Source organism: Lacisediminihabitans profunda (assembly GCF_008040105.1).
In the GTDB taxonomy this organism is placed as follows: Bacteria; Actinomycetota; Actinomycetes; order Actinomycetales; family Microbacteriaceae; genus Lacisediminihabitans; species Lacisediminihabitans profunda.
In genome coordinates, this window is record NZ_VRMG01000005.1 from 227,899 (window position 1) to 285,206 (window position 57,308).

Below are 57,308 nucleotides of genomic sequence, written 5' to 3' on the forward strand. Positions count from 1 at the left end.
TCGCGAACGGACTGAAGACGGCCGCCATCCTGGCGAACGGTTCAGTCGTGGACCAGAAGGCGACGACGAAGGTTGGCGCCACGCTCAACCTCGCCGCGCCGGCGAACACCCCGGCCGGTGCGTACAGCGCGACCCTCACGTTGACGCTCGTCTAACACCCGGTAACTGAACGAAGGGACGGGACCGGATGCCTTCCAGGCATCCGGTCTCGCACCTGCGTGACCACCATTCGACCCAGACCACCGAATCACAAAGGCAATCATGTTCGTGTCCCGCGTCTCCCTCGCCATCGTGCTCGCCATGGGCCTCGCCCTCGCGCCCCTGGCGTCCGCCTTCGCCTCCGCGACCACGGTGGGTTCGGTCGCCGCCGATCCGAACCCGGCGCGATGGAGCGTGCAGGCCGCGAACTCCTCCGGACCGGACGGCCGCGAGTCTTTCGCCTACGCCGTCAACCCCGGAACCCAGATCAACGACTACGTCGCCGTGTCCAATCAGGGCACGACGGCACAGACCTTCACGCTGTATGGCACCGATGCCGTCAACGAATACGCCACCGGCGCGTTCAGCCTCCTTCCGTCGTCCACTCCGCCGAAGGACTCCGGCTCGTGGGTGAAGTTGTCCCAGCCGACGGTGACGCTGCAGCCGGGCATCCAGGCCCGCATCCCGTTCACCATGCTCGTGCCGTCCGACGCCACCCCCGGCGACCACACCGCCGGAATCGTCGCGTCCGTGACGCAGAAGAGCACGGACAAGAAGGGAAAGACCATCGTGTTGGAGGAGCGGGTCGGTGCGCGGATCTACCTCGACGTGTCCGGTGCGCTCACCCCGCGGGTGGCGGCGGTCGGTGTCGTCTCCGGCTTCACCTCGCCGTGGAATCCCTTTGGCGGCGGCAGTTCCGGTGTCGACTACGCAGTGACGAACGTCGGCAACTCGCGGGTGGACGTCACGCAGACCGTCTCCATTCGCGGACTCTTCGGAATCCCTCTCGCGACCTTCGACGCCGGCCGTCTCCGGAACGTGCTGCCCGGACAGTCCGTGCACACGAAGCTCGACCGGTCGGGCATTGCCCCGCTGTTTCTGCTCTGGTCCACGGTGACTCTCAAGCCCATCGCTCCCACCGACCGGGTCGCTCAGTCGTCGCTGAGAAAGGCCGACGGCTCCCCGGCCACACCGCGCGGTCCGGCAACGTACAAGACGGTCTCGAGCGAGACACTCACGGGCGCGATCCCGTGGACTTTGCTCGTGCTCGTGCTCGTGCTGGTCGGAGCGGTGTATCTGCTTGCAAGGTATGTCGCACACACGCGCGAACGTCTCTACGAGGCGATCGACGCGGCCTCCGCAGACGCTCGAGAGAAGGCTCTTGGCGAAGCGCGCGCACCACAGCTCACGAAGGCGGGAGCAGACCAGTGAGGACCGCCTTCGCGGCCTGGATCGTGGTCGCTGCGATCGGGCTCACTCTCTTCGGTGGTCTGGGGGCCGCCTTCGCCGATCCGGCTCCCGGTCCGAGCGACCAGCCCAATCTCACCGTGCGTATCCCCGGGAAGGGCGGCCACGATGGCGGCGAAACGACCCCGACCACGAGCCCTACGCCGTCCACCGGCGGTGCGCCAGCCGTGGCGCAGAACCCGACCCCGAACGCCGCGCACCTTTCCCTGGATCGGCGACGAGTGCACGTCGGGGACCAGATGACGGCCACCGGCCACACGTTCACCCCGGGCGAGAAAGTCCAATTCGTGGTCTACCCGGAGCGGGTCGTTCTTGGCGGCTTCAGCACCGATTCGGAAGGCACCGTCGTCGCGACGATTTCAGTGCCAACGAGACTGGCACCAGGCGAGCACACGATCGAGGCTGCCGGCTGGGTATCTCATCGGGTGGCCAACGCTCAGTTCACCATCGAAGCCGGCGGGGGAGAGTCATCGAATTCTCCGACCTGGATAGCCTGGGCCATCGGGGCAGGCGGTCTGGCGTGCGGACTCGCCGCGTTCCTCGTCGCCGCCTCGAACGGCTGGTTGCCCTTCCTGCTGAGCACGAGGACGGTCGCGTGAGCCTCGCAACTGAGGAGCGAACCGCGGCGACCGAAGCTGAGCCGTCTAAGTCGCGCGCGAAAGCCCGAATCTTGCCCGTGTGGCTGCGGAGACGACCGGCCGCCAAGTCCCATCGAGTGCGAGCGACGCCGCGCGAGGTGCGCTGGTGGGTTGGCGTGGTTTGGCTCGCACTCTCGGCCCTGCTTCTCGGATTTGTGGGTCACGTAACCCTGTTCGGGGCGCTCCAGCATTCGCGCAGCCAGGCCATCGGTTACTCGCAATTGCGGTCCACACTCGCCGAGGCGACGACACCTCTCGGACAACTCGACCTCAATAAGGAGCTTGTGGCGGCGGGCACGCCCGTTGCCCTGCTTCAGATCCCCGCACTCGGGCTCACCGAGGTGGTGAGGGAGGGCACGACGTCGACGCAGACCCGCCAGGGTGTGGGCCACCGGCGTGACACCGTCATGCCGGGGCAGGCTGGGGCGAGCGTGCTCTACGGCCGTCAGGCCACCTTTGGCGGACCGTTCGGAGGCCTCGCGAAGCTCGTGCCTGGCGACAGCATCACGGTGACCACGGGGCAGGGCAAGCAGTCCTTCATCGTCTTCGGACTGCGCCGCCCAGGCGACAGGCTGCCGGCGGCCCTCGCTGAGGGTAAAGGCCGGCTCACGCTCGTCACGGCGGACGGCGTCGCGCTCGCCCCCTCGAGCCTGCTCTACGTCGACGCGGCGCTCAAAGGGACTGCACAAGAGACTCCGGCGCCGGTGTTCCTCACGAAGGCGATCGGTCCATCCGAAGACGTCATGCAGCCGGACTCGACCGGCGCCCTGCCGTTGCTGTTCGCCGTGCAATGGCTGCTCATTGCCGCGATCCTCTCCCGCTGGCTCACCAGGGCCTGGGGGCGCTGGCAGGCCTGGATCGTCTCGATTCCCGTCCTGCTCGTCGTGGGGGCGTCCGCCGCGGATGCCGCCGCCGCCCTTCTCCCCAACCTCGTTTAACCCGATCTACCCGACAGCAAGGACCACCCATGACGGAAACGAAGCTCCTCCCCACCTCGTCGGCCTTCGTCGAGACGTCGAAGACCCGCCACAGTGAGGTCTTCCACGCTTATCGACACTCGGAGGCAACGACGGCAGTTCCCTCGGGCCTCGCCACCCTCGACGCCCGCGCAATCTCGGCCTGGTTCGGCGACCACAAGGTGCTCGACCGTGTGTCGCTCACGATGGAGGCCGGAAAGATCACCGCCCTCATCGGGCCGTCGGGCTGCGGCAAGTCCACGTTCCTCCGCATCCTCAACCGCATGCACGAAATGATCCCGTCCGCCTCGCTCGCGGGGGAGGTGCTGCTCGACGGACACGACATCTACGACCAGGGCCGCCGAATCACCGACGCGCGGCGAGACGTTGGGATGGTCTTCCAAAAGCCGAACCCCTTCCCGGCGATGTCGATCTACGACAACGTGGTCGCAGGACTCAAGCTGAGCGGCCAGCGCGCCAGCAAAGGGGACAGGGATGTCATCGTCGAAACCTCGCTGACCAAGGCCGGCCTGTGGAAAGAGGTGCGGGACCGGTTGCGCCAGCCGGGTGGAGGGCTCTCCGGTGGCCAGCAGCAGCGGCTGTGCATTGCCCGGTCGATCGCGATCCGCCCGCGGGTGCTGCTCATGGACGAGCCGTGCTCCGCGCTCGACCCGACCTCGACCCGCGTTATCGAGGAGACGATGCTCGAGCTCGCTCACGAGGTCACGATCGTGATCGTCACCCACAACATGCAGCAGGCCCAGCGCGTCTCGGAGAACTGCGCATTCTTCCTCGCCGCGCAGGGCCAGCCCGGCGGCATCGTCGAACATGGCAAAACCGAAGCGATGTTCGGCAATCCCGTCGACTCGCGCACCGCCGACTACGTGCACGGCCGTTTCGGATAGACCGGTGAGCCACGAGACCGGCGCCCGCCTCGGCCTGGAGTGGATCAGCATCGCTGCGCTTCTCGGGCTGGCGGTGTGGGGCGTTTCGGCGTGGGTAGGCTTGGCGACCGCGAACCACCGCCACGGGCATTCAGCGGCCGTGATCTCCGCGGCTGAGGTCGTGCCCGCCCCGGCGCCAGCCGACCCCGCGGCACCCGCTGAGCCGACGGCACCGGCAGTACTCGCTGTCTCCATCGCCTCCCGAGTCGACTCGGCGTGGCTCGACCGCGTCTCCTCCGGCACCGGCATCCCGCGGCGCGCCCTCGCGGCCTACGCCGGCGCATCCCTCGCCCTGGCCACCGAGAGACCGGGCTGCCATCTCGGCTGGAGCACCCTCGCGGCGATCGGCCACGTCGAGTCCGACGACGGGCGGCACGGCGGGGGCGTGGTGAGTGACACCGGGTATCCGAGCCTGCCGATCGTCGGCCCGGCGCTCGACGGCGGCGCCTTCGCCGGCATCCACGATTCCGACGGGGGAGAGTGGGACGGCGACCGGGCCTGGGACCACGCTGTCGGGCCGTTCCAGTTCATCCCGCAGACCTGGCGGGCGTGGGGCGCCGACGGCAATGGCGACGGCCTGGCCGATCCGAACCAGTTCGACGATGCGGCGCTCACCGCCGCACGCTACCTGTGCCACGCGGGCGACCTCTCGAGCGTGGATGGCTGGCGACGGGCGGTGCGCTCGTACAACCACTCGGACAGCTATGTGGACGAGATCGCGCGGGTGGCCAACTCGTACCGCTCCTAGTCGAAGTCCAGGCTCAGCTTGCGCAGCAGGCCGGCCAGGCGCTCCTGGTCGGCGGGGGAGAGCGCGTCGAGCAGCTCGCCCTCCGATTCGAGCAGGCGACTGATGGCTGCGTCCACCCGTGTGCGACCCTGGGGCGTCATGGTCACGAGGATGCCGCGGCCGTCGTTCGGGTCGGTGCGGCGCTCGACGAGCGTGCGCTCCACGAGCCGGTCGATGCGGTTGGTCATGGTGCCGCTCGAGACCAGCGTCTGCTGCAGGAGGGCCTTGGGGCTCAACTCGTACGGCTTGCCCGCGCGGCGAAGCGCCGAGAGCACGTCGAATTCCCACGACTCGAGGTCCGAGGCGGTGAACGCCGCCCGCCGGGCCCGGTCGAGGTGTTTCGCGAGCCGGCCGACGCGCGAGAGCACCTGCAGCGGCGCAAAGTCCAGGTCGGGACGTTCGCGCACCCAGGCGTCCACAATGCGGTCGACTTCGTCGTGTGCGGGCATCCGTCCATTATCGCGGTCGGTTCCCGCTCCGCGGCCTCACGAGCCGTTGCGCGGGCTGCCCTGACCCGCGTTTCTCCGGAGCTTTGGCGTTGCGGTGGCGGCTGGGCGGCGTGTCGGGGCGAATTTCGGATGTCGCGGCCGAAACCTCCGGAGAAACGCGCGACGGCGGGCGACAGGTTCCGGGCAATTGCGCCCGGGCCCTCCGCGAGCAGTGTGGCCCGTGCCGGCCCGCTACCCGCGTTTCTCCGGAGCTTTGGCGTTGTGGTGCCGGCTGGGCGGCGTGTCGGGGCGAATTTCGGATGCCGCGGCCGGAACCTCCGGAGAAACGCGCAACGGCGGGGGCAAGACGGGGGTCCCGCATCCGCTCCGTCACATCGTCGCTTCCGGAAACGCAGGAGATTCGCTCCGAAACGCCGTCAATCGGCCCGAAACCGCGCCGCGGGTGGCGTATCTCCTGCATTTTCGGTAGGAGGGATGACGGAGCACGGATGTGGGCGACGGCTGCGGGGAGCATCTGGCAGAATTGTCGCGGTCGACCGTTTCCTGGTTCGGCCGGAATTCCGCCTTAGTGTAACGGCAGCACGACAGCCTTTGGAGCTGTTCGGTCCAGGTTCGAATCCTGGAGGCGGAGCTGTGCGCAGCACGGCCGGCCGACGATGCAACAAAGCCGCGCAAAAGACCCGTGCAACAAAGCCGCGCAAAAGACCCGCGCAATAAACCCCGCGCAACAAACGCCGTGCAACAACCCACGTCCAAACCCGCGCACACCGGCACCCGCTCCCGCATACGGGAGAATGCCTCTATGACCAATCCAGATCTCGCCGTCATCATCCTCGCGGCCGGGCAGGGCACGCGCATGAAGTCGTCGCGTCCGAAGATCCTGCACCAGCTCGCCGGCATCCCCCTCGTCTCGCACGTGCTCGCCACGGCCGACGCGCTCTCCGCGAGCCACATCGTGGCTGTCGTTCGGCACGAGCGCGACGCGGTCGCCGAGGTGATCGTGGAGCAGCTGCCCGAGGCGATCATCGTGGACCAGGATGAGGCTCCGGGCACCGGCCGCGCCGTCGAGCTGGGCCTCGCCGCCCTTCCCAGCGAGTTCGCCGGCCACGTGGTCGTGCTCAGCGCCGACGTTCCGCTGCTCGATGCGGCGACCATCCGCGGACTCGTCTCGAGCCACGAGCTCGGGGGCAACAAGCTCACCCTGCTGAGCGCCCACTTCGCCGACCCGACCGGCGCTGGTCGAATCCTGCGCTCATCCGATGGCGCATTCGAGGCGATCGTGGAGCAGAAGGACGCCACCGCCGACCAGCTTCTCATCACCGAGATCAACTCGGGCGTCTACGTGTTCGACGCCACCGCCCTGCGCGACGCGCTCTCGGCGATCGGCACCGACAACGCGCAGAACGAGAAGTATCTCACGGATGCCGCGGCCGGCATCCGTGCGTCCGGCGGCCGCATCGAGGCGGTCTCCGTCTCCGATCCGTGGCTCGTCGCCGGCATCAACGACCGCGCCCAGCTGAGCGCGGCCGGGGTGGAACTCAACTCGCGGATCGTGCGCGGCTGGCAGCTCGCCGGCGTGACCGTGCACGATCCGGCAACGACCTGGATCGACCTCGCCGTGACGCTCGCCGAAGACGTGGAGATCCTGCCCGGCACCCAGCTCAAGGGGGCGACGGTCGTCGACCGCGGCGCGATCGTCGGCCCGGACAGCACGCTCACCGACTGCGAGGTGGGCGAGAATGCGGTGGTCAAGCGCACGGACGCGACCCTCGCGGTGATCGGCGCGAACGCGACCGTCGGCCCGTTCGCCTACCTCCGGGCGGGCACCTACCTCGGTGAGGGCGGCAAGATCGGCACCTTCGTGGAGACGAAGAACGCCAGGATCGGCCGCGGAAGCAAGGTTCCCCACCTCAGCTACATCGGCGACACCACAATCGGCGAACACACCAATCTCGGCGCCGGGGCGATCACGGCCAACTACGACGACATCACCAAGCACCACACCGAGATCGGTTCGCACGTGCACTCCGGGTCTCACAACGTGTTCGTCGCGCCGGTTAGGATTGGGGACGGAGCCAAGACGGGAGCGGGAACGGTGGTCCGCAAGGACGTGCCGGCCGGCGCACTCGCCATCAGCGTGGCTCCGCAGCGGAACATTGTGGGTTGGGTCGAGGAGAAGCGCGCGGGCACGGCGTCGGCGAAAGCCGCCGCGGCGGCCGAAAAGCCCGACGCCGAGTAGCCTTTCGGCGGCCATCCCACAGTGCTGTGCAGCGCCGAAGATGGACAGTGCGTCGGGTGACCGGCAGAGAGCAGGGCACGTGGCCGAGATCACCGCTACCGGACAAAAGCGACTCGTTATCGTGACGGGTCGGGCCCACCCTCAGCTGGCGATCGATGTGGCCTCCGAGCTCGGCGCGGACCTCGTGCACACCGACGCGCGCACCTTCGCGAACGGCGAGATCTACGCGCGCTACGACGAGAGCGTTCGGGGCTGCGACGCCTTCGTCATCCAGTCGCACACCTATCCGATCAATGAGTGGCTCATGGAGCAGCTGATCATGGTGGACGCGCTCAAGCGCGCCTCCGCCAAGCGGATCACCGTGGTGGCGCCGTTCTATCCGTACGCTCGCCAGGACAAGAAGGGCCGTGGTCGCGAGCCGATCTCGGCGCGCCTCGTGGCCGACCTGTTCAAGGCGGCCGGCGCGGACCGCATCATGAGCGTCGACCTGCACGCCGCCCAGATCCAGGGCTTCTTCGACGGCCCGGTCGACCATCTCTTCGCGATGCCGGTGCTGCTCAAGTACTTCAAGGAACGCCTCGACCCGGCCACCCTCACCGTCGTCTCGCCCGACATGGGCCGGGTGCGGGTCGCCGACATCTGGAGCGACAAGCTCGGGGCTCCGCTCGCGATCATCCACAAGCGGCGCGACCCGAGGGTGCACAACCAGGTCTCGGTGCATGAGATCGTGGGCGAGGTGCGCGGTCGCACCTGCCTCATCGTCGACGACATGATCGACACGGGCCGCACCATCGTGAAGGCCGCAGAGGCGCTCAAGGAGGCCGGAGCGACGAACGTGGTCGTGGCGGCGACGCACGCCGTCTTCTCCGAGCCGGCATCCACGATCCTGCAGAGCGAGTTCATCGACTCGGTCGTGGTGACCGACACCCTGCCGATCTCGGCGGACAAGCGGTTCCCCACCCTCACGGTGCTGCCGATCGCCCCGCTGCTGGCCAGCGCCATTCACGAGGTGTTCAGCGACGGTTCCGTGACGTCGATGTTCGACGGCGCGGCCTGACCCCGCCCGACCCTCACGATTCGACCCTTGCCAGCGGGGTCCGATCGCGCTAACGTACAACCAAATGGTTGTAGAAAGCGCGCTCCTGAGCGACAAACACATCGATCGCCTCTTCCACGCCCTGGCGGATGCGACGAGGCGTGACATCGTGGCGCGACTGCTCGAGCGTGAGCAGTCCGTCTCGACGCTCGCCGCGCACTACTCGATGAGTTTCGCGGCGGTGCAGAAGCACGTCGCGGTGCTCGAGAAGGCATCGCTCGTGGGCAAGGTGAAACGGGGACGGGAGCAGATCGTGCACGCGGATCCCGCCACCCTGCGCCGGGCGACCCGGCTGCTCACCGCGTGGGAAGGTGTCTGGGCGGAGCGTGTCGCCCGCATGGACGAGATCCTCGCCGAGCCGCCGACCGATCACTAACGAATCACCCCTGAAGAAAGGTCACGAACAATGCCGGTCATCAGCAGCGAGAAGAATCCCGAACAGCTCTCCCTCACCCTCGTCGCGGAGTTCCCGGTGGAGGTCGGCCGGGTGTGGCGCCTGTGGTCGGATCCGCGCCAGCTCGAGCGCTGGTGGGGACCGCCGACCTGGCCGGCCAGCTTCGAGCGCCACGACTTCGTCGTCGGAGGCGCCGCGAGCTACCGGATGACCGGCCCCGACGGCGACACCGCCCCCGGCTGGTGGCGATTCACCGCGATCGACGAGCCCAGCAGCCTGGAGTTCGAGAACGGCTTCGCCGACCAGTCCGGCGAGCCGGACCCCACCATGCCGATCACCAGGATGGTCGTGACGATCGAGGCCGTGGACGGCGGCACCCGCATGACCACCGTGTCGCATTTCGCCAGCCTCGAACAGCTTGACCGGCTCGTGGCGATGGGCATGGAAGAGGGGCTGCGCGGGGCGGCCGGACAGATCGACGCACTGCTGGCGGCCTGAGGCAGTTCGTCCCGTGGGCGGGCGCGCGCTCTGGTTAGAGTTAGCGCCATGACGATCAGCACACCGCGGCCCTGGCTCGCAAGCTACGCCGAGGGGGTTCCTCACGACATCGAGGTGCCCGAGGGGTCCCTCTACGACCTGCTGGAGGGGTCGGTGGCCGAATTCGGCCAGAACGTGGCCCTCGAGTTCTTCGGGCGCACGACCACGTACGCCGAGCTGGGGGACCAGGTCCTCCGCGCCGCCGAGGGGCTCCGCGTGCTCGGGGTGCAGAAGGGCGACACGGTGGCGCTCGTGCTGCCGAACTGCCCGCAGCACGTCGTCGCCTTCTACGCCGTGCTGCGCCTCGGTGCGATCGTGGTCGAGCACAATCCGCTCTACACGCCGCGCGAGCTGCGCCACCAGTTCGAGGACCACGGAGCGAAGTTCGCCGTCGTCTGGAACAACGTCGTGGCGACGGTGCAGGCCCTGCCCGAGGATGTGGCGGTCGACACCGTCGTGTCCGTGGACGTCACGAGGGCCATGCCCTTCACCACCCGGGCGTTGCTTCGGCTGCCGATCGAGCGGGCGCGGGCCTCGCGCTCGGCGCTCACGACCGCGGTGCGCGGCACCGTCACCTGGGAGAAGCTCCTCGAGAACTCGCCAGTCGACGGGCACATCGTGCGGCCGGGGGCCGCGGACGTCGCCGTGATCCAGTACACCAGCGGCACGACCGGCCTTCCCAAGGGGGCAACGCTCACCCACCGCAACCTCTCGACGAACGCCGCCCAGGCCCGAGCGTGGGTGCCCACGGTGCGCCGCGGAACCTCCGTCGTCTACGCCGTGCTCCCGATGTTCCACGCCTACGGCCTCACGCTCTGCCTCACCTTCGCCATGAGCATGGGCTCGCGACTCGTGCTCTTCCCCAAGTTCGACCCCGAGCTCGTGCTCGCCGTGGTGAAGAAACGCCCGGCCACCTTCCTGCCGGCGGTGCCGCCGATCTACGCGCGGCTCATGACGGCCGCCCAGGAGTCCGGGGTCTCCCTGGCGGGAATCGAGATCGCGATCTCCGGGGCCATGCCGCTCGCGGCATCCGTCGTCGAGCCCTGGGAGGCCCAGACGGGCGGCTACCTCGTGGAGGGCTACGGCCTCTCCGAGACGAGCCCGGTGCTCATGGCCAACCCGGTCGGGCCGTCGCGCCGGGCCGGAACCGTCGGGCTGCCGTTGCCGAACACCGAGGTGCGGGTGGTCGATCCAGACAACCCGGCGGCGGATCGGGCGCCGGGCGAGCCGGGCGAACTCATCGTGCGTGGACCGCAGGTGTTCTCCGGCTACTGGAAGAAGCCGGATGAGACGGCCGCGGTCTTCGTGCCGGCCGACGCCGGCGACGACGCCGGGCCGTGGTTCCGCACAGGAGACATCGTGCGGATCGACGCCGACGGCTTCGTGACGATCGTCGACCGCATCAAGGAGCTCATCATCACCGGCGGTTTCAACGTCTCGCCGAGCGAGGTCGAGGACGCGCTGAGGGCGCATCCCGATGTCGCCGAGGTCGCGGTCGTCGGCGTGCCGAGCGCGCACAGCGGTGAGGACGTCGTGGCCGTGGTCGTGCTCGAGCCCGGCCGGGAGCTCGACGAGAAGGCGCTGCGCGACTGCGCGCGGGACTCCCTCGCGGCCTACAAGGTGCCGAGGCGCATTGTCGCCTTCGACGAACTGCCGAAGTCCCTCATCGGCAAGGTGCTTCGTCGCGAGGTGCGCGAGAGACTTCTCGCCGAGTGATCTAGGAGTTCGTTCCGGGGACCGGCACCGGCGAGAGCCGGGGCGAGACCGGGATGAGGCCGAGTGATGCCACGTGCCGGTCACCGCCGAACGCCCCGACGGTGTAGCACTCCCAGCCGATTCCCCCGGGGCCGAAGACCTCGAAGCGGGCGGAGGCGGCGCGCGCCTCGGGCGCCTCGTAGGCCACCCACGCGACGCAGGCGGTCTCCGCGGTGGACGCCGCGACGGACACGGTCGTGAAGACCCCGGGCAGAACGAGGCAGGCGATGCCCACGATCACGACGACGCGCATCACGAGAACGAGGCGCGGGCTGCGCAGCGGGCGGCCGTCGCCGGGCTCGTAGCCCGCCAGCTCGGGGTGCTCGTGGTCTTCGGACATCACTCTCCAGTGTGCCACCCGGCGCGTGATCGCGCCCGACACGAACGGGTCACGATCCGCCGGCCGACGGTGCGCGGGCACGGGGCCGGAGGCACACCGACTTCCGGCACAGGCAGATTCAGCCGATCATTATGCCTCGATCACCCCATCACATGCCCTGATTCGACTCTGGCGTGTCAATTGATCTGATCTATAGACTGGTGGCATCCCTCGAGAGGAATCTCTGACTGTGAACGACACCCTGCTGCGCACCGGCGCGCGGCCGACCGAGTCCGACCCGACGACATGACCACCATCACCGGCGTGGAGACGCACGACGTGCGCTTCCCCACCTCGCTCAGCCTGGACGGTTCAGACGCCATGAACAAGGACGGCGACTACTCGGCCGCCTACGTCGTGATCCGCACCGACGATCCGCAGCTGAGCGGCTTCGGGTTCACCTTCACCATCGGCCGCGGCAACGACCTGTGCGTGTCCGCGGCGGCGCAGCGCGCCCTTCCGCTGATCGGCCGGAACGTGGAGGAGATCGTGGGGGACCTGGGGGCGATCTACCGCGAGCTGCAGAGCGACTCGCAGCTGCGCTGGCTCGGCCCGGACAAGGGGGTGATCCACCTCGCCCTCGCCGCCGTGATGAACGCGGTGTGGGATCTCGCGGCGCGCAAGGCTGGCAAGCCGCTCTGGCGCCTGCTCACCGACATGACGCCGACCGAGCTCGTGGATGCGGCCGACCTGCGCTACCTCTCCGATGCCTTGACCCGGGAGGAGGCGATCGCGCTGCTCGCCGACCTCGCGCCGACCAGGCAGCAGAGGATCGCGGAACTCGCCGACACCGGGTATCCCTGCTACACGACGAGTGCGGGCTGGCTCGGCTACTCGGACGAGAAGCTCCGGCGCCTCTGCCAGGAGGCCGTCGACGCCGGCTACCGGTACATCAAGCTGAAGGTCGGGGCGAACCGCGAGGACGACTACCGCCGCCTGTCCCTGGCCCGGGAGGTGATCGGCTGGGACGTCAACCTCATGATCGACGCCAACCAGGTCTGGGATGTTCCGGAGGCGATCGACTGGGTGCTCTCACTCGCCGAGTTCAAGCCGCTCTGGATCGAGGAGCCGACGAGCCCGGACGACATCCTCGGCCACGCGGCGGTGCGCCGCGCCGTCGCCCCGATCGGGGTGGCGACGGGCGAGCACGGCATGAACCGGGTGCTGTTCAAGCAGCTGTTCCAGGCGGAGGCGATCGACTTCTGCCAGCTCGACTCGGCACGACTCGGCAGCGTGAACGAGATTCTCGCGGTGTACTTCATGGCGAAGAAGTTCGGCGTGCCGGTGTGTCCGCACGCCGGCGGTGTCGGCCTCTGCGAACTCGTGCAGCACCTGTCGATCTTCGACTACGTCGCGGTGTCCGGATCGCTCGAGGGCCGGGTGACCGAGTTCGTCGATCACCTGCACGAGCACTTCGTGGAGCCCTGCGTCGTCTCGGCTGGCGCATACGTGCTGCCCACCCAGCCCGGCTACAGCGCCGAGATGTTCGCCGACTCGATCGAGGAATTCGCCTTTCCGGCCGGCCGGTACTGGAGCACGGCGGCCGCACGGCGCTAGGCGCCCGCGACGACCAACCACGAGAAGAAGGAGAGCACCGTGTCGATTCCCCATGCCCCCTGGTTCACCGAGTCACGATTCGGGATGTTCATCCACTGGGGGCTCTACTCCCTCCCGGCCCGCCACGAGTGGGTGATGACCAACGAACGCCGGCAGACGAGCGACTACGAGCGGTACGCCGACTTCTTCGACCCCGACCTGTACGACCCGGTGACCTGGGCGCGCGCGGCGAAGGCGGCCGGCATGAAGTATGTCGTGCTCACCACGAAACACCACGACGGCTTCTGCCTGTGGGACTCGAAACTCACCGACTACACGGCCGTCAACACCCCGTACGGTCGTGACCTCGTGCGTCCCTATGTCGACGCCCTGCGCGCCGAGGGGCTCAAGGTGGGCTTCTATCACTCGCTGCTCGACTGGCACCATCCGGACTTCCCGATCGATGGGCATCACCCCCGTCGCGACGATGCGGATGCCGCGGAACAGAACGCGACCCGGGACATGGCGGTCTACCGTGAGTACCTCCACGGCCAGGTGCGCGAACTGCTCACCGACTACGGGAAGATCGACTACCTGTTCTACGACTTCTCCTACGCGAACGATGTGCAGCATCCGGTCTGGGGCGCCAAGGGCAGGGACGACTGGGGGTCGGAGGAGCTGATCTCCCTCACCCGCCGGCTGCAGCCGGGAATCATCGTGAACGACCGGCTCGACATCCCGGGGGACTTCGTCACCCCGGAGCAGTACCAGCCGTCCGGGCCGATGGAGGTGGACGGCCGTCCCGTCACCTGGGAGGCCTGCCAGACCCTCAACGGCAGCTGGGGTTACTTCCGCGACAACCACACCATCAAGTCCACCGACCTGCTCATCCGCATGCTCATCGACGGCGTCTCGAAGGACGGCAACCTGCTGCTCAACGTGGGTCCGACGGCCCGAGGCACCCTGGACGGCGCGGCCACTTCTGCCCTCGAGGGCATCGGCGAGTGGATGCGGCTGCACGACCGCAGCATCTACGGGGCCGGGGCAGCCGAATTCGTGCCGCCCGCCGACGCTCGATACACCCAGCGTGGTTCGAGGCTGTACCTGCACCTGTTCGCCTGGCCGTTCGAGCACGTGCACCTTCCCGGGCTGGCCGGCAAGGTGGCGTACGCGCAGCTGCTCAACGACGCATCGGAGGTGCCGATGGCGGAGATAGCTCCGGACACGGTGGCCCTCACCACGGGCGCCGGCGGCCAGCCGGCTGGCACGCTCACGCTGACCCTTCCGGTGCTCAGACCGGATGTCGCGGTTCCGGTGATCGAGTTGTTCCTGGTCTAGACGGGCGGGCTCACTCGGGTGGCGGTGCGTCGCCCCGCAGAGGCGGGTCGGTGCTCGTCCGCGTGCTCGCCTGTGTGCTCGCCCCCGGGTGGCTGGCGATGAAGTCCTCGACCTCGATCAGGTGCACGGACATGGCGAGCCTCGCCCGGTCCGGATCCCCGGAGGCGACGGCACGCAGGATGTCGTGGTGTTCCCGGTGGGTGTGCCGGATCACGTCCGGCTCGGTCATCGCGCGCCACATCCGCGTGCGGATGGTGCGGCTCGCGAGGGCCTCGATCAGCGCCTCGAGGGCCGGATTGCCCGAGGCGCGGGCGATCACCCGGTGGAATTCGATGTCGACGTTCATGATCGCGTCGAGGTCGTGGGCCGAGGCGTCGTCTATGACGTCGTCGATAGTGCCGAGGAGCCGGCCGGCCTCGGCGACCTGCTCCTCCGTGATGAGCAGCGAGGCCCTGGCCGCGGCCTCGACCTCGAGCACTCGGCGCACCGAAGAGATGTGCTGGCTGTCGGCGGACGACTGCAGGTCGACGAGGAACCCCATCGGGGCGAGCAGCAGGGACGCGTCGAGCGAGGTGACGTAGGTGCCGTCGCCCTGGCGCGTCTCGAGCACCCCCATGATCGCGAGCGCACGCACCCCCTCGCGCAGGGAGCTGCGCGAGACACCGAGGGAGGCGGCGAGGTCCTTCTCCACGGGCAGGCGCGCCCCGGCCACCAGGGTGCCCCGGATGATCATGTCCTTGATGTCGTGCACCACGACGTCGGTCTGCGAGCGCAGTGGTGCGGTCCGGCCCTCGGCCGATTCGGCGACGAACTCGGGGTCGGGAGTGTCCATTCCGCAACTGTAGCGTCCCGCCGAAAACGCAGGAGTTCCGCGGCCACGCGACGTGATTCCGGCAGAATCGCGGCGCCGGCACCGAAATCTCCTGCGTTTTCGGATCCGCGGATGTCGGATGCGCGGATTTCGGATGCGCGTTGTCGCAGGCGCGGGCGGCCTGTCGCGACCGACCCGCCGCGGCTAGTGGCTGCTGCCGGCGGACTCGATCTCCGTGCGGTCGCCGCTCCACAGCGTGTGGAAGGTGCCCTCGGCATCCACTCGCTGGTAGGTGTGCGCTCCGAAGAAGTCACGCTGCCCCTGCACGAGGGCGGCGGGCAGTCGCTTCGAGGCGAGCGAGTCGTAGTAGCTGAGCGCGGAGCCGAAGCCGGGAACCGGGATGCCGGAGAGCGCCGCCGTGGACACGACCCGGCGCCAGGCGGCCTCGCCCTCCTTCACCGCGTTCGCGAAGTACGGGTCGACGAGCAGGGTCGGCAGGGCCGGGTCGTTCGCGTACGCCTCGACGATTCGGTTGAGGAACTGCGCGCGGATGATGCAGCCGCCGCGCCAGATCGTGGCGATCGCGCCCTTGTCGATGTTCCAGTCGTACTTCACGGCGCCGGCGATTATCGCGTCGAAGCCCTGGGCGTATGCGACGACCTTGGAGGCGTAGAGGGCGGCGCGAACGTCGTCCTCGAACGCGGTCCCCTCACCGATCACGGCGATCTCCGGGCGAGCGTCGATGCTCTTCTGCACTGCGGCCCGCTGGTCGGGGTGGCTCGACACGGCGCGGGCGAACACGGCCTCGGCGATGCCGCCGACCGGGACGCCGAGGTCGAGCGCGTTCTGAACGGTCCAGACTCCGGTGCCCTTCGACCCGGCCTGGTCGAGCACGATGTCGACGAACGGCTTGCCGGTCTTGGCGTCGACCTGCTTGAGCACCTCCGCGGTGATCTCGATGAGGTAGGACTCGAGGTCGCCGGAGTTCCACTCGGTGAACACCTCGGCGATCGCGGCCGGCGAGTGGCCGGAGACGTTGCGCAGCAGGTCGTAGGCCTCGGCGATGAGCTGCATGTCCGCGTACTCGATGCCGTTGTGGATCATCTTGACGAAGTGTCCGGCGCCGTCGGTGCCGACATGGGTGACGCACGGCACGCCGTCGACGACGGCGGCGATCGATTCGAGGATGGGGCCGAGGGTCGCGTACGCCTCGACGGATCCGCCGGGCATGATGCTCGGTCCCTTGAGGGCGCCCTCCTCGCCGCCGGAGATGCCGGCGCCGACGAAGTTGAGGTTCTTCTCGCGCAGCGCCTTCTCGCGGCGGATCGTGTCGGTGAACAGCGCGTTGCCCCCGTCGACGATGATGTCTCCCGGCTCGAACACGGCGGCGAGCTGGTCGATCACGGCATCCGTGCCCGCACCGGCCTGAACCATGATGATGGCCGTGCGCGGCTTGCTGAGCGACGCGGCGAACTCCTCGATCGTGGTCGAGGGCACGAACCCGGCCTCCGGATGCTCGGAGACGAGCAGGTCGGTGCGCTCGTGCGAGCGGTTGTAGATCGCCACGGTGTTGCCTTCGCGGCTCGCGAGGTTGCGCGCGAGGTTCGATCCCATCACCGCGAGTCCGACGACGCCGATGTTTGCCTGTGCCACGATGAATCTCCTTGAATCGAGTGCGGGGGAACGCCCCGTCTAGGCTATCGGCTCGACCGGTCGTGTTACCCGGCCGGGTTCTCCCGGTCGATCAGCCGAGCCGGAAGGTGTCCACCGGGATGTCGGCGACGAGTCGGCGCGCGACCCCGGCCGCGTCATCCTCGCTGAGCTGGTGCGTCGCGACGAGGGAGGCGAGGAACGCCGCGTCGCTGCGGCGGGACATGTCGTGGCGGGCCGGGATCGAGCAGAACGCGCGGGTGTCGTCGATGAAGCCGGAGGTCTTCACGAAGCCGGCGCTGTCGGTGATGGCGGCGCGATAGCGGGCGATGCCGGCCGGGGTGTCGAGGAACCACCACGGGGCACCCGCGTAGACAGACGGGTAGAACCCGGCGAGCGGCGCGATCTCCCGCGAGAACGTGGTCTCGTCCACCGTGAACAGCACCATCCGAAAGGTCGGGTTGGTGCCGAAGTCGCGCAGGATCGGGGCGAGCGGGCGGGTGAAGGAGGTGGCGTCCGGCAGGTCATGCCCGGTGTCCGGGCCGAAGGTGTCGAGGGTGGGCCGGTGGTGGTTGCGCAGCACACCGGGATGCAGCTGCATGACGAGGCCGTCCTCGCTCGCCATCGCGGCAAGCTGGTAGAGCATGTTGCGCCGGTAGGCGACCGCGTCCGCCTCGGTGATGCTTCCGTCGAGGCCCGCGCGATGGAGGCGCTCGGCGTCCGCGGGTTCGAGCGGCTCGGAGCCCGCGTCGATCACGCCGGTGTCGGTGGAGGTTCCGCCGGCGGCGGCGAAGACGGCCCGGCGCGAGCGCAGGGCATCGAGAAGGCCCGCGTAGGTGCCGCAGTCGAATCCCGAGGTCGCCGAGAGGGCGTCGAGTCGTGCCGGCCAGGTGGATTCCGCCGGAAGCATGTACCGGTCGGCCCGGAAGGTCGGCAGCACCCGGCCGGTGAAGGTCGGATCGTCGGCGAGGGTGCGATGGGCGGCGAGGTCGTCTGCCGGGTCGTCGGTGGTGGCGAGCACGGCGATACCAAAGCGATCGAAGAGCGCGCGGGGCCGGAAGGCGTCGCTGGCGAGCTTCTCCACGAGTTCGTCGTAGAGCTCGTCGGCATTGGCGGCGGACGGATGCTCGGTGAGGCCGAAGACCTCGCTGAGCTCCGACTCGAACCAGTACCGCACCGGCGTGCCGAGGAAGACGTCCCAGTGGGCGCAGAGCTGGCGCCAGATCGAGCGGCCGGAGGCGGTGGGCTCTGCGCCGTCGCGGCGAAGACCCAGCTCGTCGAGGGGCACTCCCACCGCGTGCAGGAGGCGGGTCACGTAGTGGTCGGGCGTGATGAGCAGCGACGCCGGGTCGGCGAACGACTCGTTCGCCACGAGCATCGAGGCCTCGACGTGCCCGTGCGGCGAGTAGATCGGCGCCGAGGCGACCTCCGCGTAGAGCCGCCGCGCGATGTCGCGCTCCGCCGGGTCGGCGGGGAACAGTCGGTCGGGATGCGGCGTGAGGCGTGTCATTGGTCTCTCTCTGGCTGGGCCGGGCCCGTCGATGCGCGAATGGTGAGGTGGGTCGGCAGCGTCGCCGTCTGGCGGGCCGCGCCGGCGGTCTGCGCGTCGAGGCGGGCCAGGAGCATCGACACGGCCACCCGCCCGGCCTGTTCGATCGGCGCGGTGAGTGTGGTGAGCGGCGGGTTGCAGAAGTCGGAGCCGAAGATGTCGTCGCAGCCGACGATGCTGAGGTCGTCCGGCACGCTCACTCCGCGTTCGCGCAGGCGCATGAGCATGCCGATGGCGAGCAGGTCGTTGAAGGCGATGCAGGCGGTGACCCCGCTGTTGAGCACGACATCGGCGGCCGCCGCCCCCGCATCCTTCTTGGGCGAGAATGGTCCGACCCGGCGCACCGCGACCCCGTACTGCTCGGCGGCTCGCAGGAGCGCCCGCCAGCGTCCCTCGTTCGGCCAGGAGGTGACGGGGCCGGAGACGTAGGCGATGTCGCGATGGCCGAGGGAGACCAGATGGCCGAGCGCCTGCTCGATGCCGCTTGGGGTGTCGATGAAGACGCTCGCCACACCCCTGGTCTGGCGGTTGATCGCCACGAGCGGCATCTCGGAGGCCAGCGTCGCCAGCCGCCGGTCGGTGAGCCGGGAGGCGGCCAGGATGGCGCCGTCGAACGAGCCCCGGAGCTTGTGCAGCATGCCGTCCTCGAGCTCGTCCGACTCCTCGGTGTCGACGAGCAGCTGCGTGTAGCCCGATGCCTTGAGTTGCTGTTGCGTGCCGCGGATGATGTCGAAGTAGAACGGGTTGGTCACGTCGCTCACGAGCACCGCGATGGTGCGCGTCTTGCCGGAGGTGAGGGCCCTCGCGTGCGAGTTGGCGTGGTAGTTGAGGGCGGCGGCCGCGCGCTCCACCTTCTCCCGCGTCACGACATTCACGCGCGTCGGGTTCGAGAGCGCGCGCGACGCGGTAGAGGTGGCGACTCCGCTCGCCGCGGCCACATCGGCAAGGGTCGCCTGCCGATCCTGCCTCGCATCGCCGAGAGGTTCCATACGGCTAGCAAAGCACAGGATGGCAATTTTTGGCAAACGGTTGCAGTTGCCTTGCCGCCCTGCCTAAAGTTCCAACCACCCGCGGTGCGAAGCGAACGTGGCGAGTCCAGCCCTCGATCGCATCCAGCCATCACTCAAAGGAGAGTCATCATGAAAGCTCGACACGCGCTCGGCGCGATCGCCGGGATAGCCATCCTCGGCCTGGCCCTTCAGGGCTGTGCGGGGTCGACGACGCCGGCTCCCGCGTCGTCATCCACCAAGATCGACGGCACGGGCAAGACTCTCGACGTGATGATCGGCGCCAACGCCCTCTACCCCGCGGAGCAGAAGCAGTGGTTCCAGGATGTCTCGGACCGGTTCGAGAAGCAGACCGGCGCCAAGGTCAACTTCGAGACCTTCGCCTCCGCCAACGACGAGCTGACCAAGATCCAGACCTCGGTGCTCTCCGGGCAGGGACCGGACCTCTACAACCTCGGCTCCACCTTCACGCCGACCGCGTACTCCACCGGCGCGTTCGTGCAGCTCACCGAGGCGGACTGGAAGAAGATCGGCGGCCGCGACAAGTTCATCCCGGGCACGCTCGGCATCTCAGGTCCCGATGCCAAGCACGAGGTGGGTATCCCGTTCGCGAGCCGCCCGTTCGTGATGGCCTACAACAAGGACCTGCTCGCCGCGGCGGGCATCGACAAGCCGGCCACCACCTGGGACGGCCTCACCGCGCAGGCCAAGAAGCTCACGACGGGTGACACCTACGGGATGGCCCTCGCCTACGCCGACAGCTACGACCCGTGGAAGTTCGTCTGGGCGATGTCGCTGCAGGCCGGGAACCCGATCCTCGACGGCAAGAAGGCCCGCTTCGACGACCCGACCACCCTCAAGGCCTACCAGACCTATTTCTCCTGGCTCACCGACGAGAAGGTCGTCGACCCGAGCGCGATCGGGTGGAAGAACGCCCAGGCCGTCGCGGCCTTCGCCTCGGGCAAGGCCGCCTTCCTGCCGATGACCACGTCGACCTCGATGGTCACACTCGACAAGTCGGCCGTGGCGGGCAAGTACGCCTACGCCCTCATGCCGACGGTGCCCCCGGGCGCCAAGACCACCCCCAAGAACGGCAAGCCGGCAACGAGCATCATCTCGGGTGACAACATGGTCGTGGCCAAGTACTCGAAGAACCAGGATCTCGCCTTCGCGCTCGTCAACATGCTCACGAGCGCCTCGAGCCAGACGAGCTACCAGAAGCTCTTCGGCGACCTGCCGACCAACGCGGCGGCGGCGAAGAAGCTCGAGGACGGCAACGCCGCGCTCGCCCCGGTGATCGACTCGGCAGCCAAGTCGGTCGGCACCCCGTTCAGCGGGGCGTGGGGCGACACCCAGCTCGCCCTGGTGAACGTGGTCGTGCAGTCGATCCCGTCGCTGTCCACTGGCTCCCTCAAGGTCTCCGACCTCAAGGCGAAGCTCGCCACCGCCCAGACCGCGGTGCAGGCCGCGCTCGACAAGGCGAAGTAGGCGCGAGCGACATGTCCACCTCAACTCCGGTCAAGGCGCCCGCCGTGACCAGGGCGAGCGGCTCGCCGACGGGGTCCCCCGTCGGCGGCCGCCCGGCCAGGCGACCGGGTCGCTCGCCGAGCGAACGCAACCGCCCGTTCTGGATGCTCGCCCCCGGCGGCATCCTCATGGTGATCATCATCATCGTGCCGCTCGCGATCGCCTTCGTCATCTCGCTGCTCGACCTCGACCAGTACACCCTGCGCAGTTGGCTGCAGGCCCCGTTCATCGGTCTGCAGAACTACCTGGAGGCGGTGACCAAGTCGAGCCTGCTCCGGTCGATCTGGATCAGCGTCTCCTACGCCGCAATCGCCTCCGCCGTCACCCTCCCGATCGGGGTCGCCGCCGCCCTCGCCACCCAGAACGCCTTCCGCGGGCGCGGACTGGTGCGCTCCATCTTCCTCATCCCCTACGTGCTCCCGGCGTTCGTCGTCGGCACGGTGTGGCGCACGATGCTGCAGCCGGGAGGAGTCGTCGACGCGGGCCTCACCGGCCTGGGCATCCACGCCGGGCTGTGGCTCAACGGCCCGCAGAGCTACTGGGCCCTCATCGCGGTGCAGATCTGGAGTTCCTGGCCGTTCTTCTACCTGCTGGTGCTTGCCGGTCTCCAGTCGGTGGACCAGGAGGTGCACGAGGCGGCGGCGATCGACGGCGCAGGCTGGTGGACCAAGCTGCGCCACGTCATCTTCCCGTACCTCAAGGGGCCGGTGTCGCTCGCGCTCATCATCTCCTTCCTGCACAACATCAATGGATTCACCCTGCCGTTCGTGCTCTTCGGGGTTCCGGCTCCGGAAGACGTCAACGTGCTTCCCGTGCTCACCTACATCACGAGCTTCCAGAGCTTCAGATTCGGACTGAGCGCCGCGATGGCCGTCGCCTCGCTCGTGCTCATCGCCATTCCGCTGTTCATCTACCTGAAGGCCGTGCGACTCGACACCGGCGAGGAGGGCAAGCGCCCATGACCGAGATTCTCGTGCGACCGCCCCTGCTGGGCCGCAAGCCCACCGGTCGGCTGAACGCCGACGTCACCCGGCTGCTGCCGAAGCCGCTGCTCGTGACCATCGTGGTGATCCTGCTGCTCGCGGTGCTCGTGCCCCTGCTCTACATCGTGCTCGCCTCGGTCAACTCCGACGTGTCCGTGGCGAGCGGCGCCTTCTTCCCGACCGAACTTCACCTCGACAACTACCTCAAGGTCTGGACCACCGTCGACCTGCGCAACGGCCTCATCAACAGCGTGATCGTGAGCGGCTCCGTAGCGATCATCTGCGCCGCGCTCGCCGTCTCGTCGGCCTACGTGCTGGTTCGCTTCGCCTTCCGGGGGCGGCTCACCGTGCTGCGCACCCTCGTCGGCCTCCAGTCGATCCCCGGCACGCTCATGCTGCTGCCCGTCTTCGTGCTGTTCGCGAGTCTCGCGAGCGCGCTCGGCATCCAGATCATCGGCACCCGCTGGGCTCTCTTCATCACCTACATCACCTTCGCGCTGCCGTTCTCGACCTGGGTGATGGTGACCTACCTGCGCGGCCTGCCGCGCGAGCTCGAGGAGGCGGCCCGCATCGACGGGGCGTCGTCCTGGCGCATCCTCACCAGGATCATCGTGCCGCTGAGCTGGCCGGGGATCGTCGTTTCGGCGATCTTCGCGTTCCTGCTCGGCTGGAACGACGTGCTGTTCGCCTCGGTGATGACCGACCGCACCTCACGCACCGCAGCGGTGGCGCTCCAGGTCTTCGGCGCCACCCAAGAGGGAGGAGCGATTCCGCTCTACGGTCAGATGATGGCGGCCTCGCTCATCTGCGCGCTCCCGGTCGTCGTTCTGTATCTCGTTTTCCAGCGCTACCTCGTCGGTGGCCTGACAGCAGGAGGAGTCAAATGAGTACCACCACCGCGAGCTGGGCCCTGAGCGGGTTCGGCGACGAGATCGACGCCGACCCGGTCGTGCAGGTCGCCGTGCTGCAGTCGCTCGGGGCGAACCACATCGAGGTGAGGAGCGCCTGGGGCACGAACATCGTCGAACTCTCCCCGGAGCAGCTCGACGCGCTCGCCGCGGTGTTCAGCGAGCGGGGGATGGGGGTCTCGGCCATCGCCTCGCCGATCGGCAAGGTCGACGCCGGCCTCCCCGTCGAGCACGAGGTGGCGCGGCTCGAAGCCGCGATCGCCGCGGCGCATCGTCTCGACAGCCGCTACATCCGCCTGTTCTCCTTCTATCGGGCGGAGGGGACGGAGGCCGCGAGCATCCGCGACGCGGTGCTCAGCAGACTGCGCGCCCTCGCCGCCCTCGCCGAGCGGGAGGGAGTGATCCTGCTGCACGAGAACGAGAAGGACATCTACGGCGACACCCCCGAGCGGGTGCTCGACATCATCGAGTCGGTCGGCTCGGATGCCCTGCGGGTGGCGTGGGACAGCGCCAACTTCGTGCAGGTGGGCGTGCGGCCATTCACCGAGGGCTACGCGATGCTGCGCCCGCACCTCGAATACCTGCAGGTGAAGGATGCCATGGCCGCCACGGGCGGCGTCGTTCCGGCGGGGGAGGGCGACGGCCAGCTGCTCGAGACCCTCACGGCCCTGCGCGACGACGGCTACGCCGGGTTCGCCTCGCTCGAGCCCCACCTCGCCGACGTCACCTCGATGGGCGCCTTCTCCGGCCCGTTCGCCTTCGGTCGCGCCGCCCGCGGCTTCGCCAGCCTCACCAACCAGTTGGGAATCAGCCCCAGATGAGTTCCGCCGTATCGTCCACCTCCCGTCCGCTCGCCGTCGCCCTCGTCGGCTGCGGCATCATCGGCGTCAACCACTCGCGCGTGATCGTGCGCCATCCCGACCTGCGGATCGTCGCCCTCGTCGACTCGGTGCCCGAGGCGTCCCACCGCCTCGCCGACCTCATCGCCGACGAGCTCGGCGCGGAGCGACCGGCCGAGTTCACGACGCTGGGCGAGGCGCTTTCGGCCTCCAGCGTGGACCTCGTCGTGATCTGCACCCCGAGCGGGCTGCACGTACAGCTCGCCGAGGAGGCCCTCGCCGCCGGCACCCACGTCGTGATCGAGAAGCCGCTCGACGTGACCCTGCCGCGCGCCCGCCGCATCGCCGCCCTCGCGGCGGAGGCCGAGAGCCGCGGAAGCGTCGTCTCGGTGATCAGCCAGCACCGGTTCGACCCGGCCTCCGTCGCCGTCGCGCGCGCCGCCCACGATGGCGCGTTCGGCCGCATCACGAGCGGGGTCGCCTCTGTCGCCTGGTGGCGCAGCCAGGAGTACTACGACTCCGGGCAGTGGCGAGGCACCTGGGCGCTCGACGGCGGCGGCGCGGTCATGAACCAGGGCGTGCACACCGTCGATCTGCTGGTCTGGTTCCTCGGCCGGCCCGTGGAGATCTTCGCGCACACCGCCCTCCTCGCCCACGAGCGGGTGGAGGTGGAGGATGTCGCGGTGGCGACCGTGAGGTTCGAGTCCGGCGCCCTCGCCGTGCTGCACGCGACGACCGCGGCCTACCCGGGACTGTCGGTGCGCCTGCAGGTTCACGGGTCGGAAGGCTCGGCCGTCATCGACGACGACCAGCTCGAATACTTCTACGCCGCAGGCGACGGCGAGCCGCGGAACCAGGCCTCCGAGCAGGTGGCGGCGTCCGAGCTCCGCGGGGCGGACAAGGGACCGGACGGCTTCATCGTCGGCCACCTCCGCCAGTACGAAGACATCGTCGACGCCATCCGCACCGGACGGCAGCCGGGCGTGCGCGTGGAGGACGCCCTCGTCTCGCTCGCGGTGGTGCGCGCCGTGTACCTCTCGGCGACGCTCGGCACGCCGGTCTCGTTCGAGGCCGTGCTCGCCGGCGACCTGGACGACGTCGACGTGACCGCCGGGGCCTTCGCCGACGTGCTCGTGGGAGGCTCCCAGTGAAGCTCTCCGTGTTCACAGCCTCCACCCCGGACTGGGAGCCGGAGCAGGCCGCGGGAATCCTCGCCGCCCAGGGCTGGGACGGCGTCGAGTGGCGCATCGTCGACCAGGCCGATGCCACCCCGCCCGGCTTCTGGGCCGGAAACCGGTCGACCTGGCCGCTCACCGGTCTCGAGGACCGCCTCGACGACATCGCGCGCATTACCCGTGATGCCGGCCTCGAGTTCTCGGGGCTGGGCGGCTACGCGAACTGCCGCGATCACGACAACGTGGAGCGGATGCTCGCCGCGACCTCGAGGCTCGGCGCGCGCCAGGTGCGCGTGACCATGCCGGGCGTGCCGTCCGGCGACTACCGCGAGACCTTCGCCACCACCCGCTCCGACCTCGAATGGATCGAGGGCCGGGCGGCCGAGCACGGCGTTCGCGCCCTCGTCGAGCTGCACCACGGCACGATCACCTCGTCCGCGTCTGCCGCCATCCGTCTCGTCGACGGGCTCGACCCCGAGCGGGTCGGCGTGATCCACGACCTCGGCAACCTGCTGATCGAGGGGCACGAGGACTTCCTCGCGGCCTTCCAGATGCTCGGACCGTATCTCGCCCACGTGCACGTGAAGAACGCCCTCTGGCGCGCCACCGACGAGCCGGGCTTCGACGGCTCGGTCATCTGGCGCAATGAATGGGCGCCCCTGCGGTCGGGGCAGGCGAACGTGGAGGCCTACTTCGAGGCCCTGCACGAGCACGGCTACGACGGCTGGGTCACGGTGGAGGACTTCTCCACCGAGCTGCCCCTCGAGCAGCGCACGGCCGACAACCTGGCCTACCTGCGGGCGATCCACGAGAGGGTGACCACGCGCCATGATCGCTGAGTTCGTCGGACGGCGCTCGGTGCGCCATCCCGTGCGCATCGTGCATCTGGGGCTGGGCGCCTTCCACCGGGCGCACCAGGCCTGGTACACCGAGCGTGCCAACGCCGACGCCGTCGAGGGCTGGGGCATCCACGCCTTCACCGGTCGGAGTGCCGCCGCCGCCGAGGTGCTCAGCGCGCAGGACGACCTCTATGTGCTCATCGAACGCGGCGACGTGGACACCGAGTCGATTATCCAGAGCATCAGCGCCGCCACGGATGGCGCAGACGGTCCGGCCTGGCGCGCGGCGGTCGCCGACCCGGCTGTCGCGATCGTGACCGTGACGGTGACCGAACGCGGCTACCGCCTGTCCACCGAGGGAACCCTCGACCTGCTGGATGCGGATGTCCAGGCCGACATCGCCCTGCTGCGCGGCGGCGGGCGGCCGGCCGACACCGCCGCGGCCGTTACGGCTCCGGGGCGACTCGTCGACGGGCTCCGTGCGCGGATGCTCGCTGGGGGCCCAGGCATCGCCGTGGTCAGCTGCGACAACCTGGCCGACAACGGTCGCGCCACGCGCGAGTCCGTGCTCGCCCTCGCCTCCGCGGTCGATCGGGAGCTCGCCGACTGGATCGAGCGCACCGTGTCCTTCGTGTCGACGATGGTCGACCGCATCACCCCGGCCGCCACCGCCGCCGACCGCGCCATCGCGCTCGCGGCGACCGGGCTGCCGGATCAGACCCCCGTCGTGACGGAGCCGTTCAGCGAGTGGGTGCTGAGCGGCGACTTCCCCTCCGGCCGCCCGGCGTGGGACGCGGCCGGGGCGCGGTTCGTCGACGACATCGCGCCGTACGAGCGCCGCAAACTCTGGCTGCTCAACGCCGCGCACTCCCTGCTCGCCTACCGAGGACTCGCCGCCGGGCACGGCACGATCGCCGGCGCTATGCTCGACGTCGACTGCCGCGAGGCGGTCGAGGCGCTGTGGGAGGAGGCGGCGGAGGTGCTGCCCCTCGACGCCCCAGAGATGAACGCGGCCGAGATCGAGGCCGCCCTGGCCGCGCTCCGTTCGCGATTCGCCAACGCCCGCATCGAACACCGCCTGTCGCAGATCGCCACCGACGGCTCGCACAAGCTCGGTCCGCGCATCATCGAGCCGATGCGTCGTCGTCGGGAGGCCGGTCTCGCGGTCGGCACGGCCGAGGCCGGGGTGCTCGCCGCCTGGGCGACCCACCTGGCCGACGACCACTTCGCCGATCCGAGCGCCGAGGCCCTCGCCGGCGAGCTCCGCGGGCTCGACGCCGTGGATCGGGCCGGCGCCGTCATCCGCTTCCTCGCCCCGGATCTCGCCGACGACGGCTCCGTCGTCGCCGCCGTGGCCGCCCAGATCGACACCCAACGAACGACCCTAGGAGCACGCCGACCATGAAGATCGCCTCAGCCGAAGTACTCGTCTCCAGCCCGGGACGCAACTTCGTCACCCTGCGCATCACGACAGACGACGGGTTCGTCGGACTCGGCGACGCGACCCTCAACGGCCGCGAGCTCGCCGTGGCGAGCTACCTGCGCGACCACATCGCCGCCCTGCTCATCGGGCGGGACGCGCACCAGATCGAAGACACCTGGCAGTACCTGTACCGCGGGGCGTACTGGCGTCGCGGTCCGGTGACGATGGCGTCGATCGCCGCCGTCGACACGGCCCTCTGGGACATCAAGGCCAAGGTCGCCGGCCTTCCGCTCTACCAGTTGCTCGGCGGCAAGAGCCGGGTGGGCTGCCTCGCCTACGGTCACGCCAGCGGGGTCGACCTGCCGGAGCTGTTCGACTCGATCCACGAGCACCTCGACCAGGGCTACCGGGCCATCCGCGTGCAGACCGGCATCCCGGGACTGGACTCCGTCTACGGTGTGGCATCGAGCAAGAACGCCGGGGCGGGGGACTCCGGGGTGAGCGCGCGCTACGACCACGAGCCGGCCAGGCGCAGCGCCGTTCCGGTGGAGGAGAGCTGGGACACCCGCGCCTACCTCCGCCACGCGCCGACCGTGTTCGAGGCCGTGCGCAACGAGTTCGGGCCCGAACTGCCGCTGCTGCACGACTCGCACCACCGGCTCACCCCGATCCAGGCGGCGAAACTCGGCAAGTCGCTCGAGCCGTACGACCTGTTCTGGCTGGAGGATGTCACGCCGGCCGAGAACCAGGCGGCGCTGCGCCGGGTGCGCGAGCACACCACGACGCCGCTCGCGATCGGCGAGGTCTTCAACACCATCTGGGACTACCGCGAGCTGTTCGAGGAGCAGCTCATCGACTACGTGCGCTCCCCGGTGACGCACGCGGGCGGCATCACCGCGCTCCGCCGCATCTTCGACTACGCGGCGGTCTACCAGATCAAGTCGGGCGTTCACGGCCCGACCGACATCTCGCCGGTCGGTCTCGCCACCGCCCTGCATCTGGGCATCGCCATCCCGAACTTCGGCATCCAGGAGTACATGAAGCACAGTGCGGCGACGGATGAGCTCTTCCGCCCCACCTACTCCTTCGACGGCGGCTACCTCGTGCCCGGAGACGGCCCGGGGCTCGGCGTTGACTACGACGACCTCGTGGCCGACGCGCACCCCTACGAGGGCGCCTACCTGCCGGTGAACCGCCTGCTCGACGGCTCCATGCACGACTGGTGACCGCAGCGGCGCCCGCCCGCCGCCCACGCGCGTTTCTCCGGAGGTTTCGGCCGTCGAGCCGGTTTTAGTGCCGAAAAGGGCCGGATGTGGTGCCTCCGGAGCGAAACCTCCGGAGAAACGCGCGGCGGGTGGAGGCGAGTGGGCGGGGTTGTGTGCGTAGCGCAGGTGCCAGAGTGTGGTGTGAACGGGAGGGTGTGATGGAGGCGGAAGTCGGAATCGAGTCGTTGCTCGCGCCCGGCGCCACCCTGCGGCGACTCGCCACGGGGGCGGTCTGGTCGGAGGGTCCCGTGTGGATTCCGGCGCTCGGTGCGGTGCGCTGGAGCGACATCCCCGGCAACCGCATCCTCCAGGTGCACGTCTCGAGCGGCGAGACCTCGGTGTACCGGGATGATGTGGAGTTCACCAACGGACGCACCCTTGACGCCGCGGGGGCGGTCATCCAGTGCTCGCACGGTCGTCGAGCGGTCGAGCGTGACGTCGACGGGGTCGTGACCACCCTCGTCGACCGGTGGAATGGCGTCCGGTTCAACTCGCCCAACGATGTCGTGGTGAAGAGCGACGGCACGATCTGGTTCACCGACCCGCCGTACGGCATCACGTTCGCCCGGGAGGGACACCCGGGGCAGACGGAGTACGGTGCGAACTACGTGTTCCGATTCGACCCGGCGAGCGGCTCGGTGACCCCGGTCGTCACCGACATGGAGGAGCCGAACGGCCTCGCGTTCTCCCCGGACGAGTCGATCCTCTACGTCTCGGACACCTCGGTCGCGTTGCGCGCCGGCGGCAACCATCACCTCCGTGCCTACGACGTGATCGACGGGCGCTCCTGCGCCGACGGCCGGGTCTTCGCGGTCGTCGAGCCGGGGGTCTCAGACGGGTTCCGGGTCGACGAGCACGGCAGGGTCTGGACCTCGAGCGCCGACTCCGTGCAGGTGTTCTCGCCGGGCGGCGCGCGGCTCGGCGCGATCGCCGTGCCGGAGGTCGTGGCCAACGTGTGTTTCGGTGGAGAGGACGGCGGCACACTCTTCATCGCCGCCTCGACGAGCCTCTACGCGATCGAGACCACGACCCGGGACGCGGTTCGTGCGCCTCTCGGTAGCCTTGACCCCATGCCTGTGAACGTCCGGAAGCCGCTCGTCGTCGTCATGGGAGTCTCCGGCTCCGGCAAGTCCACGGTGGGGAACGCGCTCGCCGACGAGCTCGAGGTCCCGTTCGTGGATGCCGACGACCTGCACCCGGCGGCCAACGTCGCGAAGATGGAGGCCGGGCATCCGCTCACCGACGACGACCGCTGGCCCTGGCTCGCCCGCGTCGCATCGACGCTTTCCGCCGCGGAGGGCAGCGGCATGGTGATCGCCTGCTCGGCGCTCAAACGGGTCTACCGCGAGGCGATCCTGGCCGCCGAACCGGCCACCCGGTTCGTCTTCCTGAGCGGGTCGCGCGGGCTTCTGGCCGAGCGGATGTCGCACCGGCCCGGCCACTTCATGCCGGTGTCGCTGCTCGACTCTCAGCTCGCCACCCTCGAGCCGCTCGCCTCGGACGAGCCGGGCGTCACGGTGTCCCTCGACTCCGGCGCGGCGCCGGCGGAGCTCGCGAACCTCGCCGCGACGTGGCTCGCGCGGTAGCCGCACCGCTCGCGTAGCCCGCAGCGCTCCGACCAACGTTTCTCCGGAGGTTTCGCTCTCGGCGCCCCGTATTTCCGCGTGACGGCCGATTTCGGCCCGCCGAGCGGCACACCTCCGGAGAAACGCGAGCCGGGCGGTCGAACGCGAGCAGGGCGGTCGAGCGAGCAGGGCGGTCGAGGGCGGGCCGGATGCGGCCGCACACAGGCCGCGGGCCGGAGTCCGGCGCCCGCAGCGCCGTCTCCGCATCCCGTGTAAACTCTCCCACTGGGTCTTGCCCGACCGGTTCTCCGGCGGCAGGGCTACGAACTTCGGCGAGGGATCGTCGGCCGCACCAACCGGTGCGGTGGACATCCGTGATCGACGCGGTGGAGCGGGGCACACGGGCTGCAGAGCCCAGGTCTTTTTCCTCACGCTGATGCGTTCGAGTTGAAACCAATGACACGCGGGCCCCCGGCTCGCAGAGGAGAAAAACCATGGCGGAGAAGAAGGCTCACAAGGAGCTCACCAACAAGATCACGGCCGAGCCGCGCAACACGTTCGGCAAGGGCGTCGCCCGCAAGCTGCGCGCCGCGGGCAAGGTCCCGGCCGTCGTCTACGGTCACGGCACCGAGCCGCGTCACCTGAGCCTCCCGGCCCACGACGTGTCGCTCCTGCTGCGCAAGGCGAACGCCATCCTCGACCTGCAGATCGAGGGGGAGAGCCAGCTCGCTCTCGTCAAGGACGTGCAGAAGGACCCGCTGCGCCAGATCATCGAGCACATCGACCTCATCGTCGTGCGCAAGGGTGAGCGCGTCGAGGTCGACGTGGCCGTGCACCTCGAGGGCGAGCCGGTCTCCGGCACCGTCGCGGACCAGGACGCCAAGTCCCTCCTCGTCGAGACGCTCGCCATCAGCATCCCCGAGAACATCGTCGTGAGCGTGGAGGGCCTCGAGGCCGGCACGCACATCTACGCGAAGGACATCACGCTGCCCGAGGGTGCGGTGCTCATCACCGACCCCGAGACGCTCGTCATCGCGATCAGTGTCCCGGCCGAGCAGGACCTCGGCGAGGCGCCCGAGGTCGAGGCCCCCGCCGCCGAGGCCGAGGCGGCCGCCGAGTAGCGAGCCGTTCCCCAGGGAAAGACAGACCCGCTGGACACCAATCAGTGGCTCGTAGTCGGGCTCGGCAACCCCGGGCCCGACTACGCGAGCAATCGACACAACGTCGGCCAGATGGTGCTGGCCGAACTCGCCGACCGGGCGAGGGCACCGTTCAAGAGTCATAAGACCAATTCGATGGTCGCCGAGGGGCGCACCGGTCTCGAGGGCCCGCGGCTGATCCTCGCGAAGCCGAACTCGTTCATGAACCTCTCCGGTGGTCCGGTCGCCGCACTCCTTCGTTTCTACAAGATCGAACCCGAACGCCTCATCGTCGTGCACGACGAGCTCGACATCCCGTTCGACCGCCTCAAGATCAAGAAGGGCGGCGGCGCCGGCGGGCACAACGGGGTGCGTGACATCATCTCGGCCATCGGAACCGGCGACTTCGTGCGCGTGCGGGTGGGCGTCGGTCGACCCCCCGGGCGCCAGGCCTCCGCCGACTTCGTGTTGCGCGACTTCGGTTCGGCCGAGCGCGCCGTGCTGCCCAACATCCTCACGGATGCCGCGGATGCCGTGGAGTCGATCGCGCGGGATGGACTCACCGCGGCCCAGTTGCGGTTCCACACCGTCGCGGAGTAAATGCTTGGCGTGCCGCCGCCAGCCGCGCAGACTGGGTGGGTGAAGGTTCTCGTTGCCGGAGCTACCGGGGTGATCGGCCGCCCCCTCGTGCGCCACCTCATTCGGGCGGGGCACGCCGTCGCGGGGCTCACCCGCACGGAGGCCGGCGCCGACCAGCTCGTCTCCCAGGGTGCCCGGGCGATCCGTGCCGACATCCTCGACCTGGGCGCGCTCCTCGAGGCGACGGCCGGCCTCGCCGCGGACGCCATCATCCACGAGGTCACGGCGCTCGCCCGGCCGCCGGCTCGCTACGCCGACATGGAACCGACCAACCGCCTGCGCACCGAGGGCTCGGCACACCTGCTCACGCTCGCGAAACAGGCGGGGGCGACCCGGTTCGTGACCCAGTCCATCGTCTTGGGCTACGGCTATCGGGACCACGGCGTCGTGCCGCTCGCCGAGGACGCCCCGTTCGGCGTGCCGGCTGGGCTCGGCAGCGACGCGGCTGTCGCGGCCATGGCCGACGCGGAGCGGCAGGCGTTCGAAGCGACGGGCATCGACGGCATCGCGGTGCGTTACGGGCTGCTGTACGGGGGAGACCCGGAGTTCGCTCCTCGGCTGCGGGCGCGGGCGCTTCCCGTCGCGTCTGGCAGGCGGGGAACCATCGCGCTCGTCCACGTGGAGGATGCCGCCCTCGGCACCGTCGCCGCCCTTGAACGCGGAGTGGACGGCGCGGCCTACAACATCGTCGACGACACCCCGGCGACCTGGCGGGAGTTCATCGAGCAGTCCGCGCGCACCGCGGGAGCGCCGCCGCCGCCCGTGCTGCCCGGGTGGGCCTTGCGCGTGGTGGCTCCATACGCGGCCGAACTGCTCACCCGGGTGAACATGCGCGTCTCCAACGAGAGGGCCCGCGAGCAGCTCGGTTGGGCCCCGCGCTATCCGTCCTTCCGCGATGGCCTGGCGGTGCAGCTGGCCTGACCGGCCGGCTGGGTTCGGCCCGCCTCTGCGCCGCTTCGACGACCGAGCGCCGCCCCTGACCCTTCGTTTTGCGAAGGCTGGCGATCACCGCGACCGCGATGATCGCCGCCACCACCGCGAGCGACACCGTCGTGGGAATGTAGACCAGGTCGAGCAGGAGCATCTTCACCCCCACCCACACCATCACGACGGCGAGTCCCACCTTCAGGTAGACGAATCGGTGCATGAGGTCCGCGAGCAGAAAGTACATGGCCAGCAGGCCCAGGATGGCGAAGGCGTTCGCGGTGAAGACGAGAAACGCATCGTCCGTCACGGCGAACACTGCCGGGATCGAGTCCACCGCGATCCTGCTCGTCGAGTCGGGGCATCCGGCCGCTATCGCGACTCGGTGGCGGCCGTTTCCCCCGAGTCGGGATGGCGTGGACCGAGTCGCGAACGCCCCGGCCAGAGCCGAGGAAACCGCGCGGGCAGCGGGAGTGTCCGGGGCGGCGCGTAGACTCTTCCGGTGATCCTTCAGGGCTTGAACCGTGCGCTCGCGCGCGCCCGCACGTTCGAAAACGCCCTCTCCTACGCGGCCAGAAGCGCGGATTTCTCCCTCGTAGACGGCCTCCGCGCGCCACTCCTGGCCGGGCTGCTTGACGCGCGAAAGGGGCCACAGGCGCTCCTCGCGATCGTCGCGACCGGCCGCGACTCCGAGTCGCTGCGCGGCGCGCTCGCCTGTGTGTCGCCGGACGCCGAGGTCATCGAGTTCCCCGCCTGGGAGACGCTGCCGCACGAGCGGCTGAGTCCGAGCGCCGAGACAGTCGGCAAGCGCATCCGGGCCCTGCGCCACCTCCAGCGTTGGGAGGCGGCCGTGCAGGCGGGCGAGCCGGTCGGCGACCTCATCGTGGTCGCGAGCGTGCGCGCCGCCCTGCAGCCGCTCTCCGACAACCTCACCAGTCTCGAGCCGCTCGAACTGGTGGCCGGCCGGCGTGGCTACAATCTCGCCGAGCTGTCCACCCAGCTCGTCGATCTCGCATACTCCCGCGTCGACATGGTCACCCGGAGGGGCGAGTTCGCCGTGCGCGGCGGCATCCTCGACGTGTTCGCGCCGGTCGCCGAGCATCCGTGGCGGGTGGAGTTCTTCGGTGACGAGGTGGAGCAGATCCGCGAGTTCTCGGTGGCGGACCAGCGCTCGCTGCCGGCCGCCGTGGCCGTCGTCGAGCTTCCGGCGAGCCGCGAGATGCTCCTGAGCCCCCAGGTGCGCCAGCGGGCCAGGGAGATGCAGCACGAGTTCCCGAGCCTCTCGACCATGCTCGCCAAGATCTCGGAGGGAATTCCGGTGGACGGCATGGAGTCGCTCGCCCCCGCCCTCGTCGACCGCCTCGTGCCTCTCACCCACTACCTCCCCGCCGGCGCGGCGATCGCCGTGCTCGCGCCCGAGCGGGTCGCGTCCCGAGCGGTGAGCCTCGTGGAGACGAACCGCGAGTTCCTCGGCGCGGCCTGGAACGCCGCGACCGCGGGTGCGGAGGCGCCGATCGACCTCGACTCCGGCGACTTCCTCAGCATCAACGCCCTTCGCGAGTCGGCCGGCGACCGCGCGTGGTGGACGCTGAGCAGCTTCGACTCCGGCGCGGTGGATGTCGCGGCGACCTCCGAACTCCGCGACGGCGACCACTACATCCGCATCGACGCCACGACGGTGCCGAGCTTCCAGGGCCGGGCCGACGGCGCGATCGAGTACGTGGGCGAGAGGCTCAGGGATGGCTGGACGGTGGCGGTGGTTGCCCAGGGCGCCGGCCTGGTCGAACGCGCGGCCGAGGCACTCGGCGAGCACGGCTTCGCCGCGCGGGTGGTGGACGAATTCCCCGCGGCGCCCGAGACCGGCATCGCCTACCTGCTCAAGGCATCCGTCGAGAACGGCTTCGAGCTGCCCGAGATCAAGTTCGCCCTGCTGAGCGAGAGCGAGTTCTACGGACGCGCCGCCGGCTACGACGCCCGTCAGGTGAAGAAGCTCGGCGTGCGGCGCAAGAACGTCGTCGACCCGCTGCAGCTCAAGTCGGGCGACTACGTCGTGCACGAGACCCACGGCATCGGCAGGTTCGTCGAGTTGGTGCAGCGCGAGGTCTCGACCGGCGGCCGCAACCCGGTCAAGAACTCCCGGGAGTACCTGCTGGTGGAATACGCGCCGTCGAAGCGCGGCTACCCGCCGGACAAGCTCTACGTGCCCACCGACCAGCTCGACCTGCTCACCCGGTACGTCGGCGGCGAGGCGCCCGCGCTCAGCAAGATGGGCGGCGGCGAGTGGGCGGCGGCGAAGGGCAAGGCCCGAAAGGCCGTGCGCGACATCGCCGTGGAACTGGTGAAGCTCTACTCGGCGCGCATGGCCAGCCGGGGCCACGCCTTCCCGCCGGACACCCCCTGGCAGCACGAGCTCGAGGACGCCTTCCCGTTCGCGGAGACTCCGGACCAGCTCACCACCATCGACGAGGTGAAGGCCGACATGGAGCGGCCCATCCCGATGGACCGCCTCATCTCCGGCGACGTCGGCTACGGCAAGACCGAGATCGCCGTGCGCGCCGCGTTCAAGGCCGTGCAGGACGGCAAGCAGGTGGTGATGCTCGTGCCGACGACGCTGCTCGTGAAGCAGCACATGGAGACCTTCGCCGAGCGTTTCGCCGGCTTCCCCGTGCACCTGCGCGCCCTCAGCCGTTTCCAGACCGACAAGGAGTCGAAGGAGACCATCGAGGGCATGGCGGATGGCACGGTCGACATCGTGATCGGCACGCATCGCCTGCTCAGCCCCAGCATCCACTTCAAGGATCTCGGGCTCGTCATCATCGACGAGGAGCAGCGCTTCGGGGTGGAGCACAAGGACGCCCTGAAGAAGCTCAAGACCAACGTCGACATCCTCGCGATGAGCGCCACCCCGATCCCGCGCACGCTCGAGATGGCGGTGACCGGCATCCGCGAGATGTCGACGCTCGCCACGCCGCCGGAGGACCGGCATCCGATTCTCACCTTCGTCGGGCCGTACAACGACAAGCAGGTGGGCGCCGCGATCCGCCGCGAGCTGCTGCGCGAGGGGCAGATCTTCTTCGTGCACAACCGGGTGTCGAGCATCAACCGGGTCGCCGCCCAGCTCGCCGAACTCGTGCCGGAGGCGCGCATCGCCGTGGCGCACGGCCAGCTCCCCGAGGCGGTGCTCGAGCAGGTGATGGTCGACTTCTGGGAGCGCAAGTTCGACGTGCTGGTCTCCACCACGATCATCGAGACCGGCCTCGACATCGCCAACGCGAACACCCTCATCATCGACCGGGCGGACAAGTACGGGCTGTCGCAGTTGCACCAGTTGCGCGGCCGGGTCGGTCGCGGGCGCGAGCGTGCATACGCCTACTTCCTCTACGACGCCGACAAGCCGCTCGGCGAGGTCGCGCACGACCGCCTGGCCACGATCGCGGCCAACAACGAACTCGGCGCCGGCATGCAGGTGGCGCTCAAGGACCTCGAGATCCGTGGGGCGGGCAACCTGCTCGGCGGGGAGCAGTCCGGCCATATCGCCGGGGTCGGCTTCGACCTCTACCTGCGGATGATCGGCGAGGCCGTCTCCACCTTCCGCGGCGACGTGGCGGAGGGCCAGACCGAGTTGCGTCTCGAACTGCCGGTGGATGCGCACATCCCCGAAGAGTATGTGGAGAGCGAGCGGCTGCGGCTCGAGGCGTACCAGAAGCTCTCGACGGCATCCTCCCCGGCCGCCTCGGTCGACGCGATCGATCACGTGCTCGAGGAGCTGACCGACCGCTATGGCGAGCCTCCCGTGCAGGTGCAGAACCTGATCGCGGTGTCGCGGCTTCGACGGATGGCGCAGAAGGCCGGGCTCAGCGAGGTCGTGACCGCGGGCGGCAACCTCCGCGTCGCGTCGATGGAGCTCGCGGACTCGATCCAGATCAGGCTGCAGCGGATGTTCCCGGGGGCGCGGTACTTCGCCCAGACGCACTCGGTCTCGGTGCCGCTCCCGGTGCGGCAGGGCATCCCGCTCGCCGATGCCGACCTCATCGAGTGGACCGGCCAGCTGCTCGTCGCCATCTTCGGCGCCGAGCTGAAGGTGGAGCCGGCTCCGGTCTGACCTCCCCGGCTGCAACTGTGCCCGTTTGTCGTGACTGTGCCCGGTCGCCGGTGCCAAATCACGACGAAGGGGCACAATCACGGCGAGGTCCCGATTGATCGCTGGTGCGTGGTTATCCACAGATCGCCGGGCGCTCCTCCCCGCGCCAGCAGACATCCCGACACTGGGACGCATGACATTCGTTCTCAAGGTCAGCGGGCCGGCCGACGTGCTCGCGATGGTTCCCGGACTGGTGGGATTCACCCCGCGCAACAGCGTCGTGCTCCTCGCCTTCCGCGGCACGCGCTCCTGCGGCGCGCTGCGCTTCGACCTCCCGGCCCAGCAGTCGAAGATCACCCACAAGCGGGTGGCGACCTTCATCGTCGGCATGCTGTGCAAGCTCCCGGATGTCGATGCGGTCATCCCGGTGATCTGCACCGACGACGGCTTCGCCGGCGGCACAGCGATCCCGCGCCGCGAGTTCGCGGAACTGCTGGCCCGCCGCCTCGAGTTTTCCGGCTTCGAGCTGCGCGATTCGCTCTGCCTCGCGGCGGACGGTTGGGCCTCGCACCTGGCAGCGCCTCCGCCCGGCGGTCACCCGCTGTCCGAGATCGCGAATTCGCCGGCGGCCGCGGCGCTCCCCGACGGGCTCGGGGTCCCGGCGTCGCCGCAGGAGCGCATTCCGGATGCCGCCCCGGCCGACGCGAGGCGGGTGCAGAAGGGCCTGGTCCGGTATCGACGACTGTACGTGCGGCTGACGACCGAAGGCCCGGCGACCTTCCCGGACCCGGTCGAGCTCGCTCCGCTGTCGGACATCCCGCTGTTCGCCGAGGAGGCGCTTTCCTGGGACGAGGACGCTCTCGATGCCCACGGTGCACTGCTCCTCTTCGCGCTTCAGGGGCCGCCCGTTCGGGATCACGTCATGCTGCAGTGGGCCACGAGCCTCGCCGTGGGTGATCGGATGTGGCGGGACATCGTGGAGGACCGCGCGAGGGACTCGGCGGCCGACGCGCAACTCTCGAACCTGATGTTCGGCGTCGGTCCGCGTCCGGAGCCGGAGCGAATCGAGCGCGGCATCCGCGTGCTCCTGACTCTCGCGTCCCGGGTCGCCGGCACCGACAGGCTCGCGCCGCTGTGCATGCTCGCCTGGCTGAGCTGGGCTCTCGGCCGCGGCAGTGTCGCTGGGCGCTACATCGACGAGGCCCGCGCGATCCAGCCCGACTACGGCATGGCGGTCGTGCTCGACACCATGTTCAGCAACGGGCTGTTGCCCGAGTGGGCATTCCGGCCGTGAACGCCCGACCGTCTCTCTCTCGCGGGAGCCTGGCGATCATCACACGGAGGAACCCTCGCCGTCGCCCTCGGTCTCCAGTGGCGGCCGCCAAAGTGGTACCGTCGAACCATGAGTGGCACACACACCTTCACGGTGGGAGATCGCGGCCGAGTGGTTCTGCCGGCCCAACTGCGGAAACACCGCGGATGGCCAGTGGGGACCACACTCGTCGCGGTGGAAACCGCGAGCGGCGTCGTGGTGGCCTCGCGCGATGAACTCGAGTCGATCGTGAAGGCCGAGCTTGCCGGCACAGATCTCGTGTCCGAGCTTCTGGCCGAGCGTCGAGCCGCGGCCCAGCGCGACGATCGCGGGTGAACGTCTTCGACGCGTCCGCATTGCTCGCCTACCTGCGCCAGGAGGCAGGCAGTGACGTGGTGCGGGAGAAGCTGCGCACGGGCGGGCTCTGTGGGTCTGCCAACTGGGCGGAGGTGGCGCAGAAGGTGCGGTCGGCCGGTGCCGACTGGGCAGTGTCGCGTGCTCTCCTCCTCAGCTATGACCTGTCAATCGAGCCGGTCTCGCAGGCCGACGCCGAGACGGCGGCGGTGCTCTGGCGTGCGGGCTCCGGTCTGTCGCTCGCCGATCGGTTGTGCCTGGCGCTGACCCAGAGGGTGGCCGGAACGGTCTTCACGGCCGACGTGGAGTGGCACGGCCTGCCCGGGGTCGAACTGATTCGCTGAGGGCGGCCGCCCGGCGAAGCTCAGGCGCGCAGCGCGAGCGCGAAGGGCAGCACCCCGGGTGCCCCGGCCTGACGAAGCAGCCGGGACGCGACCGTGAGGGTCCAGCGGCTGTCGGCGAGGTCGTCCACGAGCAGCACCGGGCCGGTCAGGGTGCCGAGCGCGGCGGAGACCGCCGGGCTCACCGCGAAGCCGTTCCACACGCCGCCCAGCCGGTAGGCGCTGTTGCCGCCCGGGCCGCCCGTCGGGCCTCCGTCGGCGAGCTCGAGCGAGCCGAGGTAGGGCAGGCGACCGGCGTCGGCGAGCCCGGTGGCCACCGAGGAGACGAGCTGCGGGCGGGAGCGCGACGGTACAGAGACGACGGCGCTCGGGCGCTCCTCCCACGGCCACTCCCCGAGCACGCGCACGCAGGCGGCGAGGAGCGCGGGGCTGGCCGGGGCGTCCACGGCGTTCGGCGCGAAGATGGCGCGCAGCGTGCCGCCCCAGCCCAGGTCGGTGAGGCGGGCGAGGGCGCGGCCTTCGAGCATCCAATCGCTCACGGCGATCTTGCCCTTCGCCGGCACTCCCACCCGGTCGGCGCCGGTCGGCCACTGGGCGCGGGGTTCGAGCGGCACACCCACTCGGTCGAGCGACGAACTCGCGGTCGCGGCGGCGGCATCCAGCACGTCGGCCGGATACCAGGCGCCCGCGCAGTTGTCGCAGCGGCCGCAGGGCGCGGCAGTGTCGTCGTCGAGGGACGTCTGCAGGTACTCCATGCGGCATCCGTCTGTGCGTTCGTACTCGATCATGTGCTGCTGTTCGGCCACCCGCTCCGCCGCGATGCGCTCGTAGCGGTCGCTGTCGTAGACCCACGGGTGGCCGGTGGCGACCCAGCCGCCCTGAACGCGGCGCACCACGCCGTCCACGTCGAGCACCTTGAGCAGAAGTTCGAGGGGCGTGCGCCGGATGTCCACCCGGGACTCGAGGGCCGGCGTCGACAGTGGTCCCTCGTGGGCCTCGAGAGCGTCGAGCACGGCCGTCGCCCGGGCCTCGCTCGGCATGGAGGCGGTGGCGAAGTAGGTCCAGATCGCCTCGTCCTCCAGGCCCGGAAGCAGCAGCACATCGGCGTTCGCGGTGGCGCGGCCGGCGCGGCCCACCTGCTGGTAATACGCCACGGGGGAGGAGGGCGCGCCCAGGTGCAGCACGAAGCCCAGGTCCGGCTTGTCGAAGCCCATGCCGAGGGCGCTCGTCGCCACGAGCGCCTTCACCTCGTTGGCCTTGAGCATCCGCTCGGACTCCTCCCGCTCGCCCGTGTCGGTCTGGCCCGTGTAGGCCCGCACGTTGTGGCCGGCATCCCGCAACAGGCGGGCGGTGTCCTCCGCGCCCGCCACGGTGAGGGAGTAGATGATTCCGCTGCCCGGCAGCTCGGTGAGGTGGCTCAGCAGCCAGCCGAGGCGGGTGCGGGCATCCGGCAGTCGCAGCACCCCCAGGCGCAAGGATGCCCGGGCGAGCGGGCCGCGGATCGTGAGTACCTCTCCCACCGCGCCGAGTTGCTCAGCGACATCCTGGACCACCCGCGAGTTCGCCGTCGCCGTCGTCGCCAGCACCGGGACTCCGGCCGGCATCTCGGCGATGAGGTCGCGCAGGCGTCGGTAGTCCGGCCGAAAGTCGTGGCCCCAGTCGGAGATGCAGTGGGCCTCGTCCACCACGAGCATGCCGACTCGGCGCATGAGCTCGGGCAGTTGTGTCTCCCGGAACGACGGATTGTTCAGCCTCTCCGGCGACACCAGCAACACGTCCACCTCGTCGTTCGCGAGCTGTTGCCGCACGTCGTCCCACTCGTGGGCGTTGGTGGAGTTGATGGCCACCGCACGCACTCCGGCCCGCTCAGCGGCGGCGATCTGGTCGCGCATCAGGGCCAGCAGCGGCGACACGAGGATCGTCGGCCCCGCCCCCTGTCGCCGCAGCAGCAGCGTCGCCACGAAGTACACCGCGGACTTGCCCCACCCCGTGCGCTGCACCACGAGCGCGCGCCGCCGGGCGTCCACGAGCGCGCTGATCGCCTCGAACTGCCCGTCGTGAAACTCGGCGTCGTCGCGCCCCACGAGGGTGCGCAGAATCTGGGCGGCGGATGCGCGGGTGTCGGTGTCTGTCACGCCCTCAGCTTGTCAGGTGCGGGTGACGGTGGGGTGTGGGTGCGTCCAGCAACGTTGCGCGTGCGGCGCACGTTCGAAGTGGTGGGCACTGAATTAGTGTCTACCGACTGAATTCCGCAAATCGGACGGCAAGCGAATCCTTCGACGGACTGTCGACCAGTCTCGTAGGTGTGTTCAGGCGCCGGCCGTGCATGTCTTGCAGTCCGTGTCGGAGCATTGGCCCATCGATTTCATCAAGCAGCTCCCGATCAATCCGCACCTCATAGTCGGGCGTAATACCGAGAAGATTTCTGTCGTAAGCGGCGTGGTGAATTTTGCATAACGCGAGCCCATTTGAAACCCGCGCGAAACCATAGACGTCAGAGTCGGCGATGATGTGTGCCGCATCGAGGAGATCACCGTGTTTGAGGCTGCAGATAGCGCACGTAGTCCTGTAGGCGTACATGATCTGGGCTCTGAAGACGGGTTGGTGCAGCCTGGTTCGAACGGTTCGCTCGGCATACCGCCGCTCGTTCAATGTCATATGGAGTGGGTCGCCGAAGAACCTCATCGATTCGTCAACAGCGATCAGGAACTCTCTCGCGACTGTGTCGTCGGCAACCACGTAGACCGGATAGTACGGGACAAACGCCTTTGGGCGAATGCCGCGAAAATAGACCAAGGGCTCAGCGTTTTCGAATGCTCGACGGAGCTTCGAGTTGTCTCCGCCATCGCGAGATTGGTACGCATAGCGGACAAATCCATCGCTGCTAATCGTTTCGTCACCATATGGACTCTTGGTGCTCGTCATGATTGTGAGAGTCGAATCGAAGTCTTGTGGATTTCTAATACCTCTGGCGGTGTCCAATAGCGGTAGTCGTTCAAGCCCGTAGTGATAGTTCTCCAACTCTTCTCGAGACAGCTCCGACTGCCCGGACGCGAGCGTCCCGTCTAGCCAACGAAAGACGTCCGAGCGAATGGCGGCTTGTTCGGCGGCTGATCTCATGTGTTAGTCCTATCAACAATCTCAGAGGTCGTCACGGGCCCGGCGGGAATCCTTAAGCAACCCCCACCCACAACCCATCCCGAGCCCGGGTCATTGCCACGTACAGCGCCCGGCGGTCGAGTTCCCGCCGCTCACTGTCGGCCGAGTCGATGCCGAGGGGAGCCGCTTCGAGCAGCCTCTGGGGAGTGCGCACGACCAGCACCTGCTTGAACTCGAGGCCCTTCGCGCGCTTGATCGTGCCCACCTTGACCGCGTCTACAGGTTTCCCGTCGTACTTGAGAAGTTCCACTGTAGGAACGTCCGCGCCGGCGAGGGCCTTGATCACGTCGGTCGCGGCATAGTTGGCGTGGGTCAGGATCCCGATGTCGCCGGGCCGGGTTCCGGTCGCAAGCAGGGTGCGAACGTGGTCAACCAACGACCGATCGTGGCCAGAACGAGAACTGAATCTGGTTACCTTCGGCTTCGTGCCATGCCGCATGATCTGCGCGGGCAAGTCTGCCTTCGACATCACTCCCTCGATGTCAACGAACTCGTCGCCGGTCACAAGGCTCGCTGCAAAGTCGGCGATTTCAACGGTGTTGCGGTAGTTCCTAGTCATGATCACGCCGCGGCCGGCGATGGAAATATTGGCTTCCGAAAGGGTGTAACCGCCGAGGTAGATGGTCTGCTGGCCATCACCGATGAGATTGAGGCCGTCTGGGCGGTCGCCGACTACGGCATGGAGCATCCGGATCATTGCGCAGCTGAGGTCCTGTGCTTCGTCAACGACGACAGCGCAGTAGTCCTCCAGTGGTGTCTTGCGCAGCGACTGCTCCGCGAGCAAGATCACGTCGGCGAAGTCATTGACGCCTTCCCTCCGAAGGGCCGCGTCATAGGCCGCGTGCAACTCCCAGACGGCGAATCGGTTCTCGGCGGTGAGCCCGCGGCGGCGACCCACCCTGGCGAGCGTCGCGTACTGCTCGAACAGGGTGAGGCCGCGACCCTTGATCACGCTGAGGATCTCGTCTCGCCAGTAGTCCGAGCGGTCGTCGATCCGGCCAAGTGGGCCGTCCTTCGCGACCGACCGCCATGCGGCATCAAAACACTGATCGGTTTTCTTCTGGTTCAGGCTGTACGGGATTCCTCGGTGCTTGAGGATGTTGATCGCGAAGGCGTGCACTCCCGTGAACTCCACGCGGTCGGCGATCTCGGGTGCCATTCGCTCGAGCAGAGACGACAGCACGTCCGGCAATGTGCGGACGAACGTAGTGACGAGCACCTTGCCGGGCCGGGTGCGGGCAATGTACGCGGCGCGGTGAAGGCCGACGACGGTCTTGCCGGTGCCGGCGGCGCCGCGGATGCGCGAAGGACCATTGAACGAGCGACGCACGAGGCGAGCCTGCTCAGGGTGCAGGAACGCCATCCATTCTTCAATCGGTTTGGCGAGGATGTTGGCAAGCAGCGCATCCTCGATTTCCTCCACGGTGATCAGCGCCTGTTGCAGCGTCGTGGGAACGATGGGCGCCGGGAGGGTGAGCTCTATTGGCTGATCGGTCATCGCGTAAGGCGGGAAAAGCAGTTCGACGGCCGACAGTGCGGTCGCGATCTGCCCTGGTGTGAGCCGAGGACCGCGGCCGATGAGGTAGTCAATCGCCTTGTCCTCGCCAACGAGGTCGACGCCGTTGACTCTGCTGCGGATGCCACTCTTGTTCATGAAGACCGCGACGACGCGAACCTCCCCCGGGGCGAGCCCCACGTCGGCCAGCGCTGCCTCGGTTGTCGCGGCCAGGCTGGAAATTCCATCGAAACGATCGGTGACGTCGTCCTGTCCCTGGAACACCCGATCCGCTGTGACGTGCAGTTCCGCCCAGGACTTGGCATCCACGATGCAGACTCCGGTCGGCCCCACGAGCACGAAGTCCACCTGCGCCTTTCGCGAATTGGGCCAGAGCCTGTCGGTGAGTACGTGATAGCCCATCTCCGTAAGGGGCTCGAGCATGGAGCCGAGTCGCGTCTCGGTCGCCTCGGCGGCGGAGTATCGGCGGTGCATCTCGCGCGCCTTGAGCGCGACGAACTCGGCCTGTTCGGCCTGAGCCTTGTACCGAGCGGCCTCGTTGGCCGCCGAATGTCCCGCTGCCATGGTTGCGCTCCTGTCGAGCCGGCATGGTCGCGCGCTCAGCGGTCGCCCCGGCTGGCGACCTCATCCTCATCCTCGCCGAGTGAGGAGCCCTCGTCTATCGCCTGTTCGGGGGCAGTCGAGACGCCTCGCACCGGTCCGATCGGCGGCTACCTCCGCTGTTTCCGGCGCAATTCGGACACAGTTTTCATCCACTCCTCCACAAGCGAGATCGGGCGAAGTTATCCCCTTCTAAAACCATTAAAATAGCTGATCAGAGCCGTTATTTAACTAGCTTTTCGCCTCCTGAAGTGGGAGAATATAGCCATGACATTGACCCTCGAAACCCCACGGGAAGCGGCCATGGCCGCGACCGAGGTGTGGACGGTTCCGGGGGAGCAGAACGGGCTCAACCACGGGTTCGGCAGCGGAGATGCGCGGGAATCCCGCCTGCTCGACGACCTCGAGAGCGCCTTCGCCCAGCGGCGCCTCATCGACGCAAAGATTGCCAGACTCTCGGTGGATGCCGGCGAGATGATGAAGGCGGCGCGAGCCGTCGAGGCGCCCCACGTGGAGCAGTCGAGCCGCAGCGTGGCCGAACTGCTCGTGGACGTCGGCCGCATTTCGCGAGCGGAAGCCCACCGCTACTACCGCGTCGGGCTCGCGACCGAGCAGCGCTGGACGCTTGTCGGGCAGCCGCTTCCCATCGAATACGGTCTGGTGCGCGGCGCGCTGGACGACGGCAGCATCCCGCTGGACTCCGCCAACTACATCGTCTCGGCTCTCGCTCAGGCCGCCCCTCGGGCCGACGCCGACGACCTTCTTGCCGCCGAGGACGCTCTCGTCGCCTTCGCCCGCGAATGCCCGGCAGACCTGGTGCGCAGGGTGGCGAACTCGTGGCGCGAAGCGCTCGACGTCGACGGCATCGAGCCCCGGGAGGAAGCCCTCGCGGCGCTGATCTCGTTGCGCCGCACCATCCGCCCGAACGGCATGAAGCGCTACATCATCGACGCAGACCCCATCGGTGCCGCCTATCTGGATGCCGCGATCGACTCGCATGTCGGGGCCAACATCCGCCGCCCCAGCTTCGCCAGCGCCGATTCAGGCGCGGGCAGCGCAGCCACCGACAGCGACAGCGACGCGGATGACGCGCTCGTCGCCCAGCGCACCATCGCCCAACTCGGCGCCGAGGCGATCTTCGAGCTCGCCCGACACGGCATCGCCTGCACCAACCCGGAGATTCCGATCCGGGCGGCCACGATCGTGGTGCGGATGACGCTCGAATCCCTGCTCAGCGGGCTCGGTGAGGCGAACATCGACGGCATCGAGCAGCCCATCTCGGCGGCAACCGCCCGCTGGATGGCCGCGGAAGCCAACATCATCCCCCTGGTTCTCGGCGCAGACGGCCAGGTGCTCGACCTCGGCACCACGCAGAGGCTGTTCAGCCCGGCACAGAAGGTGGCCATGGGCGAACTGTTCGGCGGATGTGCCTGGCGCAACTGTCAACTATCGCCCAGCCATACCGAGGCCCACCATCTGGTGTGGTGGCGAAACTCGGGTCGATCGGATCTTCGAAACGGCATCCTGCTCTGCTCGAAACACCATCACGAAGTCCATCGCAACAATTGGCTGATCGAGGTGCGGGACGGCGTTCCGTGGTTCATCCCGCCCTCGACGATCGATCCCCGGCGCACTCCCCGCCGAGGCGGGAAGGCACCGCGGCCAGCGCTGTAGACCGGCGACCGCGACCCGAGGGACCCGACCAACTCGACAGACGAAACCACCGAACCCCGCAAGGCCCGTCAAAGCGTTCGAGGCCGCCGTTACTGCGCCACGTACCCGCCATCCACCAGGTGATAGCTGCCCGAAATGAACGAGGCAGCATCAGAGGCCAGGAAGCAGACGAGCGCCGAGACCTCCTCCGGGGTGCCCAGGCGACCGAGCGCGTGCTTGGCGGCCAGGAACTGCTGCGTGGCGGCATCCAGGCTCGAGTCCACGAGGGGAGTGTGGATGAACCCCGGACCCACCGCGTTGGTGCGCACCTTCTTGCCGCCGTACTCGAGGGCCGCGTTCTGGGTGAGTCCCAGCAGACCGTGCTTGGCGGTGACGTAGGCGGAGGAGGAGGCGAAGCCCACGGCGCCGAGAATCGAGGCCATGTTGATGATGGATCCGCCACCGTTCTCCGCCATGGAGGGCAACTGCTCCTTGAGGCCGTAGAAGACGGCGTTGAGGTTGACCTCGATCACTCGGCGCCAGCTCTCGAGCGAATAGTCGCCGATCAGGGCCTGCTCCCCGCCGATGCCCGCGTTGTTGACCGCGATGCGGAGGGGCGCGAGCGCGTTCGCGTCCGCCACGCAGGCAACAGCGAAGTCGGGGTCGCTCACATCGCCCACGATCTTCTCGGCGGTTCCACCGGCCGCACGAATCTCGTCGACGACGGCCTGGGCCGGTTCACTATTCATCTCCGCCACGATCACGGATGCGCCGTTCGCGGCGAGTTCGAGGGCTATCGCGCGTCCGATGCCGGAGCCCGCCCCGGTCACGATCGCCGAGCGGTGTGCCACGTCGTAGGTTGCCATCTGATGCTCCCGTTCTGGTTGTTGGGTCTCCAGCCTGTCCCCGGCGAGCCGGCGCCGATTGAGTCTTTTGGCCCTGTCTTGGCAGGCCGCTGCTCGGGAGGCGCGGGAATGGATCCCGGCCCCCGAGACTTTGACGTGGGGTACCGCAATGATGTTGGTACCGCACCGACCAGCAAAGGGGCAACGAGTGAGCTCGACCGTCACACGCGCCGACATCGGCTTCCGTTCCGAACGGGGACCGATCCTCATCGCCCTCATGGTCACGACCGGCCTCGTCGCCATCGACTCGACAATCCTCGCGACCGCGGTCCCCTCGATCGTCAAGGATCTCGGCGGCTTCTCCGAGTTCCCCTGGCTGTTCTCCATCTACCTCCTCGCGCAGGCCGTGTCGGTGCCCGTCTACGCCAAGCTGTCGGATGTCGTGGGACGCAAGCCCATCATCTTCATCGGCATAGGCCTCTTTCTTGTCGGCTCGATCCTGTGCGGCTTCGCGTGGAGCATGCCCGCCCTCATCGCGTTCCGCGCAGTGCAGGGACTCGGAGCCGGCGCTGTGCAGCCGATGGCGATCACGATCGCGGGCGACATCTACACGGTGGCCGAACGCGCGAAGACGCAGGCCTACCTCGCCAGCGTGTGGGCCGTCTCCTCGGTGGTGGGTCCGACCCTCGGCGGCGTTTTCTCGCAGTACCTGACCTGGCGCTGGATCTTCTTCGTGAACGTGCCCCTGTGCATCCTGGCGGTGTGGCTGCTGCTCAGGTCGTTCCACGAGAAGATCGAGCACCGCGCGCACAAGGTCGACTACCTCGGCGCGACCCTGCTCACGGTATCGCTGAGCCTCCTGATTCTCGGCGTACTCGAGGGCGGACGGGCCTGGGCCTGGAACTCGCCCCAGAGCATCGGCGCCTTCGTGGCGGGCGGCCTGCTGCTCGTGGCGTTCGTCTTCGCCGAGAAGCGCGCAGCGGAGCCGGTACTGCCGCTCTGGGTGTTCTCCCGCCGCCTACTGCTCACGACGGCGCTCGTCTCGGTGGGCGTCGGCGCGATCCTCATCGGTCTCACCTCCTACGTGCCCACCTATCTGGAACTCGCCCTCGGCACGACACCGATCGTCGCCGGCCTCGCCCTGGCGTCCCTCACCATCGGCTGGCCGATCTCGGCGGCGCAGTCCGGACGCCTCTACCTGCGGATCGGGTTCCGCAGCACCGTGCTCATCGGGATGACGCTGGTCGTGGCCGGCGCCGCCGTGCTCGCGGCGTCCTCCCGCACCCCGATGCTCGCCGTGGTCGCCGGCAGCTGCTTCGTCATCGGTCTGGGGCTCGGCCTCGTCGCCTCACCGAGCCTCATCGCCGCCCAGGCGAGTGTGCCGTGGAACGAACGTGGCGTCGTCACCGGCACCAACCTTTTCTCCCGCTCGATCGGAAGTGCGGTGGGCGTGGCGATCTTCGGCGCGGTGGCGAACGCGATCTTCGCCGCCTCCGGAGGCAGCGAGAAGAACCCGGCGACCGTGATCGCCGCCTCGTCGAGCGTGTTCATCTCGGTGGGGGTCGTCACCCTCGCGACCGTCGTCGCCGCCCTCACCATGCCGCGCAAGACGGTCGAGCTGGCGGAGCCGCAGCAACCCTAGTCGCGAGTGTGCACCCGGTAGACGAGCACGGGAATGAGCGCGAGCGACCGCAGGTCGATGAGGGCATGCGCCACGATGGCGGCGAGAATGCTGCCGGTGGCCAGGTAGAGCACCATGAGCGCACCGCCGATCACGATGGACCCGACGATGCCCGCCACACCCTGGTACACGTGCAGGGCGCCGAAGAGCAGGATGCTGCCGACCACGGCGACCACGGCGTTGCCGAACACCCCGAAGATGAGGGCCGGCATGGCGAGTCGAAAGAGCAGCTCCTCCACGACGCCGGCGTTGATCGACAGGGCGATGCCGTAGCGCAGCTCCTTGCGATCGCGGGGCAGCAGGGCACTGATATCGCCGATAGCGGGCACATCCACGGTCTTGCGCGCCAGGTAGACGGCAAGGACGGTTCCGCCCACAAGCGCCACCGCGAGGCCGATGGCGAGGCCGGGCACCAGCCCGTTCGACCTCTCGACGACACCCGAGAACCACACGGACACCGGCCACCGCCGCACCTCGGCGAGGAGCCTCGGCGGGTACTGCCAGACGAGGGCGAGAATCACGATCGAGGCTCCGCCGAACATCACGAGCGAGTCGATGAGCCACTTGCGGAACATCCGCCGACGGCTCTGGGAACTCCGATAGCGCTTGAAGCGAGAGTATTCCCGGCGATCCTTGCGCACGGCCCGAACGATGAGAAGCGCGAGCACCGCCCAGAGCACGCCCCCGAGGATCAGCGAACTGGTCGGGGAATCGGGGGAGAGCACGCCCCATTGTCTCCCGGGCGGCCCATCGCCTCCCGGGCGGGTTCGGAGCCCGCCCGCTGGTGCAGGATGGGAGGCATGACCGATCTGCCGACCAGCCCGCCGCATCCGAAGCTCGACGAATTGATCGCGGTGCTCGCCAGGCTCCGCGCGCCGGGCGGATGCGCCTGGGACGCCGAACAGACCCACGAGTCCCTCGTGCAGTATCTCATCGAGGAGACCTACGAGCTCGTCGACGCGATCGAGGGCGGCAGCCGCGAGGAACTCATCGAGGAACTCGGCGACGTTCTCTACCAGGTGATCTTCCACTCCGACATCGCCTCGGCGAGCGAAGGCGAACGGTTCGACATCGACGACGTGGCCGCGCACATGACCGCGAAGATGATCGGGCGCCACCCGCATGTGTTCGGCGACACGGTGGCGGAGACCGCCGAGGACGTGATCGCCGTCTGGGACGACGTGAAGGCGGTCGAGAAGTCCCACCGCACGAGCGTGCTCGACGGCATCCCGCTCGGCATGCCGTCGCTCGCGCTCGCCGACAAGCTCATCGGCCGCGCCCAGAAGATCGGCGTGATCGAGGCCGACGCCCCCGCCGTGATCGGAGTGAGCGACGAGGGGGAGCTCGGCGGACTGCTGCTCGCAATCGTGGCCTCGGCGAAGGCGAACGGGTTGGATGCCGAACGCGCCTTGCGCGTGACCCTGCGCGGCCTGCAAGACGAGATCCGCGAGGCGGAGGCCGATCCCTTCGACGCGGGAATCATCGGCACGGCGGGCTGAGCCCCAGCGCCTCGGAGGACGAAGGGGCCTCGGAGGGCGGAGGGATGGTGCCCCCCTCAACCCGAATGAGAGGGGCACCCAGCCCGGGAACCGTTTTCGCTGGGAATTCCGCAGTGAAATGGTTGCACCGGACTCAGGTCCGTGGATTACCCGATCCACAGACCTGGACATAGTTCCGAGTCAACCTCGACCAGAACGTGAGTGTCGGCCGCGCGGTTCAGCACCGGATAGGTATCGACGATGTGACTTCGCGTGCGCCAAAAGCGAGTGTAGCCGCCTCCACCGCAATAGACAAACGTGCGTTATGTTAATCGCGTGGCGCGCAAACCCGACCCGGAACGCAAGCCCGCCCTGCTTGCCCAGATCGTGGATTTTCTGCTCGACAAGCCGCTCTCCGCGCTCACCTTCCGCACCCTCGCGAGCGGGCTCGGGGTGAGCACGTACACGCTCGTCTATCACTTCGGTACGCGTGCGGACCTCGTGCGGGAGATCGTCCTCTCCGTCTCCGAACGCCAGGATCTGGTGGTGGCGGCGGTCCAGGGGGAGTCGGGCGATCTCGAGGAACACCTCGCCAACCTCCGTCGGTCCTGGGAGCTCTCGCTCACCGAGCGAAGCCAGCAGCTGCGACGCCTCGAGTTCGAGGCCGCAACCAGCGAATCCCGCCAGCACGGACTCGGCCAGATCACCCGCGGACTCTTCGACCGCTGGTTCTCCACCGGGGTGGAAGCGCTCGTGCGAATGGGCATCCACGAGGAGGAGGCGACCCTCGAGGCGCGAACCATGGTGGATACCATCTACGGACTGCACTACGACCTCATGGTCACGAAAGATCCCGAGCGGGTGTCTGCCGTGTTCGCGCGAGTGCTGCGCGGCTATGAGGCGCGGATCGCGAGGCTCGCCGCCGAGGGTGCCGGCGAGCTCGCCGCCGAGGGCGCCGGGCCGGCCGAGTAGCCGCTCCCCGACGCTGCCCGACCCGGGGCGGCTCCCGTGAAACAATCGACACATGGCCAGCCCAGTGAACCCTCCTCGCGGCATGCGCGACTTTCTGCCGGACGAGAAGGCGCGACGCGAACACGTGCTCTCGGTGATCCGTACCGTGTTCTCCGCCCACGGGTTCGACGAGATCGAGACTCCCGTGATGGAGGACTCGGCCCGCCTGCACGCCGGTCTCGGCGGTGACAACGAGAAGCTCGCCTTCGGAGTGCTCAAGCGAGGACTCACCACCGAGGACATCCAGGCGGCGAAGGATGCCCTCGACCTCGCCGACCTCGGCCTGCGCTTCGACCTCACGGTGCCGCTCGCCCGGTTCTACGCGACCCACCGGGCCGAGCTGCCGACCGTGTTCCGGGCCATCCAGATCGCACCGGTCTGGCGAGCCGAGCGTCCCCAGAAGGGGCGATACCGCCAGTTCGTGCAGTGCGACATCGACATCATCGGCGAGGCCGGACCGCTTGCCGAGATCGAACTGCTCACCGCGACCGCCGCGACAATGACCGCCCTGGGACTCGCCGACTGGACCATCCGGGTCAACGACCGGCGACTGCTCATCGGCATGCTCGACACCTTCGGCTTCGACGCGGCCGACCACGATTCGGTGCTCGTCACGATCGACAAGCTCGACAAGGTGGGGCCGGATGGCGTCGTCGCCGAGCTCCGAGCCAAGGGAGCAGGCGCCGCGGCCGTCGATGCACTCGACGCCTTCTTCCGGCGGCCGCAGACCCTCGAGTACCTCTCGTTCGGTGAACGCGCGATCGCCAAGGCGCTCCCGCCGGACGCTGACCCGGCCGTCATCGCCGAGCTCGCGGCCATCGGCCGCGCCGTCAACGCCGGCGTCAACGCCGACGTCGGTGCCGGCACGTCCGACGACGCCGGTATCTCCTCCTCGGTGGTGGAGTTCGACCCGTTCCTCGTGCGCGGCATGGGCTACTACACCGGCACCATCTTCGAGATCGCGCACCCGGCATCCTCCAGTTCGCTCGGTGGCGGCGGTCGGTACGACGGCATGATCGGCCGGTTCCTCGGCTCCGACGTGCCGGCGGCGGGCTTCTCCATCGGATTCGAACGAATCGTCGACCTCGTCGAACTGCCGGCGGATGCGGGAGTCGGCGGCGTCGCCCTGGTCTACGACACCGACGTGGCGGCCACCACCCTGATGCACCTCAAGTCGGAACTCATCGCGAGCGGCCGCCGGGTGCGGCTGGAGCGTGCCCCGCGCAACATCAAGCCCCTTCTCGAACAGCTGGTGGCATCCGGTTTCACCGAGATCGCGACGGTGCCGAGCGGCGCCGTCACCGTGGCCGAACTGAAGTTGCGCAAACTCGGCGCCGAGTAGGATAGCGAACGCAAATCCCCCAACGTTAAGGAGTCCCGTCGTGGCTTTGATCGAAGCAGTAGGCGCCCGCGAAATCCTCGATTCCCGAGGCAACCCGACCGTCGAGGTCGAGGTGCTGCTGGAAGACGGAATCGTCGCTCGCGCCGCCGTTCCCTCCGGCGCCTCCACCGGCGCCTTCGAGGCCTACGAGCTTCGCGACGGAGACAAGAAGCGCTACGGCGGCAAGGGCGTGCAGAAGGCCGTCTCGGCCGTCATCGACCAGATCGGTCCGGTGATCGAGGGCTTCGACGCCACCGACCAGCGCCTCATCGACGCCGCCCTCATCCAGCTCGACGGCACCGAGAACAAGAAGAAGCTCGGCGCCAACGCGATCCTCGGCGTGTCCCTCGCCGTGGCGAAGGCCGCGGCGGACTCCGCCGACCTCCCGCTGTTCCGCTACCTCGGCGGACCGAACGCTCACACCCTCCCGGTGCCGCTGCTCAACATCATCAACGGCGGCTCGCATGCCGACAACGACATCGACGTGCAGGAGTTCATGATCGTTCCCCTGGGCGCCGAGACGTTCAGCGAGGCCCTCCGCTGGGGCGTCGAGACCTACCACTCCCTCAAGTCGCTTCTTCACTCCAAGGGCCTCTCGACCGGCCTCGGCGACGAGGGCGGATTCGCCCCGAACCTGTCGAGCAACCGCGAGGCGCTCGACCTCATCGCCACCGCGATCGAGCAGGCCGGGTTCACCCTCGGCACCGACATCGCGCTCGCGACCGACGTCGCCGCGACCGAGTTCTACAAGGACGGCTCGTACCACTTCGAGGGCAAGCAGCTCTCGGCTCTCGACCTCACCGCGTACTTCGCGGACCTCGCGGCCAACTACCCGCTCGTGTCCATCGAGGACCCGCTGCAGGAGGACGACTGGGAGGGCTACCAGCACTTCACCGCCGAACTCGGCAACAAGGTGCAGATCGTGGGAGACGACCTCTTCGTCACCAACCCGATCCGCCTGCAGAAGGGTCTCGACCTCTCGGCGGCCAACTCCATCCTCGTCAAGGTGAACCAGATCGGTACCCTCACCGAGACGCTGGATGCCGTGTCCCTCGCGCAGCGTGCCGGCTACACCGCGATCCTCTCGCACCGCTCAGGCGAGACCGAGGACACGACGATCGCGGACCTCGCGGTCGCGACCGACTCCGGCCAGATCAAGACGGGCGCCCCCGCCCGCAGCGAGCGCGTGGCCAAGTACAACCAGCTGCTGCGCATCGAGGAGGAGCTCGGCGACGCCGCGGTCTACGCGGGACGCAAGGCGTTCCCGCGCTTTCAGGGCTGAAACGGCGGGAGGCCTGAACGGGTTTCCCCGCGGGCACCTTTAGGCTCGACAGTATGACGAAGCAGGCTCGAGGCACGCGCGTGCCCACCACGCGCGTGCCCGTGAGCATGCCGGAGGAGAACGCCTCCGGGCAGTGGCTCCGCAGCATCCGTCTGTCCGGTTTCGCCATCACCGCGCTCAGCCTGATCGTGCTCTTCGTGGTCGTGCTGGCCCCGTCGCTGCGCATCTTCATCGACCAGCGCCAGCAGATCGCGGCCCTCGAGGCGCAGAACGCGGCGGCGAAGGCCGCGGTCGGCACCCTCAAGGAGCAGAAGGCGCGCTGGGACGACCCCACCTACGTGGAGTCCCTCGCCAGGCAGCGCCTCAACTACGTGATCCCCGGCGAGTTCAGCTACCTCGTGATCGACGACGGCAAGACGGCCACCGCGCAGAGCGGGCAGCCGATCAGCGACAAGATCCAGACCACCCAGGTGGACTGGCTCGGCTCGCTGCTGTCGTCGGTCTTCACGGCCGGACTGACGGATGCCCCGGCGAACAAGATCGTCGCACCGGTGATCACCGGCAGCCAGTAGAGAGCACCATGACCACACCCCCCTTCGAGCCGCCGAGTGCCGCCGACATCGACACCGTGTCGCGCCAGCTCGGCCGCCCGGCCCGAAACGTGATCGGGATCGCCGCGCGCTGCGTCTGCGGTGCGCCCACCGTGGTCGCGACGAAGCCCCGCCTCGACGACGGCACCCCGTTCCCCACGCTCTATTACCTGAGCCACCCCGCGGCGACCGCGGCGATCTCCACCCTCGAGGCGAACGGCGTGATGACCGAGCTCGCAGCGCTCCTCGCCGACGAGACCGTCGCCGCCGGGTACCTCGCCGCACACGAGGCCTATCTCAACGACCGCAACGGCATCGAGTTCGTCGCCGAGATCGACGGAATCTCCGCCGGCGGAATGCCGGAGCGGGTGAAGTGCCTGCACGCCCTCGTCGGGCACTCCCTCGCCGCCGGCCCGGGAGTCAACCCGATCGGGGATCTCGCGCTCGAGCGGGCGGACTGGTCGCCGACGGTGTGCGAGTGCGTACCGGAGCAGTGAGGCCGGTCCGCGCGGCCGTCCGAGCCGTGGTCGCCACCACCCTGCTCGCGCTGGCGGCCTCCGTGCTCCCGGCCGGCACGGCATCCGCCGACTCCATCCGGGACCGGGAATACTGGCTCTCCAGCTACGGCATCACCGCCGCCTGGTCGACCACCAAGGGCGCTGGCGTCACCGTGGCGGTCATCGACACCGGGGTCGACGGCAGCCACCAGGACCTCACGGGCACCGTCGTCGGCGGCACGGATGTCTCGGGCGTCGGCTCGCCGGACGGCCAGAGGCCGATCGGCGAGGATCCGCAACACGGCACCATGGTCGCCTCGCTGCTCGCCGGACACGGACACGGCGTGGACGCCGGGGTCATCGGGGTCGCGCCCGAGGCGAAGATCCTGGCCGTGTCGGTCGGATTCGGGGTGGGCTCGACGGACTCCGACGACCAGATCGCGAAGGCCGTGCGCTGGTCGGTCGACCACGGCGCTTCCATCATCAACATGTCGCTCACCCGCAACACCCTCGACTGGCCCACCAGCTGGGACGACGCCTTCCTCTACGCGATGAAGCACGACGTGATCGTGGTCGCCGCCGCCGGCAACCGGGGGAGCGGCACCACCGAGGTGGGCGCCCCGGCGACGATGCCCGGGGTGGTCGTGGTGGCGGGCGTCGACCGCAACGGCAAGGCGAGCTTCGACGCGTCATCGCAGGGGATCACCCTCACGGTGTCCGCACCGAGCGAGGACCTCGTCGGCGCCGGCCCCGGCGGCGGCTACTTCTCGTGGGCGGGAACGAGCGGGGCGACACCGCTCGTGTCCGGACTGCTCGCCCTCATCCGGGCGTCACATCCGGGGCTCGACGCCGGTAACGTGATCAACCGGCTCACGGCGACCGCGACGAAGGCCGGTGACTCGATCGTCTACGGCAGCGGGCTCATCAACGCGCAGGCCGCCGTGACCGCGACCGTGCCGGCGGTGAAGGCCGATCCGGCCAGAGACCTCGCGGAATGGATTCGACTCAATCGGCGGGCGGCGGCGACCGCGACCCCGGTACCGACCCCCACGTCGAGCCCGTCATCCACCCCGACTCCCGTCGTGTCGGCCCAGAGTCCGTTTGGCAAAGTCTTGCCATCGGTTGCCGCGCTGAGGGACCTCGGCGTGCCCCTCCTGGTGTACGGAATCTTCGCGTTCCTGCTCGTTATAGTGGTTCGCGGGGCCCGGCGCGAGTTCGAGCGAAACCGACGCAAGTAGTAGATTGTAGGTCGTGCCCAAAATCTTGATCGTTGGCGGCGGATACGCCGGTTTCTACACGGCCCTCAAACTCGAACGCGCTCTGCGCCCCGGCGAGGCGGAGGTCACCATGGTGGACCCCCTGCCGTACATGACCTACCAGCCCTTCCTCCCCGAGGTTGCCGCCGGTTCGATCGAGCCTCGCCACGCGGTGGTTTCGCACCGCCGGCACCTCGTCAAGACGAAGGTCGTCACGGCGAAGGTCACCAACATCAGCCACGCCACCAAGACCGCGACGATCACTCCCGCCATCGGCGAGGCGTGGGACGTCGAGTACGACATCATCGTCGTGACCGCCGGTTCGGTGTCGCGCACCTTCCCGATCCCCGGTGTCGCCGACGAGGCGATCGGTCTCAAGAACATCGAGGAGGCCGTGGAGATCCGCGACCGCATCCTCGGCAACTTCGACAAGGCGGCCAACCTCCCGGCCGGCCCCGAGCGCGACCGCCTGCTCACCTTCACGGTCGTCGGCGGAGGCTTCGCCGGCATCGAGGTCTTCGGCGAGATGCGCAGCCTCGCCAGCTCGCTGCTGCGGTACTACCCCACCCTCACCTTCGATGACACGCACTTCCACCTCATCGAGGCCATGGGTCGCATCATGCCCGAGGTGTCGCTCAAGACCAGCCTCTGGGTGATCAAGAACCTCGCCCAGCGCGGCGCGGAGATCCACCTCGAGACGCAGCTCACTTCCGCCGTCGGCGGCAAGATCGAGATGTCGAACGGGCAGACCTTCGAGACCGACCTCATCGTCTGGACCGCCGGAGTCATGGCCAACCCCGTGCTGCGCAACACCGACCTCCCCATCGAGGAACGCGGACGCCTGCGCGTCGCCGCCGACCTTCGCGTGATCAACGACGACGGCGTTGTTCCGGATGCCTGGGGCGCCGGCGACGTCTGTGCCGTCCCCGACCTCACCGGTGCCGGTGTCGGCGGATTCACCGTGCCGAACGCGCAGCACGCGGTTCGGCAGGGCAAGCAGCTTGCCAAGAACATCATCGGCCACCTCCGCGGCGACGAGCCCAGGGAGTACTACCACAAGGGCCTCGGCGCCGTCGCGGGCCTCGGCCTCGGCGTCGGCGCGTTCCAGTCCGGCCGCTTCGCCGTCACCGGCCTGCTCGCCTGGTTCATGCACCGCGGCTACCACGGTCTCGCGGTTCCCATGTGGGAGCGCAAGATCCGCGTCTTCGGCAACTGGGTCCTCAACTTCTTCTTACGTCGCGACATCGTCTCGATCGAGGCGCGGGTCACTCCGCGTCACGCCTTCGAGGAGTTCGCATCACGGCCGAAGGTCCCCACGGCGTAGGTTTTTCCCTGCCGGCGGCCTAGTCTGGCGATGCTTCGCCCCCATAGCCCAATCGGCAGAGGCAGACGACTTAAAATCGTCCCAGTCAGGGTTCGAATCCCTGTGGGGGCACTTCGCCGACGGCCAGAATCCCGGAATTCCGGGGCTGAATCGGGTATCAGGCGTCGCGAAGGCGGCGGGAACTCGGCCGGCGACGTCGAGCTTGCCGTC

The 57,308-nt window shown here is 68.7% G+C and carries 49 protein-coding genes, 2 tRNA genes and 2 pseudogenes (1 of these 53 running past the window's edge); 41 read left to right on the top strand and 12 right to left on the bottom strand.

Going from position 1 to position 57,308, the window contains the following annotated elements:
* The 6 genes from FVP33_RS05595 to FVP33_RS05610 all read left to right on the top strand — a co-directional run.
* Positions 1-155 carry the 3' end of a hypothetical protein gene (locus tag FVP33_RS05595; protein WP_147782653.1) on the top strand. Its footprint begins 1,195 nt before the window's first position, so only the last 155 of its 1,350 coding nucleotides appear in the window; its start codon lies off the left edge, out of view; the stop codon is at positions 153-155.
* A 106-nt stretch (positions 156-261) separates the two neighbouring features.
* Positions 262-1,410 carry a hypothetical protein gene (locus tag FVP33_RS19420; protein WP_187270586.1) on the top strand — a complete coding sequence of 383 codons (1,149 nt, stop codon included), beginning with the start codon at positions 262-264 and terminating at the stop codon, positions 1,408-1,410.
* On the top strand, positions 1,407-2,045 hold the full coding sequence (locus FVP33_RS19425; protein ID WP_187270587.1) for a hypothetical protein: 639 nt from the start codon (positions 1,407-1,409) through the stop codon (positions 2,043-2,045). Before FVP33_RS19420 ends, FVP33_RS19425 begins: the two co-directional genes overlap by 4 nt.
* Positions 2,046-2,161: 116 nt before the next feature.
* Positions 2,162-3,022, top strand: a complete 861-nt coding sequence (locus FVP33_RS19430; RefSeq protein ID WP_187270588.1) for a sortase — start codon at positions 2,162-2,164, stop codon at positions 3,020-3,022.
* Positions 3,023-3,051: 29 nt separating this feature from the next.
* A complete protein-coding gene (locus tag FVP33_RS05605; RefSeq protein ID WP_147782655.1) occupies positions 3,052-3,945 on the top strand; it encodes a phosphate ABC transporter ATP-binding protein in 894 nt (297 codons plus the stop codon).
* A 4-nt stretch (positions 3,946-3,949) separates the two neighbouring features.
* Positions 3,950-4,732, top strand: coding sequence for a lytic transglycosylase domain-containing protein (locus FVP33_RS05610; protein WP_246142188.1), 783 nt, complete (start codon positions 3,950-3,952; stop codon positions 4,730-4,732).
* Here the strand turns inward: FVP33_RS05610 and FVP33_RS05615 are convergent.
* Entirely contained in the window at positions 4,729-5,220 is a 492-nt protein-coding gene (locus FVP33_RS05615) for a MarR family winged helix-turn-helix transcriptional regulator (RefSeq protein ID WP_147782657.1), read from the bottom strand. The two genes, FVP33_RS05610 and FVP33_RS05615, sit on opposite strands and share 4 nt — an antisense overlap.
* Before the next feature lie 559 nt (positions 5,221-5,779).
* Here FVP33_RS05615 and FVP33_RS05620 point away from each other — a divergent pair.
* From FVP33_RS05620 to FVP33_RS05645, 6 genes are all read left to right on the top strand, one after another.
* Positions 5,780-5,851, top strand: a tRNA-Gln gene (locus FVP33_RS05620).
* Positions 5,852-6,022: 171 nt separating this feature from the next.
* Positions 6,023-7,459, top strand: a complete 1,437-nt coding sequence (gene glmU / locus FVP33_RS05625; RefSeq protein ID WP_147782658.1) for a bifunctional UDP-N-acetylglucosamine diphosphorylase/glucosamine-1-phosphate N-acetyltransferase GlmU — start codon at positions 6,023-6,025, stop codon at positions 7,457-7,459.
* A 40-nt stretch (positions 7,460-7,499) separates the two neighbouring features.
* Positions 7,500-8,516, top strand: a complete 1,017-nt coding sequence (locus FVP33_RS05630; RefSeq protein ID WP_187270589.1) for a ribose-phosphate diphosphokinase — start codon at positions 7,500-7,502, stop codon at positions 8,514-8,516.
* A 64-nt stretch (positions 8,517-8,580) separates the two neighbouring features.
* Complete coding sequence (locus FVP33_RS05635; RefSeq protein ID WP_147782660.1) at positions 8,581-8,931, top strand: ArsR/SmtB family transcription factor; 351 nt, start codon at positions 8,581-8,583, stop codon at positions 8,929-8,931.
* 30 nt (positions 8,932-8,961) lie between these two features.
* The gene (locus FVP33_RS05640) at positions 8,962-9,447 is read left to right on the top strand and encodes an SRPBCC family protein (protein ID WP_147782661.1); all 486 of its coding nucleotides are present in this window, start codon (positions 8,962-8,964) and stop codon (positions 9,445-9,447) included.
* A 48-nt stretch (positions 9,448-9,495) separates the two neighbouring features.
* Complete coding sequence (locus FVP33_RS05645; protein WP_147782662.1) at positions 9,496-11,202, top strand: long-chain-fatty-acid--CoA ligase; 1,707 nt, start codon at positions 9,496-9,498, stop codon at positions 11,200-11,202.
* A 1-nt stretch (position 11,203) separates the two neighbouring features.
* Here the strand turns inward: FVP33_RS05645 and FVP33_RS05650 are convergent, their stop codons facing one another.
* Positions 11,204-11,581, bottom strand: coding sequence for a hypothetical protein (locus tag FVP33_RS05650; RefSeq protein ID WP_147782663.1), 378 nt, complete (start codon positions 11,579-11,581; stop codon positions 11,204-11,206).
* A gap of 285 nt (positions 11,582-11,866) precedes the next feature.
* On the opposite strand from FVP33_RS05650, the gene FVP33_RS05655 reads away from it, so the two are divergent.
* Together FVP33_RS05655 and FVP33_RS05660 are read left to right on the top strand one after the other, a co-directional pair.
* Positions 11,867-13,177, top strand: coding sequence for an L-fuconate dehydratase (locus FVP33_RS05655; RefSeq protein WP_147782664.1), 1,311 nt, complete (start codon positions 11,867-11,869; stop codon positions 13,175-13,177).
* Positions 13,178-13,207: 30 nt separating this feature from the next.
* A pseudogene (locus tag FVP33_RS05660) lies at positions 13,208-14,494 on the top strand (alpha-L-fucosidase); the annotation flags it as partial.
* Positions 14,495-14,504: 10 nt separating this feature from the next.
* Here FVP33_RS05660 and FVP33_RS05665 read toward each other — a convergent pair.
* The 4 genes from FVP33_RS05665 to FVP33_RS05680 form a co-directional block, all read right to left on the bottom strand.
* Complete coding sequence (locus tag FVP33_RS05665; RefSeq protein WP_147782666.1) at positions 14,505-15,326, bottom strand: FadR/GntR family transcriptional regulator; 822 nt, start codon at positions 15,324-15,326, stop codon at positions 14,505-14,507.
* Positions 15,327-15,509: 183 nt separating this feature from the next.
* Positions 15,510-16,958: an NADP-dependent phosphogluconate dehydrogenase gene (gene gndA / locus FVP33_RS05670; protein WP_281289367.1), complete on the bottom strand. Its 1,449-nt coding sequence runs from the start codon at positions 16,956-16,958 to the stop codon at positions 15,510-15,512.
* Positions 16,959-17,049: 91 nt separating this feature from the next.
* Positions 17,050-18,465: a glucuronate isomerase gene (uxaC, locus tag FVP33_RS05675; RefSeq protein ID WP_147782667.1), complete on the bottom strand. Its 1,416-nt coding sequence runs from the start codon at positions 18,463-18,465 to the stop codon at positions 17,050-17,052.
* Positions 18,462-19,493: a LacI family DNA-binding transcriptional regulator gene (locus tag FVP33_RS05680; RefSeq protein WP_147782668.1), complete on the bottom strand. Its 1,032-nt coding sequence runs from the start codon at positions 19,491-19,493 to the stop codon at positions 18,462-18,464. The genes uxaC and FVP33_RS05680 overlap by 4 nt, the downstream gene beginning before the upstream one ends.
* Before the next feature lie 150 nt (positions 19,494-19,643).
* Between FVP33_RS05680 and FVP33_RS05685 the strand changes: the two genes are divergently transcribed.
* From FVP33_RS05685 to FVP33_RS05740, 12 genes are all read left to right on the top strand, one after another.
* Positions 19,644-20,999 carry an ABC transporter substrate-binding protein gene (locus FVP33_RS05685; RefSeq protein ID WP_187270590.1) on the top strand — a complete coding sequence of 452 codons (1,356 nt, stop codon included), beginning with the start codon at positions 19,644-19,646 and terminating at the stop codon, positions 20,997-20,999.
* Positions 21,000-21,010: 11 nt separating this feature from the next.
* Positions 21,011-22,000 carry a carbohydrate ABC transporter permease gene (locus FVP33_RS05690; RefSeq protein WP_147782669.1) on the top strand — a complete coding sequence of 330 codons (990 nt, stop codon included), beginning with the start codon at positions 21,011-21,013 and terminating at the stop codon, positions 21,998-22,000.
* Positions 21,997-22,908: a carbohydrate ABC transporter permease gene (locus FVP33_RS05695; protein WP_147782670.1), complete on the top strand. Its 912-nt coding sequence runs from the start codon at positions 21,997-21,999 to the stop codon at positions 22,906-22,908. Before FVP33_RS05690 ends, FVP33_RS05695 begins: the two co-directional genes overlap by 4 nt.
* The gene (locus tag FVP33_RS05700) at positions 22,905-23,750 is read left to right on the top strand and encodes a sugar phosphate isomerase/epimerase family protein (RefSeq protein WP_147782671.1); all 846 of its coding nucleotides are present in this window, start codon (positions 22,905-22,907) and stop codon (positions 23,748-23,750) included. The genes FVP33_RS05695 and FVP33_RS05700 overlap by 4 nt, the downstream gene beginning before the upstream one ends.
* Positions 23,747-24,919: a Gfo/Idh/MocA family protein gene (locus FVP33_RS05705; protein WP_147782672.1), complete on the top strand. Its 1,173-nt coding sequence runs from the start codon at positions 23,747-23,749 to the stop codon at positions 24,917-24,919. The genes FVP33_RS05700 and FVP33_RS05705 overlap by 4 nt, the downstream gene beginning before the upstream one ends.
* Positions 24,916-25,782 carry a sugar phosphate isomerase/epimerase family protein gene (locus FVP33_RS05710; protein WP_147782673.1) on the top strand — a complete coding sequence of 289 codons (867 nt, stop codon included), beginning with the start codon at positions 24,916-24,918 and terminating at the stop codon, positions 25,780-25,782. Before FVP33_RS05705 ends, FVP33_RS05710 begins: the two co-directional genes overlap by 4 nt.
* Positions 25,772-27,187, top strand: coding sequence for a mannitol dehydrogenase family protein (locus tag FVP33_RS05715; RefSeq protein ID WP_147782674.1), 1,416 nt, complete (start codon positions 25,772-25,774; stop codon positions 27,185-27,187). The genes FVP33_RS05710 and FVP33_RS05715 overlap by 11 nt, the downstream gene beginning before the upstream one ends.
* The gene (gene manD / locus FVP33_RS05720; RefSeq protein ID WP_147782675.1) at positions 27,184-28,431 is read left to right on the top strand and encodes a D-mannonate dehydratase ManD; all 1,248 of its coding nucleotides are present in this window, start codon (positions 27,184-27,186) and stop codon (positions 28,429-28,431) included. Before FVP33_RS05715 ends, manD begins: the two co-directional genes overlap by 4 nt.
* 197 nt (positions 28,432-28,628) lie before the next feature.
* Entirely contained in the window at positions 28,629-30,056 is a 1,428-nt protein-coding gene (locus tag FVP33_RS20150) for a gluconokinase, GntK/IdnK-type (RefSeq protein WP_147782676.1), read from the top strand.
* Between the two features lie 473 nt (positions 30,057-30,529).
* Positions 30,530-31,156, top strand: a complete 627-nt coding sequence (locus FVP33_RS05730) for a 50S ribosomal protein L25/general stress protein Ctc (RefSeq protein WP_147782677.1) — start codon at positions 30,530-30,532, stop codon at positions 31,154-31,156.
* Between the two features lie 30 nt (positions 31,157-31,186).
* Positions 31,187-31,774: an aminoacyl-tRNA hydrolase gene (gene pth / locus FVP33_RS05735; RefSeq protein ID WP_147782678.1), complete on the top strand. Its 588-nt coding sequence runs from the start codon at positions 31,187-31,189 to the stop codon at positions 31,772-31,774.
* A gap of 39 nt (positions 31,775-31,813) precedes the next feature.
* On the top strand, positions 31,814-32,734 hold the full coding sequence (locus FVP33_RS05740; RefSeq protein WP_147782679.1) for an NAD-dependent epimerase/dehydratase family protein: 921 nt from the start codon (positions 31,814-31,816) through the stop codon (positions 32,732-32,734).
* Here the strand turns inward: FVP33_RS05740 and FVP33_RS05745 are convergent.
* A pseudogene (locus FVP33_RS05745) lies at positions 32,628-33,077 on the bottom strand (TerC family protein); the annotation flags it as partial. The gene FVP33_RS05740 and the pseudogene FVP33_RS05745 overlap by 107 nt on opposite strands.
* A gap of 162 nt (positions 33,078-33,239) precedes the next feature.
* Between FVP33_RS05745 and mfd the strand changes: the two are divergent.
* From mfd to FVP33_RS05765, 4 genes are all read left to right on the top strand, one after another.
* Positions 33,240-36,839: a transcription-repair coupling factor gene (mfd, locus tag FVP33_RS05750; RefSeq protein ID WP_147782680.1), complete on the top strand. Its 3,600-nt coding sequence runs from the start codon at positions 33,240-33,242 to the stop codon at positions 36,837-36,839.
* Positions 36,840-37,011: 172 nt separating this feature from the next.
* Positions 37,012-38,112 carry a DUF4192 domain-containing protein gene (locus FVP33_RS05755; RefSeq protein WP_147782681.1) on the top strand — a complete coding sequence of 367 codons (1,101 nt, stop codon included), beginning with the start codon at positions 37,012-37,014 and terminating at the stop codon, positions 38,110-38,112.
* A gap of 108 nt (positions 38,113-38,220) precedes the next feature.
* Positions 38,221-38,466: an AbrB/MazE/SpoVT family DNA-binding domain-containing protein gene (locus tag FVP33_RS05760; RefSeq protein WP_147782682.1), complete on the top strand. Its 246-nt coding sequence runs from the start codon at positions 38,221-38,223 to the stop codon at positions 38,464-38,466.
* Complete coding sequence (locus FVP33_RS05765; RefSeq protein ID WP_147782683.1) at positions 38,463-38,828, top strand: PIN domain-containing protein; 366 nt, start codon at positions 38,463-38,465, stop codon at positions 38,826-38,828. Before FVP33_RS05760 ends, FVP33_RS05765 begins: the two co-directional genes overlap by 4 nt.
* Positions 38,829-38,848: 20 nt before the next feature.
* Here the strand turns inward: FVP33_RS05765 and FVP33_RS05770 are convergent, their stop codons facing one another.
* The 3 genes from FVP33_RS05770 to FVP33_RS05780 all read right to left on the bottom strand — a co-directional run bounded on the left by FVP33_RS05770 (position 38,849) and on the right by FVP33_RS05780 (position 44,064).
* Positions 38,849-40,960 carry a RecQ family ATP-dependent DNA helicase gene (locus FVP33_RS05770; protein ID WP_147782684.1) on the bottom strand — a complete coding sequence of 704 codons (2,112 nt, stop codon included), beginning with the start codon at positions 40,958-40,960 and terminating at the stop codon, positions 38,849-38,851.
* Positions 40,961-41,060: 100 nt separating this feature from the next.
* Complete coding sequence (locus tag FVP33_RS05775; protein ID WP_187270591.1) at positions 41,061-41,750, bottom strand: HNH endonuclease; 690 nt, start codon at positions 41,748-41,750, stop codon at positions 41,061-41,063.
* 247 nt (positions 41,751-41,997) lie between these two features.
* Positions 41,998-44,064, bottom strand: coding sequence for a nuclease-related domain-containing DEAD/DEAH box helicase (locus tag FVP33_RS05780; RefSeq protein WP_147782686.1), 2,067 nt, complete (start codon positions 44,062-44,064; stop codon positions 41,998-42,000).
* A 303-nt stretch (positions 44,065-44,367) separates the two neighbouring features.
* On the opposite strand from FVP33_RS05780, the gene FVP33_RS05785 reads away from it, so the two are divergent.
* Positions 44,368-45,774, top strand: coding sequence for an HNH endonuclease signature motif containing protein (locus FVP33_RS05785; protein WP_147782687.1), 1,407 nt, complete (start codon positions 44,368-44,370; stop codon positions 45,772-45,774).
* Positions 45,775-45,863: 89 nt separating this feature from the next.
* Here FVP33_RS05785 and FVP33_RS05790 read toward each other — a convergent pair whose 3' ends face one another.
* The gene (locus FVP33_RS05790) at positions 45,864-46,619 is read right to left on the bottom strand and encodes an SDR family NAD(P)-dependent oxidoreductase (RefSeq protein WP_147782688.1); all 756 of its coding nucleotides are present in this window, start codon (positions 46,617-46,619) and stop codon (positions 45,864-45,866) included.
* Positions 46,620-46,875: 256 nt separating this feature from the next.
* Here FVP33_RS05790 and FVP33_RS05795 point away from each other — a divergent pair, with 256 nt between their 5' ends.
* Positions 46,876-48,240, top strand: coding sequence for an MFS transporter (locus FVP33_RS05795; protein ID WP_246142245.1), 1,365 nt, complete (start codon positions 46,876-46,878; stop codon positions 48,238-48,240).
* On the opposite strand, the gene FVP33_RS05800 is transcribed toward FVP33_RS05795, so the two are convergent.
* Positions 48,237-49,004 carry a CPBP family intramembrane glutamic endopeptidase gene (locus FVP33_RS05800; RefSeq protein WP_187270592.1) on the bottom strand — a complete coding sequence of 256 codons (768 nt, stop codon included), beginning with the start codon at positions 49,002-49,004 and terminating at the stop codon, positions 48,237-48,239. The two genes, FVP33_RS05795 and FVP33_RS05800, sit on opposite strands and share 4 nt — an antisense overlap.
* A gap of 75 nt (positions 49,005-49,079) precedes the next feature.
* Here FVP33_RS05800 and FVP33_RS05805 point away from each other — a divergent pair, with 75 nt between their 5' ends.
* From FVP33_RS05805 to FVP33_RS05845, 9 genes are all read left to right on the top strand, one after another.
* Positions 49,080-49,778, top strand: coding sequence for a nucleoside triphosphate pyrophosphohydrolase (locus tag FVP33_RS05805; protein WP_147782690.1), 699 nt, complete (start codon positions 49,080-49,082; stop codon positions 49,776-49,778).
* Between the two features lie 315 nt (positions 49,779-50,093).
* A complete protein-coding gene (locus FVP33_RS05810; protein ID WP_187270593.1) occupies positions 50,094-50,729 on the top strand; it encodes a TetR/AcrR family transcriptional regulator in 636 nt (211 codons plus the stop codon).
* Between the two features lie 52 nt (positions 50,730-50,781).
* Positions 50,782-52,110 (top strand): histidine--tRNA ligase, encoded by a 1,329-nt coding sequence (gene hisS, locus FVP33_RS05815; protein ID WP_147782692.1) that lies wholly within the window; start codon positions 50,782-50,784, stop codon positions 52,108-52,110.
* Positions 52,111-52,150: 40 nt separating this feature from the next.
* Complete coding sequence (gene eno, locus FVP33_RS05820; RefSeq protein WP_147782693.1) at positions 52,151-53,431, top strand: phosphopyruvate hydratase; 1,281 nt, start codon at positions 52,151-52,153, stop codon at positions 53,429-53,431.
* 53 nt (positions 53,432-53,484) lie between these two features.
* Positions 53,485-54,003, top strand: a complete 519-nt coding sequence (locus tag FVP33_RS05825; RefSeq protein WP_147782694.1) for an FtsB family cell division protein — start codon at positions 53,485-53,487, stop codon at positions 54,001-54,003.
* Between the two features lie 8 nt (positions 54,004-54,011).
* Positions 54,012-54,518, top strand: coding sequence for a DUF501 domain-containing protein (locus tag FVP33_RS05830; RefSeq protein WP_147782695.1), 507 nt, complete (start codon positions 54,012-54,014; stop codon positions 54,516-54,518).
* Positions 54,500-55,756: a S8 family peptidase gene (locus FVP33_RS05835; RefSeq protein WP_246142189.1), complete on the top strand. Its 1,257-nt coding sequence runs from the start codon at positions 54,500-54,502 to the stop codon at positions 55,754-55,756. The genes FVP33_RS05830 and FVP33_RS05835 overlap by 19 nt, the downstream gene beginning before the upstream one ends.
* A 13-nt stretch (positions 55,757-55,769) precedes the next feature.
* On the top strand, positions 55,770-57,098 hold the full coding sequence (locus FVP33_RS05840; protein ID WP_147782696.1) for an NAD(P)/FAD-dependent oxidoreductase: 1,329 nt from the start codon (positions 55,770-55,772) through the stop codon (positions 57,096-57,098).
* A 37-nt stretch (positions 57,099-57,135) separates the two neighbouring features.
* Positions 57,136-57,209 (top strand) — tRNA-Leu (locus FVP33_RS05845).
* The last annotated feature ends 99 nt before the right edge of the window (positions 57,210-57,308 follow it).

What these genes read in the sequence shown, in the direction of transcription:
- FVP33_RS19420 (WP_187270586.1), top strand. Translation starts at nt 262, where the DNA reads ATGTTCGTGTCCCGCGTCTCCCTCGCCATCGTGCTCGCCATGGGCCTC.
- FVP33_RS05605 (WP_147782655.1), top strand. Translation starts at nt 3,052, where the DNA reads ATGACGGAAACGAAGCTCCTCCCCACCTCGTCGGCCTTCGTCGAGACG.
- FVP33_RS05615 (WP_147782657.1), bottom strand. Translation starts at nt 5,220, where the DNA reads ATGCCCGCACACGACGAAGTCGACCGCATTGTGGACGCCTGGGTGCGC.
- glmU (WP_147782658.1), top strand. Translation starts at nt 6,023, where the DNA reads ATGACCAATCCAGATCTCGCCGTCATCATCCTCGCGGCCGGGCAGGGC.
- FVP33_RS05630 (WP_187270589.1), top strand. Translation starts at nt 7,500, where the DNA reads ATGGACAGTGCGTCGGGTGACCGGCAGAGAGCAGGGCACGTGGCCGAG.
- FVP33_RS05635 (WP_147782660.1), top strand. Translation starts at nt 8,581, where the DNA reads ATGGTTGTAGAAAGCGCGCTCCTGAGCGACAAACACATCGATCGCCTC.
- FVP33_RS05640 (WP_147782661.1), top strand. Translation starts at nt 8,962, where the DNA reads ATGCCGGTCATCAGCAGCGAGAAGAATCCCGAACAGCTCTCCCTCACC.
- FVP33_RS05645 (WP_147782662.1), top strand. Translation starts at nt 9,496, where the DNA reads ATGACGATCAGCACACCGCGGCCCTGGCTCGCAAGCTACGCCGAGGGG.
- FVP33_RS05650 (WP_147782663.1), bottom strand. Translation starts at nt 11,581, where the DNA reads ATGTCCGAAGACCACGAGCACCCCGAGCTGGCGGGCTACGAGCCCGGC.
- FVP33_RS05655 (WP_147782664.1), top strand. Translation starts at nt 11,867, where the DNA reads ATGACCACCATCACCGGCGTGGAGACGCACGACGTGCGCTTCCCCACC.
- FVP33_RS05665 (WP_147782666.1), bottom strand. Translation starts at nt 15,326, where the DNA reads ATGGACACTCCCGACCCCGAGTTCGTCGCCGAATCGGCCGAGGGCCGG.
- uxaC (WP_147782667.1), bottom strand. Translation starts at nt 18,465, where the DNA reads ATGACACGCCTCACGCCGCATCCCGACCGACTGTTCCCCGCCGACCCG.
- FVP33_RS05680 (WP_147782668.1), bottom strand. Translation starts at nt 19,493, where the DNA reads ATGGAACCTCTCGGCGATGCGAGGCAGGATCGGCAGGCGACCCTTGCC.
- FVP33_RS05685 (WP_187270590.1), top strand. Translation starts at nt 19,644, where the DNA reads ATGAAAGCTCGACACGCGCTCGGCGCGATCGCCGGGATAGCCATCCTC.
- FVP33_RS05690 (WP_147782669.1), top strand. Translation starts at nt 21,011, where the DNA reads ATGTCCACCTCAACTCCGGTCAAGGCGCCCGCCGTGACCAGGGCGAGC.
- FVP33_RS05695 (WP_147782670.1), top strand. Translation starts at nt 21,997, where the DNA reads ATGACCGAGATTCTCGTGCGACCGCCCCTGCTGGGCCGCAAGCCCACC.
- FVP33_RS05700 (WP_147782671.1), top strand. Translation starts at nt 22,905, where the DNA reads ATGAGTACCACCACCGCGAGCTGGGCCCTGAGCGGGTTCGGCGACGAG.
- FVP33_RS05705 (WP_147782672.1), top strand. Translation starts at nt 23,747, where the DNA reads ATGAGTTCCGCCGTATCGTCCACCTCCCGTCCGCTCGCCGTCGCCCTC.
- FVP33_RS05715 (WP_147782674.1), top strand. Translation starts at nt 25,772, where the DNA reads ATGATCGCTGAGTTCGTCGGACGGCGCTCGGTGCGCCATCCCGTGCGC.
- manD (WP_147782675.1), top strand. Translation starts at nt 27,184, where the DNA reads ATGAAGATCGCCTCAGCCGAAGTACTCGTCTCCAGCCCGGGACGCAAC.
- FVP33_RS20150 (WP_147782676.1), top strand. Translation starts at nt 28,629, where the DNA reads ATGGAGGCGGAAGTCGGAATCGAGTCGTTGCTCGCGCCCGGCGCCACC.
- FVP33_RS05730 (WP_147782677.1), top strand. Translation starts at nt 30,530, where the DNA reads ATGGCGGAGAAGAAGGCTCACAAGGAGCTCACCAACAAGATCACGGCC.
- FVP33_RS05755 (WP_147782681.1), top strand. Translation starts at nt 37,012, where the DNA reads ATGACATTCGTTCTCAAGGTCAGCGGGCCGGCCGACGTGCTCGCGATG.
- FVP33_RS05760 (WP_147782682.1), top strand. Translation starts at nt 38,221, where the DNA reads ATGAGTGGCACACACACCTTCACGGTGGGAGATCGCGGCCGAGTGGTT.
- FVP33_RS05775 (WP_187270591.1), bottom strand. Translation starts at nt 41,750, where the DNA reads ATGACGAGCACCAAGAGTCCATATGGTGACGAAACGATTAGCAGCGAT.
- FVP33_RS05780 (WP_147782686.1), bottom strand. Translation starts at nt 44,064, where the DNA reads ATGGCAGCGGGACATTCGGCGGCCAACGAGGCCGCTCGGTACAAGGCT.
- FVP33_RS05785 (WP_147782687.1), top strand. Translation starts at nt 44,368, where the DNA reads ATGACATTGACCCTCGAAACCCCACGGGAAGCGGCCATGGCCGCGACC.
- FVP33_RS05790 (WP_147782688.1), bottom strand. Translation starts at nt 46,619, where the DNA reads ATGGCAACCTACGACGTGGCACACCGCTCGGCGATCGTGACCGGGGCG.
- FVP33_RS05795 (WP_246142245.1), top strand. Translation starts at nt 46,876, where the DNA reads ATGGTCACGACCGGCCTCGTCGCCATCGACTCGACAATCCTCGCGACC.
- FVP33_RS05805 (WP_147782690.1), top strand. Translation starts at nt 49,080, where the DNA reads ATGACCGATCTGCCGACCAGCCCGCCGCATCCGAAGCTCGACGAATTG.
- hisS (WP_147782692.1), top strand. Translation starts at nt 50,782, where the DNA reads ATGGCCAGCCCAGTGAACCCTCCTCGCGGCATGCGCGACTTTCTGCCG.
- FVP33_RS05825 (WP_147782694.1), top strand. Translation starts at nt 53,485, where the DNA reads ATGACGAAGCAGGCTCGAGGCACGCGCGTGCCCACCACGCGCGTGCCC.
- FVP33_RS05830 (WP_147782695.1), top strand. Translation starts at nt 54,012, where the DNA reads ATGACCACACCCCCCTTCGAGCCGCCGAGTGCCGCCGACATCGACACC.